Origin of the sequence: Ferrimonas kyonanensis DSM 18153, assembly GCF_000425405.1 — a bacterium.
Classification (GTDB): domain Bacteria; phylum Pseudomonadota; class Gammaproteobacteria; order Enterobacterales; family Shewanellaceae; genus Ferrimonas; species Ferrimonas kyonanensis.
In genome coordinates this window covers 402,309-458,377 of the sequence record NZ_AUDJ01000002.1, presented here as the reverse complement: position 1 = coordinate 458,377, position 56,069 = coordinate 402,309, and the positions used below count along the sequence as shown (strand labels likewise).

The window sequence follows — 56,069 nt, the reverse complement described above, 5'->3', positions numbered from 1 at the left end:
GCCAGTTCATCGCCATTGGGTGTCACCACATCCACGAACGGCCACAGTGGGGTAAACCGGGGTTCGGCCCCCTTGCGGCCGCTGAGCCTGGCGCCGGACGACGCCACCAGCACCGGATCCAGAATCACCGCCGGCAATGGGTCTCTAGCGGCCAACCAGTCGGCCAGCAACTGAATCTGTTCGTCGTCGGCCAACAGACCGATCTTGATGGCGGCCGGACGCAGGTCATCCCAGAGCGCATCAAGCTGGGCCACGAAGGTGGCGTTGCTGACTCGCTCTACGGCGGTGACGGCCACCGAGTTTTGAGCGGTGATGGCCGACACCACACTGCAGCCGTGGCAGCCGAGATCGGCCATGGTCAGCAGGTCGGCCTGTAGGCCGGCGCCACCGCCGGAATCCGAGCCGGCAATGGTCCAGACGATGGGCCGCGGCCCCTGTTCGGCCCCGGTCACGACTGCGTCTCCAGGGTCTCTTCGCCGCCCAGGGCATGGTACAACTGCCCACCCTGGTCCCGAAACGCCTGGGATTGCTGAGCCATTCCCTTGGCAATCTCGGCGTCATCCTGAACTTCGACCACCTGGGCCAATGGATCTCCGCTGCCATTTTTGGCGGCGTAGTCACGCACCTCCTGGGTGATTTTCATCGAACAGAATTTCGGTCCGCACATGGAGCAGAAATGCGCCACCTTAGCGCTTTCCTGCGGCAGAGAGGCATCGTGATAGGCACGGGCGGTTTCAGGATCCAGTGACAAGTTAAACTGGTCTTCCCAGCGGAATTCAAATCGTGCCAGAGACAGGGCATTGTCTCGAATCTGCGCCCCGGGATGACCTTTGGCGATGTCGGCGGCATGGGCGGCAATCTTGTAGGCGATCAAGCCCTGTTTCACGTCCTCTTTATCCGGTAATCCCAGGTGCTCTTTCGGCGTGACGTAGCACAACATGGCGCAGCCGTACCAGCCAATCATCGCCGCGCCGATGCCGGAGGTGAAGTGATCGTAGCCCGGTGCGATGTCGGTAATTTGTGGACCGAGGGTGTAAAACGGCGCTTCGAAACACTCTTGCAACTGCTTGTCCATATTGACCTTGATCAGCTGCATCGGCACATGGCCGGGGCCTTCAATAATGGTCTGAACGTCGTGTTTCCAGGCGATTTTGGTCAGCTCGCCCAGGGTTTCCAGTTCGGCAAACTGGGCCCGGTCGTTGGCATCGGCCACGCTGCCAGGGCGCATGCCATCCCCCAGAGACAATGCCACGTCGTATTGAGCACACAGCTCACAGATGGCCTCAAAGTGTTCATACAGGAAGTTTTCTTTGTGATGAGACAGGCACCACTTGGCCATGATGGAGCCACCACGGCTGACGATGCCCGTAACCCGCTCTGCGGTCATGGGCACATAACGAAGCAGCACACCGGCATGGATGGTGAAATAATCCACCCCCTGCTCCGCCTGCTCAATCAAGGTATCGCGGAAGATGGGCCAGGTCAGATCCTCGGCAATGCCATTGACCTTTTCCAGCGCCTGATAGATGGGCACGGTGCCGATGGGCACCGGACTGTTGCGGATGATCCATTCGCGAGTCTCATGGATGTGGCGACCGGTGGAGAGATCCATCACGGTGTCGGCCCCCCAGCGGCAACTCCACACCAGTTTCTCGACCTCCTCTTCGATGGAGGAACTCACCGACGAGTTGCCGATGTTGGCATTGACCTTGACCAGAAAATTGCGGCCGATGATCATCGGTTCCGCTTCCGGGTGATTGATGTTGGCCGGAATGATGGCGCGGCCGGCGGCGACCTCACTGCGAACAAACTCGGCGGTAATGTTCTCCGGCAGGTTGGCACCAAAGCTCTGACCCGGCTGGGCCTGGGTCAGAATCTCATTACGCAACCGCTGCCGACCCAGGTTTTCCCGAATCGCCACGTACTCCATTTCCGGTGTAATGACACCGTTTCTGGCGTAGTGCAACTGACTGACATTAGCCCCGGCTTTGGCCTTACGCGGTTTAGGTAACTGTTCAAAGCGCAGATGGTCAAAGCCGGCGTCCGCCAGTCGTTGCTGAGTATAATCCGAACTCACCGACGTCAGTTCGGTGGTATCGCCACGCTCCAGTATCCACTGGCGTCGCAACGGCGCCAAGCCGACACGCACATCGATGTCACTGTCAGGATCGCTGTAGGGGCCGGCGGTGTCGTACACCGGAATGGATTCGTTATCACGGGTAATGGGGTTGGCGCGGTCGCCACCGATCACCGACGGCGTCAGTTTTACCTCACGCATGCCAACCCGCAGATCGTCGCGGCTGCCGGTCAGGTAGAGTTTTTCTGAATTGGGAAAGGGGTGGCCTTTGAGGCCATCGAGGTAACGCTGGGCGTGTTCACGATTATGACGTCTGTTCGACATGAGCAATCTCCAAAATAGGTAGGGGAAATTGCTTGTCGGACGGGTTCCTGAAACGAGAATTGAGCCAGGGCAATGCCCGAAAAATCCACGGTCACTTGTAAGGGATCTCGGGCACACTCTGGCTGTAGCTTGTTTTCCTACGCAGGTACTAACCTGTTCAGGTTCCACGGATTCCGCAACGCGGTCTCAGCCCTAAGGCACTCCGACAAGACCCGAGCAGTATAGGAACTTGATCCAGGGGAAACAAGCCCCTGATTCCAGGTTTATGGCAACCGCGGTGCCGATGCCCTGTGGCCGTCACAACACTCAACGGCCGTGCAGATGGCGCCAGGGCGAAGGAATCGAACTCAGCGGGTCGCTGCCGACGCCTGCAGCAATTCGGCCATTTTCTGGTGCACCAGGTTGATGGCCTTTAACGGACGAATCATCACTTTAAATTCGGTGATCTGGCCGTCATCGTTGCAACTAATCAGGTCAACACCGTTGATCTCGATGCCATCGATCTCAGTAACAAACTCCAGCGACAGGCGGTTGCCGCCGTCGATTTTGTTGACGTAACGGAACGACGGCGTCATCAAAATTGAAAATGCCGCCTGCAGGTAGGCGTTGGTGATCGCCTTGCCTCGCTGCGGGGTGTGTACCACCGGGCTGTAGAAACACACCTCATCGGCCAGAAGTTGTGGCAGGCTCGATACGTCGCCGCTGCTGATCAGGGTATTCCAGCGCTCCATTGGGGTCATTGTTTGCTCTCCATCCATGCGATTGTTTCAAAATCCAGTCACCAAGATTACCGAAGATAACCCATAGTTCAAAACAGATGGCGACATATCGCTTCATCATCACCCATGCAGCGTTAGCGAAAACATGCGGTCAAGGGCAACGGCGGCAGTGGTTTCCCGCTGCCATTTTCATTCCGGTCACAGCCAATCTCTTGAGAGCGGGCCATGGACGGTATATTCTACCCGGCTAATTATAAGGAGTTTGCCATTGAGCCCCCTGCAAGAACGCCCCGTTTTTCTGTTTGATCTCGACAACACCCTGTACCACCCCGATGCCGGAATCCTTGATCAGGTCGGCTCGCGCATGAAGCACTACGTTGCCGACAAGCTGGCTCTGAGCCCGGAGCAAGCCACCGAACTCTGTTTTGGCTACTACCACAAGTACGGCGGTACCCTGCGCGGATTGCAGCAGCACCATCCGGAAGTGGATCTGGACGATTTCAGTGTCTACGCCCATGACGTCGACACCAGCAAACTGCATCATAATGCCGATCTGGCCGAGCAGTTGAACGCCCTGCCGCAAAAGCGCTACATCTTTACCAACGCAGCGCTTCCCTATGCCCGTCGTCTGATGGGCATCATCGGCATTGACCAGTGCTTTGACGGGATCTTCTCCGTCGAAGATACCGGCTTTAAGATGAAGCCGGATCCTCATGCCTATGAGCAAATCGCCGCCAAGTTTGGTTTTCGAGGCTGCGACGCGGTGATGTTTGACGATCAACCGGCCAACCTGGACACTGCCCAAGGTTTTGGCATTCGCACCGTGTTGGTAAATCGGCCGGACGTGCGCCAGCATAACGCCTGCTATGCCACCAGCTCGCTGACTCACTTCCTGCGCAAACTGAACCAGTCTCACTCCTGACCCGGTCATCGAAGCGCTCCATGGAGCATGGTTTAACATTGCCGTGTGACGCCACTATGCCCTATGCTCAATGAGGCACTAAGACTCACCCCAATGAGGGTGGACACCGACTGATTTCACCTTCTGGGATCGCACATGGACAGGCAGAGACCGAGACAACCGTTACCGGCCCCCTACCACTGCCCCCCGCATCATGAGCCGGGGGCAGGCTCATGAGCACACTGCAGCAGGATCTCAGCCGCCGTTTTCAGCAACAATACGGTCGGGATCCCCATGCCTGTTATCACGCCCCCGGCCGGGTCAACCTGATGGGCGCCTCCACCAGCAACCAGAACGGTCTGGTGCTGCCCTGCGCCATTGAGTTCGGCACCACATTGATGCTGGCCCCAACCCGAGGCAACATGGTTCACGCCAGCCTAAGCGACGACCTGTCGCGTCAAGCCAACTGGAATCCGGACCACTTCCCACCGACCTCGGACAAAGATCCCATGTGGATCAATCACCTTCAAGGGGTTTTGATGGCCCTCAAAGCCCGGGGCTATCGACTCAACGGGCTGAACATCATGGTGCATGCGTCCTTACCCCCTGGGGTCGCCCTCAAAGACAGTGCCTCTCTGGGCGTTGTCCTGACCTATGCCCTCAATGACCTGTTTCACCTCGGACTGTCGCCACAAGGCATCGCTCAGGTCAGCCAACAGGCCAAACGCGAGGTTAATGCCCGTCAGGACAGTCTGGTGGATCCGTTGATCAGCGCCATCGCCACCGAGGATCATGCCACGCTTATCGATTGCAAAAGCCTCAGTTGGCAAGGCATTCCCCTGCCCGATTCGGCACAACTGGTGGTGTTCAATATTCAGGGCGGCACCAGCCCCCACTGGCAAAAGGAGCTACAACGACAGGGCCAGTGCCGGCAAGCCGCCCGCTTCTTTAACCAGCCCACTCTGCGGGAAGTCACCATAGACCAGCTCAATGGAGCCCGTCAGCAGATGCACCCCGAGTTGTATCAACGGGCCCGACACGTGGTCAGCGAGAATCAACGGGTACTGGAGATGGCCGATGCCTTGGTGCAGCAGGATTACCCTGCCATTAGCCGCTTAATGGCCAGTTCACATCAATCTCTGAGTGATGACTATGCCCTGGCCAGCCCGGCCATCGATGCCCTGGTCAGGGTGGTTCGCTCTGCCCTTGGGGAGCGAGGCGGGGTTCGAATGAATGGCATAGGCTGCTACGGCGACGTGGTTGCACTGATGCCTGCGGCTATAAAATCAGCAGTTATTAAGCAAGTTATGCAAGAATTTTCCCAACAATCCGGGCTTTATGCTACCTTCATCAGCACAAGAGCCAGTTCAGGAGCCTGTCGTGTCCGTTAAGATCACCCCCCTGTCCCCCTGGGAGCATTACCGCGTCGGTGAGCTGCCAAGAATTCAGATTGAAAATGATCACCTTCGCCTGGAAGTACTGGCGTTGGGTGGCATCGTCCGCAAGCTGGAGTTAAAGCGACCGGATGGCCGCTGGCAAAACCTGGTTCTGGGATGTGACAGCGCCGGCGATTACCTGTCTCAGAAAGCCTGCCTGGGATCGGTAGTGGGTCGCTGGGCCAACCGCATCGCCAATGGCCGCTGCCTGGTGGATGGCTACGAACTGGAGCTGGATGCCAACCTCTATCCCCACCACCTCCATGGTGGCCTGGCGGGATTCCATCACAAGGTGTTTGCCCTGACCCCCATCGACGATGGCATCAAGCTCAGCCTCAGCAGCGCCCACGGAGAGGCCGGTTTCCCAGGTAACCTGCAACTGGAGGTGTTCTACCGTCTCAAAGGCAGCCAATGGCTGGTAACCATGAACGCCGAAGTGGATCGCCCCTGCCCGGTCAACCTGACCCAGCACAGTTACTTTAACCTCGGCGGGCCAATCACCGGCTATCAACTGCACAGTAACGCGCCTTACATTGTCATGACCGACAAAGAAGGCATTCCGGTCACTCTGGAAGAGACCAGCCGTAATCCCCTGGATCTCAACCCCAACCCCAGCATCGGCGAGCTGATGGACCAACCATTGGAAGCACTGCGCCAGGTGGGCGGTCTCGACCACTGCTACCTGTGGCCCGACGACGATGCCCAGCTCAAGACCCGGGCACAGCTGCTGTCGCCGGCCTCCGGCATCAAGCTGACGCTCCTCAGCGATCAACCTGGCCTGCAGTTGTACACAGGTAACCATTTGGGAGGCACCCCCGCCTATGACGGCAAGTGCTACAAGCACCACCAAGGCATGGCGCTGGAGCCCGGCCTGTGGCCCGATGCCCCTAACCAACCGGGGCACACCAAGGGGATTTTACGCCCCGGCGAGACCTATCAACACCATACGGTCTACCAATTCGACAACGTCTAAGTCCCTATCCATATTAAAAAATCCGCCAGCTGGCGGATTTTTTTTGCCTAATTAATTGTACAAGACTTGCAAAGCTGTATAACTATGGTCTAGCTTTATCGTTAAAGTTATACATGAGGAAAGGCCATGTACAAGTTTAACCAACACCGCATTCAAGTGGGGATCAGTGCCTGCCTGCTGGGAGAGAAAGTGCGCTTTGACGGCGGCCATAAGCAGAGCCGCTTCTGCCAGGACGACCTGGGCCAGCATGTGCAGTTTCGCCCCATCTGCCCCGAGGTCGCCATCGGCATGGGCACCCCGAGGCAGACCATTCGCCTGGTGGCCGCCGACAAGGTGCGGGTTAAAGCCTCCGACGGCAGTTTCGACGTCACCGAGCCGCTGAACGACTTCTCCCGCGCCACTTCCGCCACCCTGGGATACCTCAGTGGTTACGTATTCTGCGCCAAATCCCCCACCTGCGGCATGGAGCGGGTCAGCCTGTACCAGCCAGACAGCAACAATTCGGTCCGGGAAGGGATCGGTGTCTTTGCCCGGCGCATCATGATTGACCATCCCAACCTGCCGGTAGAAGAGAACGGCCGTCTTAATGATCACAACCTGAGAGAGAACTTTGTCACTCGTGTGTTCGCCTACCACGACTGGCAGCAACTGCGTCATCAAGGCCTCAGCGCCGACGCCCTGTACCGCTTTCACGCCAGATACAAATACCTGTTGATGGCCCACGATCTGCAGGTGTACAAGAGCCTGGGCAAGGAGCTGGCCAACGCCGGCTCCGACCTGACCACCTTTGCCGACCGCTATGAATCTCAGTTTATGGGGGCGCTGAAACGGCACGCCAGCCGCAAGGCCCATACCAACGTCCTACAGCACATTCAGGGCTATTTGAAACGGGAACTGAGCAGCCAGGAGCGAGTCGCCCTGGCCGAGTGCATCGATAAATATCGCCGCGGCCTGCTGCCTCTGCTGGCGCCAATCGCGCTACTGAAGCACTACATGACCCTGTATCCCAACCCCTACATCAACGAACAGGTTTACCTGAATCCTCACCCGGAAGAGATGCAACTGCGTTATGAACACTGATTACACCTTGGCGAAATACCCGATCCGTGAGGTCTCGGCCCGCACCGGCGTCAACTCGGTCACCCTTCGGGCCTGGCAGCGGCGCTTTGGCCTGCTGAATCCGCAGCGCACTGCCAAAGGCCACCGGCTCTACAGCGAGCAAGACATCGACACCATTGAGACCATCGTCGGCTGGTTGGAAAAGGGGGTGGCCATCAGTCAGGTCAAACCCCTGCTCGACACCCCGAATGCCGACGTCGATGCCGATCACTGGCAGCAACAGATCGATGGCTTAATGGCTCAGGCTCTTAACCTCAATGGCGAGGGATTGCAGCAGCAATTGGATCACCTGACGGCCATGTACCCCTTTTCCCTGGTCAGCAACCGGGTGCTGCAGCCCTGGCTGTCACAATGGCACAAACAGATTCAAGCACGGGCGGATGCCGAGGCGCTGGACAGCTGGCTACTGACCCAACTGTCACTGCGGCTGTCGACCCGGTTTACCCTGACCAACCAGAATAATCCCGGCCCCGCCGTCGCCCTGATTCACCTTGGCATAACGCCTGCCATCTCCCGGCAACTGCTGGATCTGGAGTGGGCCCTGGCCGGCGTCAGGGTACAGCCCCTGGCCCTGACCACCCTGACCAGCCTGCCGCTGATACTTGATAGGCTACTGCCGCGGCCACTGCTGCTGAACCTTGCGGCCAAGCCGGCGGCCAGCGACCTCAACGTTATTCGACAACTGACTCAGGCCGGCCACAGCCTGCTGTTGACTGGCGAGTTCGCCCAGATGCACAGCCAGGAGCTGGAGCTGGCGGCCGTTCCCTGCCACAAGGAGGCGTTGCAATGACAGTGATCTGGTTTCGGCGCGATCTGCGCATCGAGGACAACCCCGCTTTAACGGCCGCGGTGGCCAGCGGCGCTCCGGTAACCGCGCTGTACATCAGTTCACCGGCCCAGTGGCAGAGCCACCATGTGGCGCCGATACAATTGGATCTGACCGAACGGGCACTGAATCTGCTAGGCCGGCAACTGGCGGCCATTGGCATACCCCTGCACCACCTGGTGGTGCCCTGGTACCGCGACATTCCGGCGGCACTGAAACAGTTCTGCCAGCAGCAGCAGTGTCAACGGGTGTTTGCCAACCGCGACCACGAAGTCAACGAGCAGCAGCGGGATCAGCGGGTGGCCGACAGCGGCATCGAGCTGTCCCTGCACCACGGCGACTGCCTGGTGCCGCCTGGCAACGTCACCACCGACAGTGGCGACATGTACCGGGTGTTTACCCCGTTTCGGCGCCGCTGGCTGCAACAGCTGCGGCAAACCCTGACGGCGCCACTGCCGGCCCCAAGCGCAGGCCCCGCCCTTGCGGCTCCGGTACCGATTCAATTGACGGTCCACACCACAAGCAGCGGCGCCTGGGCGGTGAGCGAGTCAAGCCTTCGCACCATGCTGGCCGAGTTTGTCGACCAGCGGGTCAACCGGTACCACCTGCAGCGGGACCTTCCCGATATCGACGCCACCAGCCGTCTGTCCCCCTATCTGGCTTTGGGAATGATATCGCCGCGACAATGCCTGCACCAGTTGCTGCTACGAGCCCCCTGGGCTCTGGAGCAAGCCGAGTCAGGGCCCTTCACCTGGCTCAGTGAATTGGCCTGGCGAGAATTTTACCGGCACCTGATCGTAGCCTGGCCTAAACTCTGTAAAGGTAAGAATTTCAATCCTCTGGGTGACAATATTCAATGGAATGACCGACCCGATCTGTTTGATGCCTGGTGCCAGGGACGCACCGGCTACCCGCTGGTGGACGCGGGCATGCGCCAACTGCAACACAGCGGCTGGATGCACAATCGCCTGCGCATGGTAACCGCCAGCTTCCTGACAAAAAACCTGCTGATCGACTGGCGTCACGGTGAGCGCTGGTTCTCACAACACCTGATCGACGGCGACCTGGCTGCCAATAACGGGGGCTGGCAGTGGTGTGCCAGCACCGGCTGTGATGCGCAGCCTTACTTTCGCCTGTTCAATCCGATTCGGCAGAGCGAAAAATTCGATCCACAGGGTGACTTCATTCGTAAATACGTCCCAGAGTTATCTGATTTAGATAACAAAATGATTCACATGCCGAACGATGAACGGCGCCCTGACGATTACCCGGCACCGGTGGTGAACTACCGTGACAGCCGGGCACTGGCATTGTCGCGCTTCTCGGTGATGAAAAAAGGAACTTAACTTATGAGCTCAGCGGTCACGCCCATTAACGACACCACCGACGCGTCACTGGTTCAGCGGTTTGTCGCCCTGTATCAGCATCTGGACTACGACTCGCTATCGCAATTGGCCGGCGTCTACGCTGACGACATCGAATTCGTCGACCCGCTGCATCGAGTGCGCGGCCTGGCTCAGCTGACCGATTATTTTTCCGGCCTCTACAAAAATCTCCACCACAGCAGTGTCGAGATCACCGACGTCATTCAAGGGGCCAATGAAGCGGCCCTGTATTGGCGCATGACCCTGATCCACCCCAAACTCAACGGAGGACGAGCCGTCGTCATCGATGGGCACAGCCATCTGAAGTTTTCTAACCGCATCCACTACCACCGGGATTACTTCGATGCCGGTCAGATGCTGTATGAGCAGTTGCCTTTGTTGGGCCCGGTGATCCGGGCGGTAAAACGCCGGGCCAGCCAATGAAACGGGTAGTGATCACCGGCGCCACCTCCGGCATCGGCAAACAGTTGGCCAAGGATTACGCCAAAGACGGCTGGCAGGTGTTTGCTTGCGGGCGCAACGCCGCCGCACTGGCAGAGTTAGACCAACACCCAAACATCAGCGTCCGTCAGTTCGATCTGACCAATGCCGAGCAAACTCAGGCGCAACTGGCGAACCTTCCCGAGCTGGATCTGGCGATTCTCAACGCCGGTACCTGCGAGTACATCGACGATGCGCGCCAATTTGACGGCGCATTGCTGGCGCGGGTAATGACCGCCAATGTCATTGGCGTCGGCTATTGTCTGCAGGCGCTGTTGCCTCAGCTGGCTTCAGGCAGTCGCTTAGCGTTGATGGGGTCCATCGCCAGCTCCCTGCCGCTGCCCCGGGCCGAAGCCTATGGTGCCAGTAAAGCCGCCATTGCTTACCTGGCCCAGACCCTGGCCATCGACCTGGCCGGTTCCGACATCGGCGTCAGCCTGATCACGCCCGGGTTTGTGCGCACACCACTGACCGATAAAAACCAGTTCGACATGCCCATGCGCATTGAGGTGGAAGACGCCAGCGAGCGGATCAGGCGGGATCTGGCCCGAGGCCGTTGTCAAATTCACTTTCCAAAACGATTCACTCTGGCACTGAAACTGTTTGGTGCCCTGCCACAAAGACTGTGGCACAGCATCGCCTTAAAGGGACTTAAGCAATGAGAAAACGGATCGCCATCATCGGCAGCGGCATCTCCGGACTGACCTGCGGCCACTTGCTGCACCGTCAGCATGACATCACCTTGTTTGAAGCGGCCGACACACTGGGAGGCCACACCGCCACCGTCGAGGTAAACGTCGGCGGCCGCACCTGGGCCATCGACACCGGCTTCATCGTGTTCAACGATCGCACCTACCCCAACTTCCGTCGCCTGATGGCGCAGTTACGGGTACCCAGTCAGGCCACTGAGATGAGTTTCAGTGTCCACAACCCTCTTTCCGGGCTGGAATACAATGGCCACAGCCTGTCGACGCTGTTTGCGCAAAAGCGCAACCTGCTGAGTGTGCAATTTTTGACTTTTCTACGAGAGATTTTGCGCTTCAATCGCCTGTGTAAAACCGAACTGCGTGACAACACCCTGGGCAGCGACGAAACCCTGGGCCAGTTCCTGGCGGCGCATCAATTCAGCGACTACTTCGCCGAGCATTACATTCTGCCCATGGGGGCAGCCATCTGGTCCTCGAGTCTGACCCAGATGCGCGACTTTCCACTGCTGTTTTTCATTCGATTCTTCGACAACCACGGGCTACTCAACGTCAGCAACCGGCCCCAATGGTACGTCATTCGCGGTGGCTCCAGAGAGTACATCGGGCCGATGGTCAAAGGCTTTGAGCAACAGATTCGATTGGCTACGCCGGTAACCGCGGTGACTCGCCTGGATGACGGTGTGGCCTTGACCCTGGCCGATGGCAGTAAGCCACAGTTTGATGAAGTGATCTTTGCCTGCCACAGCGATCAGGCCCTGGCGTTGCTCGCCGATGCCAGTGAGCAGGAACAGCAAATTCTCGGGGCCATTCGCTACAAAGACAACCAAGTGGTGCTGCACACCGACACCAGCCTGCTGCCGCAACGACGCCCAGCCTGGGCCGCCTGGAACTATCGTTTGAACCGTGATCCCGGCCTGCCGGCACAGGTCACCTACAACATGAACATCCTGCAGCAACTGGACGAGGCCGCCCCGACGTTTTGCGTGACGCTCAACCAAAGTGGTGACATCGATCCTGCCAAGGTACTGCGTACCTTTACCTATGCCCACCCGGTCTTCGACCGAGACAGCCTGGCCGCACAAGCACAGCGTGAGCAGATTTGTGGCCAACGCCACAGCCATTTCTGTGGCGCCTACTGGTACAACGGTTTCCACGAGGATGGGGTCAGAAGCGCCCTGGACGTCTGTGCCAGGTTGGGAGTGACGTTATGACCCTGCACAGCGCCCTCTACCACGGCTGGGTCAGCCATCACCGACTCCGGCCGGTGAGCCACCGCTTTCGGTACCGGCTTTTCACTCTGGCCATCGACCTGGACGAACTGTCACAGCTGGCTAATGCCAGCCGTTGGTTCGGAGTCGATCGCTGGGCACCGCTGAGCTTCCACCACCAAGATTACCTCGACGGTCAAGGGCTGACTCGCCCGGCGCTGTGGCAAAAGGTGGAGCAACTGGGTGGGGAAAACCTGGGAGGCCGAGTGCTGTTTGTGGGCCAGGGCCGCTGCTTCGGCCTCTATTTCAGCCCGGTGAACTTCTTCTACTGTTACGACCAGAATTCTGAGCTGAGGTATCTGTTGGCCGAGGTCAGCAATACCCCCTGGGACCAGCGCCACTGCTACCTGGTGGACCTGGCCCAGCAACGCCCGACCCCGAAAGCCTTTCACGTGTCGCCGTTTATGCCGCTTGAGATGGAGTACCACTGGCGAATACAGCCGCCCGCAGAGCAGCTCAGGCTGGAGATGGAGAATCATCAACAGGGCAAAGCATTCGTGGTCAGCCTGAAGATGCAACGACGGGCGTTCGATGCCGCCGAGCTGCGTCGTACCCTGCTGGCCATGCCGATGATGACCCTAAGCATGCTGGTCTCTATCTACTGGCAGGCACTGAAATTGTGGTTAAAACGCGTTCCTTTCATTCCCCATCCTGGGCAAGCTTCGGAGAAATAACATGGACAATACCCTGATTCAGGTGCCGCCCAGCTGGCTGGACACCACAGCAAAACGCACCCTGTTTGCCCTGCTACCGCGCCTTCAGGGCGGCTGCCTGGTGATTCAGGATCAGCAGGAGCACCAATTTGGCGATGGCAACAGCCCGCTCAAGGGAGTGATTCGAATCCACCACCCCAGGGCCTATCGGCAAATTCTGCTGGGCGGCTCCATTGGTGCCGGAGAAGGTTACATTCAGGGCCACTGGAGCAGCCCGGATCTGGTGGCGGTCATTCAGGTGATGGCTCGAAACCTAAGGGTGCTGGAAGCGCTGGAGTCACGACTGTCCTGGCTGACTCGCCTGTCCAACCTGCTGGTGCACCGGCGCAACCGCAACAGCAAGGCCGGTTCCAAGCGCAACATTGTCGCCCACTATGATCTGGGCAATGACCTGTATCAGACCTTCCTGGACAAGCAGATGGTTTACTCCAGTGCCATCTACCCGAATGACGACGCCAGTCTCGACCAGGCTCAAACCCACAAGCTGGATCTGATCTGCCAGCGTTTGCAACTTAAGCCCGGTGAAACCCTGTTGGAGATTGGAACCGGCTGGGGCGCCCTGGCCATCCACGCCGCGCGCCACTACCAGGTTCAGGTCACCACCACCACCATCTCCGACGCCCAGTACGAATACGCGCAACAACGGGTGCTGCAGGAGGGGCTGTCGGATCGCATCACCTTACTGAAACAGGATTATCGGGAGCTGCAGGGACAGTTCGACAAACTGGTGTCCATTGAGATGATCGAAGCCGTGGGCCACGAATACCTGAGCACCTTCTTCAGCACCTGCCGCGCTCGCCTGCATGAGCATGGCCGCATGCTGATTCAAGCCATCACCATTAGCGATCAGCGCTACGACGCCTACCGCCGCGGGGTGGATTTTATTCAGCGCTACATCTTTCCCGGTGGTTGCCTGCCGTCCATCGAACGGCTCAGCCGCCACATCGCCGCCGACACCGACATGGTGATCAGTGCCCTGCACGACATCGGTCAGGATTATGGCCGTACGCTCAAGCACTGGCACCAGCGCTTCAATCAGTCGCTGCCACAGGTTCGTGAGCTAGGCTATCAGGAAGACTTCATTCGAATGTGGCAGTTCTATCTGGGTTACTGCGAAGGCGCATTCTACGAACGCACCATCAGCACCGTGCATCTGGTGGCCAATAAGCCGCTGTATCGCGGCCAACCCTGAGCAGCAACAACTTCGGCGCTGGTTACAGCCAGCGCCGAACCCGTTGACAATACTGGCGGTAGGCATCACCAAACAGCTCGGTCATCACCCGCTCCTCCGGCCTAATCTGGAATCGGTTCATATACAGGACAAACAGCGGCACCGCTGCCAGGGCCAACCCGTCCGCCAACATCAGGCTCCAGGCGCACAACCACAGCAACAGCGCCAGATACATGGGGTTACGGCTGAATCGATACACCCCGGCGGTCACCAAAGTAGAAGCATCACCGGGCCGAGTGGGGTTGACCGTGGTGCGCTGTCGGCGAAAGCCCAGCACCGCCATCACTCCAAACACCAGCCCTAAGAATACCAGCACCAGCGGCACAGCCAGCGCCCCTGCCCCGGCCAGAGCCATCGGCATAAACGCACACTGTGCCAGCCACCAGGCGGCAAGGCCGTGCAGCAACACCACCACCACCGGCGGCAATCGAAGTTCCAATTCCTGCATGTTTCATCCTTGAACTCGTACCGGGTTGACTCGGGCTCAACGCCGGGTTTGTTTCTTCTCCAGTCGACTCAGCTCGGCATCGAACTCGTCGGGGAACAACACCACCCCTTCCTCCTGTTGATGAGGAAAGGCGATGACGGCCAGCTGATCCTGCTCCAGGCCGTTGGTCCAGCGGCTGTGCCATTTGGCCAGTGAGATCGGCTCCGCGGTGCAGTGAGACCACTCACCGGTGGCCCATTGCTCCGCCAATTGCTGATGGGGCCAGACCGGCACCCCATCCTCATCGTCGGTATTAAACATGACCGAGCCATATTCATCAATCAGTAACCACAGACGACGGGTGTCTACGGCGGTTTTCAACAGATACTGCAACCGCTGCTCGGCATCAAAGCCATTCAGTTGTTGCAGCAGTTCGGCATCGATGACATTGGACATCGTTCTCTTTCCTTACAAAAAATGCCACCGGCCCTCGGCCTGGTGGCACAGATTAAACATGACAATCGCCATGACCGGCGGCCACGGACGCTATTCGGCCTCGTAAGCAGACAAGGCGGCTTCCAGGGCGTCGATGTCGTTGCTGCACAGCAACGGTTTCAACGCCTCAAACTTGTCCTGGTCCCACTCATAAATTCCCAGCGCCAGCAAACGATCAATGATCGACTGCTCAAAGCGGGTTTTGATCACCTTGGCCGGCGATCCCCCCACCATGGTGTAGGGAGCCACCGAGCGGGTCACCACACTGTTGGCCGCCACCACCGCGCCCTCCCCCAGGGTGACGCCGGGCATGATCATCGCCCGCATTCCAATCCAGGCGCCACTGCCAATGTGGGTGTCACCCTTACCCTGATAGGCCTCGGTTATGTGTTCCATAAAGGGGTACAAACAGAACCAATCGGCCCTGTGGGTATGATTGCCCCCCATCAGAATCACCGCTTCGGCGCCGATACAGACGCAATCGCCGATGTACAGTTGATCCACCGGCCAGGGCGGCAGACGATCCCGAGTCTGTTCATCGCCATGAAGGTAACGCACCACACTGCGCTCAAAGCCCTCATCCCAGTAATCGCTGTAATAACTGCGGGTACCGGTAATGTGGATATGGGGATTCTGAACCGTCTGGTGGAGTAACTCAAACCGGGTCCAGTGTTTTTGTTTGTTGGTCATCTGATTCTCTCATTACACTCATTCTGAAAGGTTCCCGTGCGGGAAAGTTCAACACAGAGCAAGAGAGACGCTAACCAATTCTGGGCTGTTTAAGACGAGGGTTCATCGACGATCACTGCAAGTTGCTTACATTCAAGATCGCCAGTCTAACACCTATGGGATCAGGCAACCATTATTCTGTCCCGCCAATGACGCTGACGTCCACCTGAACGCCGGACAACTGCAGTGAGGAGGGACGCCCCGGTGACACCAACACACTGGTCGACAGTCGATTGGTGCCGGACAGCATCTCGGTGCTGACCTTGATGCCGCCGCTGCTGTTCTGGGTTAACGCCATAAACGCCAGGCGGCCACCGTGGCCGAGCTCAATCACCTCCGGCTCGCCGCTGATCAGGCCGATGTCATAATTGCCATAGTCAGAACTGATCTTCACCCGGGCGCAAGGATCGTTCGCCATCGCCGCTATCGGCACCATCGCCGCCAAGAGTACACTCCATACACTCATCGTTACTCCTTGTGAATACTCAGTGTGTTCACCACTCGTTTATCACCCTAGCGCAAACCGTCACCGATGCCTATGGCAACCGAATGAGACCATGGTCGAATTGCCGTGAAGACGATTCATCGCCGCTAATAAAGGGATATGAGACGTGGTAAACGAAGGGGGCGCGGTGGCCTTCAGGCACACCGCAATCAAGGCTATTTCTTGTCGTCGTTGAGCAAGGTGACATGCCGCTGCGGGAACGGAATATCAATGTTGTTGGCCTTTAAGGCTTTAAACAGGGCCAAATTGGTCTGAAACTTGATTTGGTAGTACTGGGTATAAGGCACCCAGTAGCGTACCCCCAGGGTAATGGCACTGTCGCCAAAACCGTTGATGCCAACCTGAGGCACCTGGTGCTTGTCCACCAATGGGCTGTCACCGAGCACCTCCAGCAGACAGCCGATGGCCTGCTCCGGATCACTGCCATAGGCGATGCCTATCTCGGTCTCAACCAACAGCGTCTCGAACGAGTTGTACAGCACTTCACCGACAATGTGTTTATTTGGAATGCTGATCAACTGGCCATCTTCATTGGTGAGCATGGTCAACCCCAGCTGAATCTCTTTCACCACCCCGCTGACCCCTTGCACCGTGATGGTATTGCCCACCACAAACGGCCGGGTAATGATGATGGTGATGCCGGCGGCGTAGTTGGACAGCATCCCCTGCAATGCCAGCCCGGCCCCCAGTGACGCGGCACCGATGGTGGCCACCAGCGGCGTTACACTGATCCCCAGTTTGCCCAGGGCGATGATGCCAATCAGCACAATCACCAGCACTTTGACGATGTTGGCCACAAAAGTCGACAGGGTGACGTCGATTTCGTGGCGGGTCATCAGCGCCAGTACCGCCCTGGAGACCTTACCACCGATCCACACCCCCAGCAGGAAGATGACCACCGCCCCCAACAACTGGAAGCTGTAATTCACCAGAAACTCAGTGACCAACCGGTACACGGTTTCCATTTGGGCCAGTTCCTGGCCCAACATGCTTTCATCCATTCGCGGTTTCTCCCTTACTCGTTGCCGCTGACCCTGTCTTTATAGATTAGCCAACGCATTCCACTTCCCCAACCTCGGTAACCCGATAGTCTGCCGCCAATCGACTGACGCCCAGGCCATTGACCTTACTCACTTTGATCTGCACTCCGATGCGCTCTTTCATCGCTTCGATGTGGCTGATGACGCCGATCATCTTACCGGACGCATTTAGCGCATCCAGAGCATCCAGGGCGGTATCCAGAGTTTCACCGTCGAGGGTGCCAAAGCCTTCATCCAGGAACAGCGAGTCGATGCTGGTCTTATGGCTAACCAGATCCGACAACCCCAGTGCCAGCGCCAGGCTCACCAGAAAACTCTCACCGCCGGACAGCGTACGGGTATCCCGAACCACGTCCCCTTGCCAGGTGTCTTTGATCTGCAGCGCCAGATCGTCGCCGAGGCGACGGCTGAGCTGATAACGGCCATGCAGCCGCTGTAACTGCAGATTAGCCAGATACACCAGATGATCCAGAGTCAGCCCCTGGGCGAACTTACGGAACTTGTCGCCCTCGCGGGAGCCAATCAGGCTGTTGAGGTGGGCCCAGTCATCGACACTGGCTTTGCTGGCCTCGATCTCTGCCAACAGATCCGACAGCGACTCCCGTCGGCGGGCGTCCTCATCCAACTGCTGCTTAACTTCGCCCATGGCGCTGATCAGCACTCGACTGGACTCACTCAGTTCAGCCATGGTGTCGTTGATCTGTGCCAAGGTTAACGTCGCAGCCAGAGCCTGCGGCCGTTGTTCCTGGTGGGCCTTCAACCGCAGCTGGGACTCCTTCACCAGAGCGTCACAGCCGGCCTGATCTCGCTCCAGTTGCTGTTTCAACTGCTGCAACTGTGCCTTTTGCTCCGGCTCCAGCAGCGCTTGTTCAAGCTGGCTTTGACTGGCGAACATCGACAGCGCCAACTCGCCCTGCAGCGCTTTTCTGGCTTCGGTCCAGCGGTCGGTCAGCTTGTGGCCGTCCTGCTTAAGCTGCTCGCATTGCCCCTGCAGCTGGGCGCTCTGTTGCTGCGATTGCTGTTGCAACTGTTGCTGCTGCTGCAATTGCTCGGCAGCCGCGGTCAACGCCTCGGCCACACGTTGGCGTTCGGCCTCCACCTCGGTGTCGCCGAACAGCTCGGTACGCTGCGCGGTGAGCTGCGCCTGCTGCTCGACAATCGCCGCTACAGCCGCCTCGGCGCCCTGTTGTTCCAGCGCCTGCTGCTTAAGCTGCTCCTGTGAGGCGGCCAGTTTCTGCTCCAACCCGGAGCGCTCGGTCACCAGTTGCTGCTGAGTCTGACAGGCCTGCTGCCAGCGTTCCCAAGCTTGGGTCTGCTGCGCCAGCCACTGGTCAAAATCATTCCCTTCCGGCAGCGTCAGTCCCACCCGTTGCAGCTGTGGCTCCAGCGTCTGTAACAGTTGGTCACTGTCAGCCTCAAGCTGTTGCAGCTGAGTTTCCAGAGTGTGTTGCTGCTGCTCCAGGGAAGCCACCGAGGAGCGAGCCTGATTCAGGGCCAACTCCTGCCGGTGTTTGGTTTCGGCGGCGCTGGCGGCCTGCTGCTGCGCCTGTTGCTGTGCCTGCTGCAACTGGGCCAGCTTGGCCAGTTGCGCCTCTATCTCGGCCTTATGCTGCTTACAGCGCAGCAGGTAGACCTCCAGGCGTTGGCTGTCGCGAATGCTGGGGCCACTGGCGATTTTCAGCTCCAGGCATTGCTGCTGCCACTGCTGCTCCAGCTCCGCCAGGCGCTGACTGGCCTGCTGATGCTGCTCCTCGGCGGTTTTCAGAGCCTGCAGCCCATGCTCCTGGCGGGTTTTCAGCTCGACGCCGGCACTGCGCAAGGCTTCGACCTGTGTCTGCAGCGCATCCCGGCGGCGTTCGGTATCACTGATCTCGATGGCCTGGTACTCGGCAATGGCCGGATGCTCGGTGGCACCGCACAGGGGGCAAGCCTGGCCGGACTGCAGCTGTTGCCGCTGTTCCTCCAGCGAGGCGATCTTCCGCTCCTGCTCCAGCAGCGTCGTTACATCCTTAAGCTGCAGCGCTTGAGCCTTGTAGTCCTGGCGCTTCTGCTTTAACTGGGTCTCAATCTCGGACTGGGCCTGCTGCAGGCTGTTACGACTGGCCTCCAGCTCATCGGCCTGTTGGCTCTGCTCGATAAACTGCCGGTTTAACTGGGTCAACTGCGCCCGGCCATCGACCCCGTCATCGAGCTGAGTCAGCTTGTGCCGCAGCGCCGGCTCGTCCATTTCGGCCTGCGCCTGGGTCAGTGCCTGTGAGGCTTGCTCAAGCAGCGTCTGGGCCTGCTGCCAGTGTGTCTGGCTTTGCTCACACTCGGGGGCCAGTGCCTGGGCGGCCTGCTGCTGTTCCGCCAGACCGGCGGAAACGCCAGACAGTTCTGGTTTTAGCTTGTTTTGCTGCTGCTGCCACTGCTGCAATTGAGTCAACTGAGTCCGCCAGGCGGACAGATGACCGCCCAACTCACTGTGGTGTTGGTGGGCCTGCAGATAGGTTTCGCTGTCACTGAGCTGTTCCAGTAACTGGCTCAGGCTGCGCTCACTCTGTTTTACCCGCTCCTCAGACTCCTGCCAGGCAAGCTGGCGTTTCTCCAACTGCGCTTTGGCCTGCTGGTGCTGAGTATCGAGCTGGGCCAACTGGGTATCGATGGGAATCACCTTGGCCAGCAGCGATTCACACCGCTCTTTATCGGCCTGGGCCGCCGCCTGCGCCTGCTGGGCCGCCAGGTACGCCTGCTGTGCCTGTTCGCCCTGCAGTTTCCACTGCAACAACGCTTTCTTACGACTCTCTAGCTCACGATTGTGCTCTGCCACGGCCAGCTCATGCTGACGCACCTCATTAAGACGGGGTCGCAACCGTTCGGCGGGTTCGCTGCGAGCCAGGGTGGTTAACGCCGGTTGCTGCCGCTCGGCCTCATCCTTACTCTTTTGCAGCTGCGCCAGCGCCTGCTCTTGGGCGACTTCCAGATCCGCCTCAGTCTGCAGCCAGCGCTGCTGACCTTTGAGCTCGGTGATCTGCACCTGCAGCCCCTGCTCCTTGAGACGATCGGCACCGCGGCGCGACTGCAACTGCTCGCGTTGCTCCTCGTCGAGCAGATTCACCCCTTCGGCCCGAGCCTTAAGGGTCTCCAGCTGCTGACGCGCCTGTTTATGGTTATCAAACACCTGCTCTGAAATGCGGCCGTAGATCTCGGTGCCGGTCAGCTCCTCCAACAATTCGGCCCGCTCGTTGGCACTGGCGTTGAGGAAGGCGGCGAACTGCCCCTGGGACAGCAACATCGATTTGGTAAAACGGGCAAAATCCAGGCCGGTGAGGCTGGACACCAGCTCCAGCTTATCTTTGATCTTCTCAGCCAAAATGCTGTCGTCGGCCACCCGCGCCAATTCCACCATTGGCGGCTGCAGTTTGCCATCGGCGGCCAGGCGGGCGCGGCGCTGACTCCAGTAAGCCCGGTAGGCCTCGCCTTTGACTTCAAACTCCACCTCCGCCAGGCATTCACCACAACCGCGGGTCATCAATTCATTCTGGGTTGGCGACACCGACAGCCTGGGTGTCTGGTGGTACAGCGCCAGACAGATGGCATCCAGCAAGGTGGTCTTACCGGCGCCGGTTGGGCCGGTAATGGCAAACAGGCCATTGCTGGCAAAGGGCTCCTGGGTGAAATCAATTTTCCACTCGCCCTTGAGGGAGTTGAGGTTTTTAAACCGCAGCGACAAAATTTTCATGACGACGCCTCCTGCTCGGTATCGGTGTGTTGCAGCTGCTCGACCACCTGAGCAAACAAGGTATTGAGCCGCTCTTTTCTAACCTCACCCTGGTCGCCATCAAAGGTTTCATCCTGCAGCCGGCGGGCAAACACTTCGTCGATGCTCAGCTCTGCCAGCGTCTCCTTTTGTTGCTGTGCCAATGTGCCCCTAGGCTGGCTTCGAGCCCGTCTGAGCAACAGCACCTCCACCGGCAACTCGGCAATCATCGCTTCGATGCGCGGCTGAAGATCATTAAGGTAATCGTCACTGACCACCTCGATATCGAGCCACACCGGCGCCGCGCCGTCATGATCGGCAAACTGCTGCAGCGATTCCTGTATCTGTCCCAGATCGCCTTTCACCACCGCCATGGGCTGAAAACGGGGGATCTCCACCGGCGTGACCGACCCCAGACGCCCCTGCTCGAACTCCACCATCAACACCGATTTGGCACTGGAGAGTTCATCGAAACTCAGGGGAATCGGCGAACCGCTGTAGCGAATGTGCTCCGACTCAGTAACCCGCTGACTGCGGTGAATGTGGCCCAGAGCCACGTAATCGGCCTGTGGAAACTGACTGGCAGAAAACGCATCCAGAGTGCCCACATAGATGTCTCGCACCGAGTCACTGCAGGAAGCACCGATGGTGGTCAGGTGGCCGGTAGCGATGATTGGCAGCGCCCGATCCAGTTCGGCGCGGCGCTGCTGCGCCAGCGCAAACACCTGCTGATAGTGATCGGCAATGCCCTGTTGCAGCGCCTGACGCTTTTGCTGATCGTCCAGGCCGGCACTGCTGCGCATCACATCACGGGGACGCAAATACGGCACCGCGCACACCAGCGCCCCAACCTGGCCCTGCTTGTCTTTTAGCTCAAGCACCTGCTGACTGAGATCATCGGCAGGCGCCGCGACCACCTGAGTGTTCATGTACGCCAGCAGCTCCCGGCTCTCATTCAGCGTGGCGACCGAGTCGTGATTACCGGCCAATACCACCAGCTGGCAGCCTTGTTTCTGCATGGCGACCACCAGCGCGTTATAGAGTTCGCGAGCATAGGAAGGCGGGGTACCGGTATCAAAGATGTCTCCGGCAACAATGACCGCGTCGATACTCAGTTCATCAATCTGGCCCATTAGCCAATCAAAGAAAGCGAAATGCTCGAGTGCCCGGCTTTTATTATAAAAATGCTGACCCAGGTGCCAGTCAGAGGTGTGGAGTATGCGCATCAGGTTGGTCGCGAAGCATAATGGAAAAACAAAAGGATACCCCTAATCCGGACTCGGATACAGGGTGCGACGGGTCAATATTTCGGACTCATGACCTCCATGAGCCCGATTAACCTGTTACAGCAGTTTTACGAACCGAGCCCCATCCAGAGCCCGCTTTGGAGTCACCTTGCTGACCGGGGTACCCAGATACAAAAAGCCAACAACCTGGTCCTCACCGTCCACATTCAGCGCCCGGCGCACCACAGGATCGGTAGCGTAACTGCCGGTACGCCAGATCCCGCCCAGCCCCTGAGCCTGAGCCGCCATCTGCATCGCCATCACCGCACAACCGGCGCTAAGGTGCTGCTCCATGGCCGGTACTTTCGGGTGCTTCGATAATCTCGACACCACAATGACCACCATCGGCGCCCGGGTCGGCAACAACCGGGCCCGGGCCAGTGCTTCGCCCTGCTCTCCCCTGGCCTGGGCGGCATCGAAGAAAATCTCACCCAGGCGGTTTAAGCCTTCCTCCTGGGCCAGAATGAATTCCCAGGGCGTAAGGCCGGCATGATCCGGCACTCGGGCGCCGGCATCGAAAATCACATCCAACTGCTGGGGCGTCGGCGCAGGAAACGTCAGGCGGGGGGTGGAGTGTCGAGTGGTCAGGAGTGTCAGGGCATCCATTGCCTTTCCTTATTGAGAATCAGTTACCGGAGTACTCTAGCAAAATCCGGCGGCGTTTCCTAAATCGATGAGGTACTTTGGCAATGGCCTGGACGGTTCGCCCATCCCCTTTTCGGCAATCAACAGAGGCACTGGCACTGCGCCAACACCATCAATCGGTCAGACGACCACAAGGCTCGGGTTCAAGCCAGTTTCCTTAAAGAAAAATGGAAGGAAAACCTCACCGGCTGATGCGATTAAACAAATGTAGCCATCGATGCCACACTTTGCCCCGGATGTGCTTTAAACCATTCACCTAAGGGTGTAGCGTTAACGCCCATAAAAATCAGTTAGATAGCTGAGAATACAGTCACTATGGGGTGAAATCACCGTCGCCCTACGGCGGAGCTCGGTCAAAAAACCCGTTTGCGAATGCCATTACCCCTATATTTCATTAACTTACAGGTTTGCGGCCGCTAACGAAGGGTTTTGACTGTGCACCCACACCGTTCCAGTAAACCGCCGCTTTTTATCAAGCACAATCCGCCTTTGGTGCTGTGGCGACAACAGCCAAATTCCGTGTAAGGCATTTAAGAACAAGCCGTTGCCCCTGAACGCCGCAGATCCACCGGGAATGATAGACGGCAAGATTTCGAAGGATGATAGGCGCACAAGCGCCGCATAGTAGATGTTAAATTGAGAGGCATAGTATGGAAACTATGGCCATAAACATCATAGTTTGTGGATCTATGGTTTGGCTTTTATTCTTCTGGCGGCATTACTGTTTGATGTTTTAGATAGTTCTACATTGGCAGTAATGAGCATCGAGGCAAAAGAGGAGGCAGTAGCTAAAGAGTTAAAAGAGGTTAAATCAAACTTAGCAATTTGGACCTATATCGGTCCAGCGGCTATTGCTGCTATTGGTGTTAATCTTATTAGCGAGTTCTTATAGAGAAAGAAGCCTAAGAGCTAGAGTCTCCAATTTAACAAGGCTCTGTAGACGGACTTCATCCAGACCGGCTTCGCTCGTTCCTCGCTGAGTATCGCCGAGCGGTCTGCTTCCGCTAAGAGGAGCGTTATAACTCGATGTCATTCGCAAAATTCGTTTACATACTGGCAGCCATTCTAGGCTAATACACTGTTAATCATTCATGAATTAAATTAGGTGAAATAATGAAAATTAAGCTATTTGTATCATTGGCGGTTTTATTTGGTTTGGCTGGATGTGCTTCTAAACAAGATATTGCAAAAGCTGAATTTGAGTCAGTGTTAAAGGATTCAGGATACTTCCAGTGTTCCTACGAAGATTTCAAGCTTCAAGGTGGAAAGTATGTCAAACATATCGCACACCAGGCTCTAATATTTGACAAATTTAATCATGAACTCACGGTTCTTAGTTTATCGAAACCGTCACCGAATGGTCAAGTTGAAGAATCTAATATTACCGATTCTTTTGTAAGCGGTTATTCCGTTAGAGGAGATAGAAATAGAGGCTTTGATATTAAATACTATCGAAACACTGCAAATATGCACTTTGATTATATATTTAGAACTAATGGCAAAGGTGAATCAGAAAGCTGTATTTTTATCGATAAATAGAGTTATGACAAAGCATTTAAGACAGATACCAAACGCATGATCCTTTTCATTTCATCGATAGAATCTGTATTTATTAAATTAAATAACCACCCATTTTAAGATCGACCTTAGCCCACTAGAAAATCCCATTTAGTGGGCATTATGCATCAACTGAGAAATCGTTATGACTCTTCGTTTTAGCTATAAATGGAACCCGCGACCTAAAATTCATTTGGCTATTGCAGTATCAATAGCTTTGTTTACAGGCCTTCTTTCTTTCTATCTATATTTTGATACGATTAAAAATTTGTCTGCTTCAACTGTAACTAAGGGTTTGGTAGTCGAGTCAAAAATAAGCGCTAGCGGCATGCATACACCGATAATTAGTTTTCAAAGAGGGGAAGGTGAAACAGAGCAGTTTGTATCAAGTTTATCATCGAGTCCTCAAAAATATTTTATAGGAGACATCGTTGATGTCATCGTTAGTGAAGAAACAGGAAAACCTAGATTACTGAATTTCTTCTCTATATATGGGCTAACCTCTTTTGCTGCTTTGTTTTCGACAGTCTGTTGGCTAGGCTCGTTGAGTATTTATTTTTTTAAGAGTCCGCAATGCGTAAGATGCGGTAGCTTTAGAGCTCCCTCATAAGGGATGTCTGATTGAAATATTCCTTATGGTCAGAACTCTTCGAATAAGTTGGCTCGATGCCGCTTTGCACCATACTTTATCCAACTGCTAATCACCGCTTACGGCGGCATTAAGCACCTACTAAGATTATGAAAAAAATTATAATTTGGACTCTAGGTTCGTGCCTTCTGGGGTTGTCAATTCTAATGATGCTGCGTATTGCATTAAGCAGCTTCGTTGGTGAATGCGATAATATTGAGTATGCCTCTATTCCTAATCCAGACGAAAGTTATCGAGCGGTTATTTTTCAAAGAGATTGTGGTGCCACTACTGGCTTCAATACACAAATTTCAATCTTACAGTTTAATGATGACTTAACCGACTCCGCTGGAAATATCTTTATCATAGATGGTCACCCAAAGGACGTTGCTCCTACAGTAAGCTGGGCTTCTGAAAATACATTAATCATTCATCATGTGCTAGACGGATCTGAGTACAAGTCAGAGCGAGTGTGGGGCTGGTTTGGCTCAGTAACAATAAATTACAGCACAAGTGGTAGTTAACAAGCCACCGTAGGAGATTTTCAGCCAGCCCGGCTGCATTCGTGCCTCGCCGAATATAGCCGGACAATCGGCTCCAGCTAAGTGGAACGTTATGTGTCAGGAGGTAATTTGAAACCACTGAATTATCTGATAGTGTTTTTTCTATCAGTTCCTGCATATGCCGAAATACCTAAGTCTATTCTTGGGCATTATGAGAGCTCAGCACCAAGTTCATGTAATCTAACGATTGAGTTGTCACAAGGTAGCAATGACAACCTTTATAAGGTTACAACAGATGCACGCTCTATTACTGGCCATGCCATCCTAAAAGAACAGTATATGTTTTTTTCTGGTTTAGTTTCTTCAGAGTCTGTCGGTAATAAAGAGATAAGCGCTTTGATGGAAGATGGAATTTTGCTGATTCAAAACTATGGCAATAGCATTAACCCATATACGTTTTTTGCTGAGTGCGAGGAGAAGTATCTAGTGCTCGAAAAAGTTCACACTCAACAATCACTGACACCTGACAGTGAAGCCGACCCGTTTTAGTGGACACCAAAATTCAAGGAAGTAAATATGCCCCAACTAATAGAACATATAGATAAAATTGCAAGGATGAAGAACAGAGATGTTCTTTACCTTGTCTTCACCAATGAAAACAAGTGTGAAGACGACTCTATTTTAGGTGATTTACTATTTGATTACGAAGATCATGTAACTAGAGCAAGTGTTATACGATGGTTAGAGGAAAACAATATCCCTTACCAACCCTGTGCCGGAGAAGCCAGTGAAAATGGTTACTCGTCATACAGTGGTTCCTTGTATCTAGATGTACCCTATGATGAAAACAATAGCGATTTTATTAAACTATCCGAATATCTGGAAAACCCAGATGGAACGATGAAAATAAAATATGTTTTATTCGGATATTTCACACTGGAAATGGCTAATAAGAACAAGCATCACGATGAACCTGGCTTTTGGTCGAAATGGGCCGAAAATCTTTAGGAGTAAACAGGCGTAGCATTTCTCACTTAATGGGTTAATTGTAACCGACCCGACAACTACAGAACGGATTTTAAAGCTAAGAACTCTCTTAGGCTTCAGAGGCAGATTTAGCCTCCTAAGCGGTCCTGGCTTTGACCTTACTTAATTAAAACAACATTTACAAGGTAATAAACAGAGAGAAAAAATAGATTACAGACTCTTAATGAATAAGATTAATCTGTTCTTTAATATGGATTTTTAAGTAATGCGTAAACTCTTTATATCAATGTTCTTTGTCATGCTACTATCTGGCTGTGACTTAGATGTGGCCATTCCTGTTCCCAACAAGATTTTTGGTACTCAGAATTTTGTTTCTGCAGTTTCAATCATTGAGCTCCATAAAGTTAGAAATGGTTCATACCCTTCTAATTTAGATGAGCTTGAATTTTTAGGACAATGGGACAGCATCTGGCTGTCTGCAGTTCGCTATGAAAAAACAAACAATGGTTATAATTTGTTTGTTGAACGTGGTTGGGTCGGAAAACCCAACTTAACGTTTCCAGAAAAATTTAAACAGGGGCTTGGTATCGAGAAAACCAATGTGACCTGGATAGAACCATAATTGTTAAAAGTACTCCTGGCTGAAATTGAAGTTGTCCCTTGCAATAATCCATTAACTGTCAGTGCCCTGCCCCATTCGAACTCAGAACCGGCCATGCTATGATGCCGATTCTATTCCAGCCACCGAGGCCCCTTATGCCCCACTTTGTCATGGACTGCTCCGCCGAGGTCCTGCATCACTATGATGAGGCCAGCGTCCTCGTCGACTTACACCGGGTTGCCGTTGATAGCGGTCTGTTTAATGAGGCTGACATTAAGGTTCGGGTTCGCCCCTTCTCCAGCGGTTTGGTGGGTGGTTCTGACGCCACCTTCATCCACGTATTCGCCTCTATTATGAGTGGACGCAGCACCGAGCAGAAAGCGGCGCTGTCGCGAGCCGTAGTTAGCCTGCTGAGCCAGCGCTATCCAGAGGTTGCCAACATCGCCATGAACGTGTCTGAATTTGAAAAAGCCAGCTACTGCAATCGGCGCATGCTGACCTGACTCAGGGTCAGGCCGAACGGCGCGGATTCAGATAGGCCTCTACGTCCACCTCATCAATCTGCGCCTCAGACAGATACTCACGGGCGTATGTCAGGTACACGCCACTGGACAGGAACAGCGAAAATACCTTGGGATCCACGTGCTCATCCAGCACCATCTTATGCAGAATGTCGATAGCGACACTCAGTGGCTTGGCCTTTTTATAGGGCCGGTCGTCGGCGGTTAACGCCTCAAACACATCCGCCAGCACCAAGATGCGTTCGCCAATAGACAGATCTTCGGCCTTTAACTGTCTGGGGTAACCAGTGCCCTTCAGGGTTTCATGGTGGGTTGAAGCAAACCGGGGCACATTGGCCAGCTCCGGAGGAAACGGCAGGCTCTCGAGGATCTTGATGGTGCCCACCATGTGCTCGTTGATACGGAAACGCTCTTCGCTATTGAGCGTGCCCTTGCTGACACTTAGGTTGTACAGCTCACCCAGTTGATTCTGCAGTTCTGTTGGCTCCAGGGTAATCCCCAGTTTCGGGTCATACTCCGGCCGACGTGGCCAGGAAATGCGGTGTTCCGGCTTGTCTGCCAACAACCTTTCAGTCACCGGCAACCGCTTATTTGCCGACGCCGGAGGCTGAAGACGCCGCTCTTCCGCTGGCGACAACCCGAGCCGGTCGTCGAAATGGCGAGTCCAGGTGCGGTCACCGATGCGGTACAGGCGCTGCACTTTGTCCTCACCCATAAACTCACTGCCGACGTTGCAGTTGGCCACAAACTCAAACTCCTGCTGCAGCGTGTTCTGTTCACTGAGCTTGCGGGCCAAGGCGGCCTGGTGGTCATCGGGGCGCTCGAGGCAGGCATTCAAATAGGCAATCTCACAATCACGCCACAACACCTCGAACCGGGTCCGAATCTCATGGATGCGGTTGTAGTTAGTCTCCAGCTTACTGCCCTTATCCACCACGTGTTCCGGCGTGCTGATCTTGCCGCAATCATGCAACCAGGCTGCCAGCCTGAATTCTCGGTATTTGTCTTTGTTGTCGATAGAAAAGCCGTCAAACGGTGGCGCGACGCTGCGGCTGGCTTGTTCAGCCAGCATCAGCCCGAGCTCCGGCACCCGCCGACAGTGTCCGCCGGTGTAAGGGGATTTGTCATCGATGGCCTGAGCAATCACCTCAATGAAGGAGTCCATCAACTTTTGTTGCTGGGCCTCATGGGTGGCTATGGCGGTGGACATGTCCACCAAGGAATCGGCCAGATCATCAATTTCCTTAATCACCGAATGGCGCTTGCTGACCAGATGATACTGACGCCGTTTAATTTTGCGGTTTTCTGCGGCCAAATCCCGTATCGGATTAACGATGGGGTTCGCCAGCACGTAGCACAGCGGCAACATTAGCAGGATGATCAACGAGCTGACCGCGATAGACAGGTACACCTCCTGACGGCTGGCCGCCAGCACATCATCGGCATCGAGCACCAAGCCAAAGTAGCTGTCATGGCCATAGCCCAGAGGAGCGATCAGCACAAAGCGATCTCGCCCATTGATGGACATCTCCACTAACGTCTCCTGGCTGTCCGGAGCAGCGGCCAGAGCCGTCAGCGCCTGATACGGCACGGTGTTGGACAGGCTGGCTTCGGTGGCGTCATCGGGGTTAAGCCAACGATTTTCCAGGTAAGCACGATCCTGGTCGCTCACCCGAGCCAGGGCGCGATTCATCAGTGGCGCCAAGGGCGCCAATTCAGGCTGAAATACGAACCTCAGGTCGGAATCAAACGCGATGTCGCCCACATCGATGCCGGTATGAATCGTTAACCCGGACAGGTAAAACACTCGTTGGTGGTAAGTCAGGGTGACTTCGGTTTCCAGTGCCGCCTCGGCGTCGCCCTCAATCACCGCCCGCATAGCTTCGGCTACCGAGGCCACCTCCAAAATCCCGATCTGTGGATGATGGCGGCGAATCTCCGGCACGATGGACCACCCAGCCGGCACAGCAATGATCCGGCCACGCAAGTCGGCAAGGCTGGTATAGGCCGGTGCGTCGCTGCGGGTTGCCAGCGCCATCGGCATCGCCACCAACGGGTCGGAAAACACGCCCCAGCTTCGGTTTTCATCGGTGCGGTACACCGGCGCCAGTACATCGATGTGGCCGGCATCAAAGTGCGCAGTTAACTCAGACCAGGACACGCCATTGATGTATTCCACATTCAATCCCAGGCTGGCGGCCAGCATTTGGGTCAGCTCCACCACGTAGCCTCGAGGCTGACCGGAGATGGCGTAGTCCAGCGGCGCCCAGTCACGCTCGTTGGAGACGGTCACCGGGTTGATGGATTTCAGGTAGACGCGCTCGCTGTCCGTTAGCGGTACCGGCGCCAGAGTTCGCCGCTGCTCAACCGCCACCGCCTGATTAGAGGCAAACAGACGACCGTCGCCGGCAAACAGGAAGGCTTCCCCTCCGTGAATGGGCGTGCCGTTGTTCAATTGTGACGATAGGAAAGCCGACATGGTCGACAAGGCAATGTCGACCGCCACCACTACCCCGCTGTCGGCATTCTTCATGGAGAACGTCTGCCCCGGGGCTTGAAGGTGCTGAAACAGGTAGGGTTCGGTGCGCTTGGCCTGATAGGTTGAGGCGATCTGATACCAGGGCCGGGTGCGGGCATCGTAGTCTGACACCACTTCTGTGCGGCGACTGACTCTGAGGCTGTCGTCCAGAAACAGGGTCTGCTTAACGCGCTGGCCCTGACGGTCCTGAATGATCACTTTGACGAATCTGTCCACCAAGGATGCGCCCAGCCGCTGCCGGATTTGAGGGCTGGCTTCCAGGTTAATCAGCTCATAGAAATCGCCATTGGCCAGCCCCAAATAGACCGCGTAAAACTCCCCGTTATTTTCCAGCAAACTGGCAAACAACGGGTCCACCTCACCCACCTGAACCTGACCGTTATCAATCAGCGCGGCATTGTGGGCCAACAGTTCGACACTGTGCGCGGCTTTGGTGCTGACGTCATTCACCCGATCCCGAGTGGTATTGGCCAGCATGGTTGCTTGCGTGGTCACCGCTTCGGTAGCCAGTTTGGAGGCGAACAGATACTGCAGCCCAATGGCACAGGCGGCGGTGATCAGGGTGCCGATAACAAACACAAACACCACGGTAACCCGAATGGACACGCCTTTGGGCGCAGTATGGGACATAGAACCGTCTCCCTCTCCGTTAGTCCTTTAATCGAGGGTGTGACGCAAGCAATCTCAGGGGACAGAATGAAGGAACGATGGCAATCCACTGCCGGCGCCCATACCTGCTCACAATCTCTTGTCTATGGTTCTAAAACTAACTGGATTTGGGTGGCATGAGAAGAGATAAATGCCCATTAAATAGACAATTATTGATTTTCGGGAATCGGCGAATCGATGCTGGCAGCACTCGAGTGCACCGCGCCCGCTTGCCGCGGGCACGGCCTAAGAGAGGTTAACGCTGTTTAGGACCAAAGAAATGATCCAGGCTGGTGTACTTGCCACCGCCCAGGAAATAAAGCGCCAACAGCATCACGAAATAGGTAATGGAAAACTCGATGCCGTTATTGAGAATCACCAGCTTGCCAGAGGACGTCAGCCAGTCGTAGTTGCCGTACTCCTCAAGAATCGCCTTGGCCCGATCGAGTTTTTCCGGGGCCGCCATTACCTGCTCATTGGCCAGCCAGCTGGAGGCATCGGCAATGGCCAACCAGCCATTTTCCCAGTGCACGGCAAACGCCGCCACCAGCATGGTCACCATCAACGGCAAGCTAATGAGCCGGGTGAACAAACCCACAATCAGCAGAATGCCGCCAAAGAACTCGGTACCGGCCGCCAGACCGGCCATCAACTCCGGAAACGGCAGCCCTAATCCCCACTCCGGATTACCGAACCAGGCGGCGGTGTCTTCGAAATGACTGAGCTTGTTGTAACCGGCCTGAATAAAGATCGGGGCCAGATACAGCCGAAGGGCCAAGGGCGCCAGCCCTTCCAGAGATTGGGTTGCGCGAAAGAATCCTTGCCACAGGGAGATTAGAGCCTGCATAACCGTGTTCCTTTAACTTTGACTACTGACAGGGTAGACCGGTACCGCGCTCTCCGGCTTTCAAAAAAAGCTATTTTTTCGATAAATCAGCGAGATCATCTATCAAGGATCCTAGTTGACGATTCAGTCTTTTGCGCTGTTTTCCTGTCAGGCTGTTATTGATCTCCACCAACGACTCGGCGAACAGGTGCTGATTGACGCTCAGCTGGTCTTTGTATTCCTGCGGCCGCACGCTGTCCGGGTTCACCAGCAGCACCGCCAGTTCGCGTCGCAGTTCCGCCCCATTGGTTCGATTGAGCATCGCCTGATGAAAGCGCTCCTGCCACGCTTCCCGATAGGCCACCCACAAGTCCATCGATTGGTGGCGCTGACGATTAAAGTCATCCACCGCCTGCGCCTGCATCGGTGTCAACTTACCCACCCAGCGCTTCAGGCTCTTGGCCATGCGCTTGTTGGAACTGACAACCCTGTCGTCCAGATCCCGCTTCAGATACCGGTCGATGTCCTTCTGATTCTCCTCCCTGATCACCGTCATCATCTGTTGCACCTGCGCGTCGCTGAACGACTGCAGCAGCGGCACCAACTTGGGCATCAGATGATCAAAGATACGAAACCAGTGTTGTTCGAGCTGAGTCAGGTGCGCCTGGGCATCCTCGGCGCTGAACCCCTGATCCAACTGGGTGCGGAGCTGGTGCAATTGGGCATGGTATTTAGGCAGCTCATCGTATCGGTGCCACTCCAGCAAATCGTCGATCATCCGCTGCAACTGGCGTTCCTGATCACGATCGAGATCGACGTAATCCTCGACCTGCCACTCGATGATCCAATCCAGCCAGTTATAGACAAACTTGGTGCTGCAGCCGCTCAACACTACCGCCAGAGCAACAATCACTAACCCTCGTGCCTTCACTCACTTCTCCCTATTGGTGCCACATCGTACTCCTTCGATGCCAGTAATCTATCAGTTGGAACCATCGGATTCCTCAAAAGTTCCATGGCGGCCAGCGCCTTGGCGAAAGCGACGCGCTCCTGCCAGCCCTTCCTGCTGCAGTACGGTCGCCGCACAGCGGCCCTCAGCCTCCAAGGCACGCTCCAACGGCAACGACCACTGCGCCAGGCAACTGAGTCGATCGGCCTTCATGCATTGCTGAGGAAACTCGGTCAGCGACGCCGCCAACTGCAACGCCTGTTCCAGCGCCTGGCCCTCGGGCACCACCCGGCTGACCAGGCCCCAGGCCAAGGCTTCGGCCGCGGCCACCGACCGGCCGGTTAATATCATGTCCAGGGCCCGGCCCTGACCAACCAAGCGTGGCAACCGCACGCTGCCACCATCGATAAGTGGCACCCCCCAGCGGCGGCAAAACACCCCAAATTGAGCCGTGTCGGCGGCCACTCTCAAGTCGCACCACAGCGCCAGCTCCAACCCTCCGGCCACGGCATAGCCCTCCACAGCGGCAATCACTGGCTTACTGAGCTGCATTCGAGTGGGCCCCAGAGGCCCACTCCCCTCAGGTTCGATGCGATTACGGCGGCCAGGATCGTCTACCGCGTGCAGATCCGCACCGGCACAGAATTGGCCGCCGGCACCGGTCAGCACCGCCACCTTAAGCTCGGCTCGGGAGTCAAATTCGATGAAGGCGTCCTGCAGCGCCGTGGCTGTGGGGCCATCTACGGCATTCCTGCATTCGGGTCGATTGAGAGTCACAACCCAGATTGAGCCATGACGGGCGGTGTGTACCGCGGTTGCTGTGGTGTCCATGGCATCCTGCCTGTAAGGTCCGCAATCCTTTACCCTAGCGGATTCCAGAGATGAATCAAGCCAGGAGCTCAGTACCGATCTTGGTCAAGCAGACCCTGATAGCGACTCAACCACGGTTGCAACTGAGCCTGGTCTCCGCCCTGAGCCAACGCGTGTCGGCACCAGTCGATAGCAGTAGCCAGGTACAAACGGCGAGCACCGGCCAATGCCCTCAATTCGGTGTCATTCAGCGGCTGGCCCACTGCGACGTAATACTCTCGCCACAGCGGAGTCGCGATCTGCGGTCCCCACTCCACCTCAAGGCAAGCCAGGTCCCACAGCGGGTGGCCCCAGTCGGCATACTCGAAGTCGATGAGTCGATATTCACCGTCCTGGCTCAACCAGTTGCCCCGACCGGGGTCGTGATGGCACAGACCGGCGGGCAACGCGCTGGCCAGCAGCTGAGCCTGCCACTGGCGGGCCATTGGCCAGCGCTGGGCACACAGCCCGGCGGCATAATCCCAGGGCTGTGGCGCTGCGGGCAGGCGGTGAAACGCCAGCAGCACCGCCGTGGCGTTGGCGGCGACCAGGGTGCCTGCCGCCTGGCCCCAGCGCTGCATCAGACAAAAGCGGTGAGCCGAATCCCAGTGAATCAACGTTGGCGCCAGCCTCTGTTGACCGGCCAGCTGCCACAGCCTCGATTCCCGTTTGCGATCGACCCCCATGGTGGCCCAGGCATCGTGGACCCGCATCAAGGTAGGCTGCGCCGGGCCAACGACCTCAAACAGATTGTTGGCACTGCCGCGGGCAAACGGCCGCAGACTGAAGCCCTCATAGCCCTTCAGTTGATGGAGCAATGCTTCAGGCCGCAACGGCATCATCCTGGCTGCGATAGGCACTGCGCCAGCTGAAATAGCTTGCCAGTGCCAGACCGACGTAAATCACGAACAAGCCACTGGTCAGGACCAGCCCCTTGCTCATGTACAGATAGATGGACACCAAATCGATCACCACCCAATAGAGCCAGTTCTCAACCACCTTGCGGGCGGTCATCACCGTACCCACCACCGCAAAACAGGTGGTGGCCGAATCCAGATAGGCCAGGTCCGCGTGGGTGTAGTTGTCCATCACGTACCCCAGTCCCAGCGCCGTCAGCGCAGTCAAGCCAATCAGACGCACGTGGGTACTGGCCGACCAAGTCTGGTAACTCAGACCATCACCGCGACCGCCGTAGCGCCACTGCCAGAAGCCGTACAGTGCCATCAACAGGTAGTAGCCATTGAGCACCGACTCCATCAGCAGCGACACCTCCCAAAACAGGACGGTATAGATCAGGGTGCTGAAAAACGCCGCTGGCCAGCACCACAGGCTGCCACGCATAGCAAACAACAGATAGGCCAGGGCCAGCACCACGGCCACCCCCTCCCACAGGTTCATGGCACTGGCCTGAGCCAGTGCCTCGGTCAGGGCATCACTCACTGTGGTCAAGATCGACACCGCCAGGAATGAATTTACACACAAACACCCCCTTGCCCCACTGCTGATGGGCGGCCTTCATCTCGGTGGCTAGCAGCGCCATCACGGTATCGTAATCGCCGCCAATCTGGGTGCTCATGGCATTGGTTTTACGCTGAATCTCAGGATAGGAGTCCAGGCGGCCGATGAACCATTGAATCGGTGCCAAATAGTTATCCTGAAGCGGGTAAAGGCTGATTTCTACTGACAATTGCATTGCCAACTCCTTAGAAATAGTCGTAGTTAAAGGTCACGCCGAACTGCTGAGGATCGCCGTAACGGATGTACTGTTTGTCGGCCCAGTCCTGATCCGGCTCGTTACCGAAGTAGAAGCCACGCACGCCGTATTTCTCATCGGTGAGGTTACGCCCCCACAGGTACAGCGACCAGCTGTTGGCTTCGTAGCCAATTTTGGCGTCCAGCACCTGGTAGGGGTCGGACACCGAATCGTTGCTGTCGGAGTAGTAGAATTCGTCTTTACCGGACAGGTTCACATTGGCAAACCAGCCCTGGTCGTGACGGTAGGTGGCGCCGACGGCAAACTGATAGTTGGGCGCATGGGCCAGCTCGCGGCCACTGAGATCCCGGAAACTGTCTTCTCCCAGCTGCAGCACGTAGTCACCGTACTCGGTTTCCAGCCAGCCGACACTGCCGTGCAGCTGCAATGACTCCGTCACCTGGTAATTCAGCTCCAGTTCGGCGCCGTAGTTATTGGAGTCGGTGGCGTTGCTGGTGTACAGCACAAAATCGCCACTGCCCGGCTCCTGAACCGACGCTTCCACCTGCTGGTCCTGACGGTCCATGTAGAACAGTGCCAGCGCCGACGTCAGCGCCCCGTCCAGCCAACGGCTTTTCAACCCGATCTCATAGTTATACAGGGTCTCGGTGTCGTACTGGGTCTTGTCAGACAGAAACTCCGGCAGCCCCATGTTAAAACCACCGGCCTTGTAACCTCGGGCCACCCGTACATAGCCGTTATGGTCGGCATTGAACTGATAGCTGGCCGACAAGTGACCGCCCCACATCGACTCGTCGGTGTCGAAGGCCTCACCTTTGCTGTCGCGGTAGCTGGCATCGCGCTGTTCCAGGCGCAGGCCAGCGGACAGGGTCCAGCGACCCAGGCTGCTGTCCAGTTGACCAAACACCGCTTGGCTGTCGGCGTCGTAGTCGGAGCTTTGATCCGAGAAGTAGCTGCCGCTGGCGTCGTAGGCTTCGGTAATGGCCAGGTAGTTCGATTCTTGCAAATCGTTGGCATACACCCCCACCAGCCAGTCGGTGGTACCGGCAAAGATGCGTCCCGCTTCGCGGGAACTGAGGCGCAACTCCTGGCTTAGGGTGTCGCGTTTCAGAGCCTTGCTCCAGTTATAGACATAGACACAGGGCTCGCCATAGCAGGTGCGGTCGGCCCAATAGTCGTCGTTGGCCCAGTCACCGTCGTAGGCGTGAGTGGCGTGAGTGTTGCTCCAGCTGGTAATGGCCCGCAGCGCCAGCGCCTCATTGATGTCGTAGTTCAGGTTCAGCGATGCGCCATTGGTGCGCTGAGAGTCCTCTCCCGGGTTGTCGGTGATGGTGTCAAAACCATTGTTGTCCAGGGTCCAGGCGTCGTAGCCGTTATCCAGATCCGCGTGCAGGAAAGTCAATTTGGCCTGCAGTCGGTCACTAGGTTGCCACAGTAACTTGGTTCTCAGGGTCAGTTCATCGCGGGCGTTGGTGTCGTCCCGGCCCAGATAGAGGTTGTCGCGAAAGCCATCCTGCTGGTTAGAGTGCACCATTACCCGGTAGTTGAGGGTGTCGGTGGCCGCACCGGAGACATAGCCACCGTAGGTCTGTTGGTTGTCTTCGGCCAGGGTGGCGGTCAGGCCAGACTCAAATTCGTCGCTGGGATCCATGCTTTTCACATAGATAAGCCCCGCCAGGGCGTTGGCACCGTACTGAGTACCCTGAGGGCCACGAAGCACCTCTACCTGCTGCAGATCATACAGACTGGCAGCCATTCCCAGCCCGGACAGATCGATGTCATCGACGATAAAGCCGACCGAGCTGTTGGGCGCCCCCTTGTAGTCCTCCTGCTCACCGACACCACGGATCTGGAAGTAACGGGGACGAGAGGTGGCACCGGACCAGTTCAGGTTCGGAATCGAGTCCAGTATCTGTTCGAAGTGTTCACCACCTTCATCTTTGATGGCCTGGCTGTCGACCACGGTGGCTGAGCCAGGCAACTGCTCCAGCTCGATGTTGCGAAGATCGGCATTAACGGTGATGGTTTCGATCTCTTGGGCATGAACCGCAAAGGAGACCGCAAGGGCAATCAGGGAAACTTTGGTACGCATGACTTTTAGACGTCTCTTAAAAACTAAAAGGGATACGACCGGATTTTGGGCAGGGATATCAAAGGTTAGACCTTTCCTACGCCGGTATTATCCGGATCAGGTTCGCGGGTTCTCCAGTTGGAATCTCAGTATCTGTCGTGATACACCCCGAGGCAGTCGCCAGTATATCAGAGTTGTAACAACAACGAACTCTGAATCGAGCCTGAACCGGCTTTCCGGCCAATATTTCCGCAACAAGCCACCTCAGAGCGATAGCCGCTGACGATTCTGATCCAATTCAATGTTGTAAATTTCACTATTATTGAATAGCTTGAAACTCAAAGTGCGAATACGGTCGCTGAGGTTCGGTAAAGGAGTCTGAACCCGGCCGGAAGAGTGCAGACGCACAGGCTCGGCCTGTCGTGACACCAAAAAGGATGCTCGCTGATGAAGATAGGGATTGTCTGCCACCCCAGTATTGGTGGCTCGGGCCTAGTGGCCACCGAGCTCGGCCATGAATTGGCCCGTCTTGGCCACGAGGTGCATTTCATCTCCAGCGCCCCACCGTTCAAACTCAGCCGCAACCAACCCAATGTGCATTTCCACCTGGTTGAGGCCATTCACTACCCGCTGTTTCAGGACCCGCTGTACACCTTTGCGTTAACGGCCAAAATCGTCGAGGTGGTCAACCAGTACCAGTTACAAGTGGTGCACGCCCACTACTCCATTCCCCACTCCTTGTGCGCCTACCTGGCCAGTGAGATCACCGACCAGCCGTTTCCCGTGGTCACCACCATTCACGGCACCGATGTCACTGTGGTCGGGCAGGATCGGCCGCTGTACCCGCTGAACCAGTTCAGCATCAACCGCAGCACCCGGGTAACCACGGTGTCGAATTTTCAGCAGCACTACATCCATCGCCATTTTCAGGTCGATGCCCCCATCGAGGTGATCCACAACTTTATCGACCTGCAACGATTCAGCCCGAATAACCCGGCGGCAGTGGCCCGGCACACCCTGGCGAAGGACGAAGAGAAAATCGTCATGCACCTGTCTAACTTTCGGCCGGTAAAAAATACCCAGACGGTGATCAATGCCTTTGCCCGGCTCAGCAGCGCCCTGCCCGCCCGGCTGGTGCTGTTGGGCAGCGGCCCCAGCCTGGAGCCTTGTCAAACCCTGTGCCATCAACTGGGGATCAGCGAACGGGTCCACTTTATCGGCGAAGTGCGCAACGTCGAGCACTACCTGCCACTGGCCGATTGCGTGATTCAGCCCAGCTACCGGGAATCGTTTTGCATGGCGCTGCTGGAAGCCATGGCCTGCGGCGTTCCCACGGTCAGCAGTGACGTAGACGGCATTCCGGAGGTCGTCGAGCATGGCGTCAGCGGTTACATGGCGCCCGCCGATGACGTCGAGGCCCACAGCCGTCACCTGCTGGCGATACTCACCGATCCGCAGCGCCAACGGCGCTTTGGCCAGGCCGGCCGTCGCCGCGCCGCCGAACGCTTCCATCCCGCCGAAAAGGCGGAGCAGTACCTGGCGTGTTACCGCCAGGCCATCAACGCTTGCCTTCTGCCAACAGGAAATCACTAAGTTATGACTACCGCCACCGCCCAGGCCCCCACCGCCAAACCCGGAATGAGCATGTCGACCCTGGTGCTGCTGTCCTTTGCCGCCGGCATCGGCGCCGGGTTGTTTTTCGGCGAAACTCTGGCCTGGATGTCCTACATTGGCGATGCGTTCGTCAAGCTGCTGCAGATGACCATCATTCCGTACATCATGGTGTCGCTGATCTCCAGCCTCGGCAACCTGTCCTATCAACAGGCTCGCAACCTGGCGATGCATGTCGGCAAATTGATGGTGGTGATCTGGGCCCTGGGATTGCTGGCCATGTACCTGATTCGCTATACCTTCCCAGAGTGGCAGGCGGGTGACTTCTTCAGCTTATCGGTATTGCAGGACCCGCAGGCCGTCAGCTTGATGGACCTCTACATTCCCGCCAACCCGTTCTTTTCTATGTCGAACAGTTACATTCCCGCCATTGTGCTGTTTTGCGTTGCCACCGGCATCGCCCTGATCGCCATCGACGATAAAGAGGCGCTGCTGAAACCGATGCAGTTGCTGAGCGAAGCCTTCAATAAGGTGACTCAATACATCGTCAAGCTGATGCCACTGGGGATCTTTGCCATGACGGCGTCCACGGCCGGGACCATGGAGATTGACGAATTTCAACGCCTGCAGGTCTATTTCGCCGCCCATGTGGTAATGACGCTTATCCTGACCTACTGGGTGTTGCCCGCCATCGTGGCGGTGATGACGCCTTTTTCCTACCGCGACATCGCCGGCATCGCCAAAGACGCCATGATCACCGCCTTTGCCGCTGGCAACATCTTCATTATTCTGCCGTTGCTGATTGAGCGAACCAAACAGCTGTTCCATAAATACAACATCGGCAGCGACGAGACCGACGACTACGCCAATGTCATCATTCCGGTGGTGTTCAGCTTTCCCAACCTGGGCAAACTGCTTACCCTGGTGTTTGTGCTGTTCGCCGCCTGGTTCGCCGGCAGCGACCTGGATTTCGTGACCTACCTACCCATGGCCATCAATGGCCTGATCAGCCTGTTTGGCAGCGTCTATCTGACGGTGCCGATGCTGCTGGACTCGCTGGAATTGCCGTCGGATCTGTTTCAGCTGTACATGGTGTCCAGCCTGTTCACCAGTCGCTTTACCTCGCTGCTGGCGGCCATGAACCTGTTTATTCTGGCCGTCGGCGGAACGGCGATGCTGGCCGGTCACGCCCGCCTAAACCCGGTGCGGCTGATGCTATACGCCGGCTTAACCCCGGTGGTGGTCGGGGCGGTGTTGATTGCCACCGCCGTCACCTTGGATAAGGCGGTAAACACCGACTACGTCATGGATGAAGTGGTGGCACAGATGCGCTCCGCTCAAAGCCTGCCGGAGGAGGTGAAAAACTACCAGCCGGAGCAACTGGATTCGACCTCGGCACCACGAACCCTGGAGCAGATTAAAGCCAGTGGAGTATTGAGAATCGGCTATAACCCGTTGCAGGTGCCGTTTTCCTTCTACAACGCCAACAACGAGCTGGTGGGGCTGGATATCGAAATGATGAAGAAGCTGGCCTCAGAGATGCAGTTGGACATCGCCTTTATCCCTTATGCGTCCAGCACGGTATTGGACAACATCAATCGTGGCACCTTTGACATCGTGGTCTCCGGACTGCAGATGACCACCAAACGCATTCAGCACGTGGGCTTCACCAATCCGGTGCTGACCCTGCATTACGCCTTTGTCGTCAAAGACCATCGCGCCGACGAGTTCGACCGCGATGAACTGATCCGCCGCGCCGGGGCGCTGAAAGTCGCCTCGGTCGGTGAATACGCCATCATCCCGGCGCTGGAAAAGAAGTTTCCCAACCTGGTGTTTGAACGGATCGAATCGGATCGGCTGTTCTTTGAAGATGACGGCCAGAACTACGATGCGTTGATGATCAGCCTGGAAGCCGGGACCACCTGGACCATGCTCTACCCCAGCTACACCACCCTATACAATCGAGAAGAGGTCAAATCCTTCCCGGTGGCCTATGTGGTCGCCCGCAACAACATTGAGCTGCAGCTGTTCCTTAACAGCTGGCTGGAGATGCAGCAGGCGTCCGGCTACGTCGATACCCTCTACAACTACTGGATTCTGGGTCAGAACGCCAAACCGAAACAGCCGCGCTGGTCGGTGCTCAAAGACGTTCTGGGGTGGGTAGAGCCGGCGCCCTAAACAACACCGCCGCGACAAGGCGCGGCGGTAATGGCAAATCGGGCAATGGCCGTTATTCGTCGACGATGCGACGCACCGCCACTTCAAACTCCACCGCCTCGCCGCTGAGCGCCAAGGCGCTGATCTGGCGACGCTCTCCACCGGCCAGGTTGAGCTGCTGCCAGCCATCGGTGGCCGACTCCAGCTCCTTACCGGTGGCATCGAAGAACACGAAACGGTATTGAAGATACAGGTCGCCGGACGCTTTTGAGGTCAGTTCCGCCCTGGCCTGCAACCGGCCGCCAACCATGGCTCGATTCAGACCAGACAGGGACAAATCCCGGCCCAGGGTGCGGTTGTTCACTTGCACTTCGGTGTCATTGGAGCGAGCCATCAGGCCGGAAGTGGTAGTAGTGCAACCGGCCAGTACCAGTGCAGAAACGACTATCAGGGTCCATGGGCGCATCGACGATCTCCTAATCTATCAAAAAATGAGCGCGGGCAGTCGAAATGGGCTGCTTACGATTGGTCTGCCAACAGCTTACCGAAACATTGGCGACACGGCGACCCTGGCGGGTGATCTTGCACTCGGCGTAGGTCTCTCTGGCGTAGCCGGCGCGCAGATAGTCAATGGAGAAATCGACAATCTTAGGCACTCGGGAGGTGTGCAGCGCCACCATTAACTGCACCATGGCCGACATCTCCATAAAGCCGGCAATCACACCGCCATGCAGCGCCGGCAACATCGGGTTGCCCATGTTGTCGCCGCAATTGGGCAGACGGAAAACCAGCTCCTCTCCCAACTGGTCGCAGTTCATGCCCAGGTGTCTGGCATAGGGGATAATGGCCAGCAGCTCGGTGTAATCCCGATCGGCAATCGCCTGTTCAATAACCGGTTTAATATCGACCATTAGCCTTGCCCCTCACCCATCAGTGCAGTACGAAACGACTCCGTGACCAGCTCCGGACCGATGCGCATAAAGGAGCACACCACCTGGGCAATGGGATCATCGATGGAGTCCTGGTAGGCCATGCCCCGAGTAAAGGCTACCGACGACGTCAGCTTAAAACACTCCACCATGGCAAACACCGGCTCACCGGGCTTGGCCGCTTTCATGTAGTCCACTCTCAAGTCCAGGGTCGGACACAGCTCAAGCTGCTTTTCCTTGGCAAAGATGGAGCAGATCACCGCCGCCCCGGAGGCCGTATCCATCAAGGTGGTAATCACCCCGCCATGGAGCACCTGGGTTTCCGGGTACCCCACCAGAGATTCGTGGTAAGGCAGTTTCAGTAACACATGGTGTTCACTGGCCTCCAGCGCCTCGATGTTGAGCTTTCGACACTGGGCCAGCTCATCGACAAAGCGACCGGCTAAATCGGTCAAGGGGAAAAATTCGGGGTTCACCGGTTGCATCACGCGGCTCCTCGTTGTTGTACAAGGTGGAGACCATCCTGATGGGCAGATTCAGCATACATAGTGCCAACAATTCCTTATCGTTTGCCTGATACTTCAGGTGCCTGTGGCACCGTCAAAGCAAAATACCTGTTGCGTGTTACTCCCGACCAAGGAGGCCGGATTGGACGTCAAAGAATATCATTACTGCCTGAGTCAGGCCACGTCACCAGTGCACAAAGCCGATGCCGGCTCGGCCCCGGCTGGCAAGCTAACGCTACGCTTTGGCGCTATTCCGCCAGATTGCTTAACACTTGCTGGCACAAGGATTTGAGCTGCTGAGCCTGCTGCGGTGACAACTCGACCTTACAGCCCACCTGCTGTGGAATGGCGGCCGCCCGTTGCTTGAGCGCCATCCCGGCCTCGGTTATGGAGATGATACGAACCCGTTCGTCCTGCTCGCTGCGACGTCGCACCACCAGCCCTTTTGCTTCCAATCGCTTCAACAGCGGCGTCAGCGTACCAGAGTCCAGGTGCATCCGTTGTCCCAGGGACTTCACGTTTAACGATCGTTGCTCCCAAAGCAGCATCAACACCATGTATTGCAGGTAGGTGATGTCCAGCTCCGCCAACGCCGGACGATAGGCCCGTACCACCGCATTGGCGGCGCTGTAGAGCGGGTAGCAAACCTGATTGTCAAAATTAAGCTGTGGCAGATCATCGTTACCAGTGGCCATAAGCACTCCGAAGCATAAAACATTGTGCACAATATACTTGTCATCACGACAAGTCTCAATTAATATTGCGCACAATCAAATTACGAAAAACCAAAGTGCGGAGTCATGTCATGTTTGATCACTACCTTTATACCCAGGCCGGTTTGCTGTTGATGTTAGCCACCATGTTCGCCCAAACCACCATCGCCATTGTCGCTCACCGGCGCCAGAGCCGGTGCGTTCCCGGCGTAATGGATGAATCTCTCGGGCATGAGTCCTTTGTTTTTCGCAGCCATCGCACCTATCAAAACTCGCTGGAAAACGTGCCGATGATGGCCGCCACCGTGTTGCTGGCGATGTTCATGGGACTGAATGCGGTAACCCTGGCCATTGTGGTGTGGGTGTATGCCCTGGCACGACTGGCGCACATGGTGTTGTACTACGCCATCGCCACCGAGAAAAACCCCAGTCCAAGAAGCTATTTTTTCATCATCGGTTTTATCACCAACCTGGTGCTGCTGGTAATGGTTGCCCTGCAACTGCTGAAATAAGGAGTTAAAATGCGAACTGCGCTGATGCTGCTGGCACTGGTTGCCTGCAGCCCCTTCACCCAGGCCGGTGACAAGTTTGAGGTCAAGGCCGAGGATTTCAAATGCATGCTGGACATGACCCCGGTACGGGGCTTCTATGTGGACAACCTCGATCCGCACCAGCTGGCACAAACCGTGGCGATAGCCGAACAGGAATCGGGCCGCTACCCGCCCGGCTCGGTGGTGCAACTGGTGCCGCTGGAGGTGATGGTGAAACAACCCGTCGGCAGCAACCCGGCCACCAATGACTGGGAGTTTTTTGAGCTGGACGTCTCTGCCGACGGCACCGTCATCCGCAACCGGGGCGTCGAGGAGGTGGTGAACCGGTTTGGTGGTAACTGCCTGGAGTGTCACCAAAAAGCACGACCGGAATACGACCTGATCTGTGAACAGAGCCACGGTTGTGATCCGATTCCTCTGACCCCGCAGATGACCACGCTGTTGCAAAACACCGATCCACGATGTGGCGGGCGCTACCAGCCCAGCGCCGACGAACAGGCACTGCTGCAACAGCTGTCAAAGATACTGACCCCGGTTCAATAATCGACCACAGCACCTTTAACATTAAAGGCGCTTTATTTTTCATTTTAGAAACAATACAGTCGCTTTATCAGGGTAAAATTTAAACTCCGTCGCCCCGTCGGTGACACAGACCCAGGCCAACGCTCATGATTCTGCACCACTATTCTCTCTCCCCGTTCGCGGAAAAATGCCGCCTGATGCTCGGCTATTCCGGCATCAAGTGGCAATCGGTGCTGACTTCTCCCATGCCCCCACGCCCGGTGGTTGATGCACTGGCCGGTGGCTACCGACGAATCCCTGTGGCTCAGATCGGAGCCGACATCTTCTGTGATTCGCGGTTGATCGCCGAAGAGATCGCCGAATTGGCAGGAAAGCCGGAACTGAGCACCAAGGAGATCACCGATAGCCAATGGCGGTTTATCGACCATGTGGAGAAAGAGGTGTTCTTTGCCGCCATTGGGTCACTGCCCCCCAAGCGAATGATGAAAGTGCTGCTAACCCACCTCTCGCCCCTACAGACGATTCGATTTCTCTGGGACAGGCTCGGCATCGCCCGGGAAACCACTGCCGATGGCAACAAACCGTCGGCCCGTCAATTTCGCGGCCATCTGAGAGAGCTAGACCAGCAACTGCTGTATCCATTTTTCTTTGGCAACACCGTGCAACATGCCGATTTCGCCCTCTATCACGCCCTGTGGTTTGTGGTGGAAGTGGGCGGAATGCCCCTGCCATCGCGGCTGCAACGCCTGGGCAACTGGTATCAGCGCATGCAGAAGTTTGGTCACGGACACGCCGCCACCATTGGCGGCAAAGACGCCTTAGCCATGGCATCGGCGTCACAGCCACGACTGATTCCCCAATCTCACACCGTCGACCCGCTGATTGGCAAAGCCGTCAGCCTGGCCCCCAGCGATTACGCCAAAGATGCCGTTCGCGGCATACTGGTAGGCAGCAGCCGCCACCGCTGGATCGTCAAACGAAACAGCGGCAAATACGGCACCTTGCATGTGCACTTCCCCAAGCGCGGCTACCAACTTAACGAACTGGATTAACTGATTTTTCGACAAATCCGCCAACGCCAGCTATACCCTGTTAGGGCGAAATGACCTCCCTGCACAGTCAGCGAAGTCACGCCCGGTATGCGTCAACGGGCTGGCATTCACCTCGAAAGATGGATTTTGGTTAAGTGTCTGTTTAGCTAATGTGCACTAGCCTTGCTGACCCATTTTGTTCACGCCTTGAGCAATCGTCACTCATCAGGAGGCAAACATGCACTTTAGTTCACCCAGGTTACTGGCCTTGACCCTTAGCTCAACGCTGCTGTGGGGCTGTGCCACCGGGGATACGCCCCAGGCTAAAAAGGCCAACGCCCACAAAGAGACCCAATCCGCCCTGTCGGAGATCTTCACTCAGCACCCCGAAGCACGCGACGACCTGAATCGCGGCATCGCTCATCTGGTCTGTACCGGCAGCGACAGCTACCTGTTTGCTCTCTCCAGCGGTGGTGGCATCTGTGAGCTCAATGAAGGCGGGGGCCTCTCTTATTGGCGTTTCGCATCCGCTGGCGCGGGTGCAGGCATTGGCTGGAAAAAAGTGGCTTACGTGCAGATTTTCCTCAACCAGGATGCCCTGAATCGATTCAAGGAGGGCGGCTTTGACGGCCAGGCCCGAGCAGAGGCCAGTGCCAATGTGGACGACACCAACAGCCAGGCTTCGGCCAATCAATCGGTCGACGTGGATGGCATCATCACCTACCAGGTCAATTTGATGGGGGCCGCCGCTCAGGCCACGGTGCAAGGCTTTAAGTACTGGCAAACGGATTTTACCGAAGACTTTGTTGAAAACGACGGCTAATGGCCGTCGCCACTCGGCCATAGTCACTCGCCTTTACCCCCAAAAAAAAGAAGGAGCCTGGGCTCCTTCTTAAATCAACATCGATTGGGAAAACACCGGTTACAGTGACAACATCGGCCCCAGGGGTTGACCGCCCACCAGGTGCATATGGATGTGAAACACCTCCTGGCCGCCATGCTGGTTGCAATTCAGGATCACCCGATAACCGTCCTCATCGATGCCGGCCTCTTTCGCCAATTTCGCCGCAACGGTCATCATTCGGCCCAATGCCGCTTCATCGGCCGCCTTGACATCGTTGAGCGTGGGAATCAGGGTATTGGGAATGATCAGGACGTGAGTCGGTGTGCGTGGATGAATGTCTCGAAACGCGGTCACCAGATCGTCCTGATACAGAATATCCGCAGGGATCTCGCGACGGATAATTTTGGAAAAGATGGTTTCCTCAGCCATTACCGGCCCCCAAGTTGTTCAGATTTGTCTAAGTGTGTCAGTATACTTGCCAATACTGAGTTAGGGAAACCGACGTTTCAATTGCGCCTGTCGCCGACGCACGGCCCCGGACGCCCGCTCATAGCCTAAGGCCATCATAACCCCAACCAAATAGATGGCGATAATGGCCAGAAACGGCGCCGCCAGAGGACCTAAAGCGTCTAATAAATCAAACAAAGCCGGATCCTGCCCTTGTCAAACTCGGGAAATTACCCAGATACTATTGAGAATGGGTCAGTAATACTCCGATGATGATCAAAAATCGCGGAATCGTCCCATTTTCGTTTTTTATGCACTGTAAGGAAGTCAGTACACCATGATCCAGTACCGCATCTGCCCCATCGATCCCCTGGCCCACCTTTTTGAAGTAGAGCTTCTCATCGGCCAATCCCACAAAGGGCAACGGCTGTCGCTGCCCAGCTGGATTCCAGGCAGCTACATGGTGCGCGACTTTTGCCGTAACCTGATTGCTGTCAGCGCCTACGATGACCACCAGAGCATCGAGCTAAAACAGCTGGATAAGCAACGCTGGGAAGTACAGCAGGATTGCCACAAGCTGATTCTGCGGTACCAGGTGTACGCCTGGGACATGTCAGTGCGCAGTGCTCACCTGGATCAAACCCATGGCTTTTTTAACGGCACCAGTGTCTTCCTGAAAGTGGAAGGGCGAGAAGCGGAACCGGTGAAGATGCAGTTGCTGCCCCCTCCAGGCGACCACTACCGCCACTGGCGAGTGGCCACCGCCATGACTCCCGCTCCCGACAATCAGCGTTACGCCTTCGGTGCCTACGTTGCAGACAACTACGATGAACTCATCGACCATCCGGTGGAGATGGGCGAGTTCACCCTGGCAAGTTTCGACGCCTGCGGTGTACAACATGACCTGGTGCTGACCGGGCGCCACTGGGCCGACACCGATCGCATCTGTGCCGACCTGAAAAAGATCTGCGAGGCAGAAATTGCCCTGTTTGGCGGCACCGCTCCCTACGACTATTACCTGTTTATGACCATGGTGGTCGGCGCCGGCTTTGGGGGCCTGGAGCACCGCGCCTCCACCGCCTTGGTGTGTGGCCGCTCAGATCTGCCCGCCATCACCGAGACCGGCATGACCGAAGGGTATCGCACCTTCCTGTCCCTGTGCTCCCATGAGTATTTTCACAACTGGAACGTCAAGCGGATCAAGCCTGCCCGATTCGTTCCCTACGACCTGGAACAGGAAAGTTACACCACTCAGCTGTGGGCCTACGAAGGCATCACCTCCTACTACGATGACTGGCTCACCTACCGTGCCGGTTGTGTCGACCGAAACGACTACCTGGTGATGCTCGGCGAATTAATGACCCGGGTAACCCGCGGCCAGGGACGCTTTAAACAGACCCTGCAGCAAAGCTCGTTTAATGCCTGGACCAAGTTCTACAAGCAGGACGAAAATGCACAGAACGCCATTGTCAGTTACTACACCAAAGGCGCCCTGTTTGCTCTGTATCTGGACCTGTCCATTCGCCTGGAAACCGACCATCGCCACTGCCTGGATCACCTGATGCAGCGCCTGTGGCAGGACTACGGCAGCCAGGGGATCGGGACGGAAGACGACACTCACCAAAACCTGGTCAGTGAACTGATAGGCCGCGATGCCAGTGACCTGTTTGCCTGGTTAAGCAGTACCGACGACCTGCCGCTGGCACCACTACTGGCGCAATTTGGGGTGCAACTGAGCCAGCGTGCCGCCTCGGGCAACGACGATAAAGGCGGCAGCGACAATCCCGCACTGACCACCGAGCTGGGAGCGAAATACACCAGCGCCCCGCTGGGGGTCAAACTGGTCAATGTGGTTCAGGACGGACCCGCGCACCGCGCCGGGCTGGCAGCCGGCGACGTACTGATCGCCGTCAATGACCTGCAGGTGGACACCAAGCTGGACAAAACCCTGAATCGCTATGGCGTCGGCGCCCAGTTGCGCTGCCATTGGTTCCGACGCGATGAGCTGATGACCGGCACGCTGATCCTGACTGAGGCACAGGCCACCAGCTGCGTGTTGACGGTGGTGGACGACAGCCTGCTTCACGGCTGGCTCTAAGATCTTTCAGCCGGAGCGTGCTCCGGCAGGCCATCGACGATGCTCATTACCCAATCACCTCATACCGACTTCAGCGGCTTCGCCACCGCCTTGGGGCTCAGCCCATCGGCGCTGCAACACGGGCTGAGCCGCTGTCAGCCTCTGGAGCTGGAGAGCGGCAGTACCCTGCTGGCTCAAGGAGAAACCCAGCAGTTCGGTTTCTTTTTGATGCAAGGGGTACTCAGAGCCTGCCACTACTCCAGCGAAGGCGAAGAACGCTGCAAGGAGTTTTACTTCCCCGGTGAGCTGTGTTTCCTGTACGCCAGCTGGCTCGACGCCAGCCCGGCGCTGTACCAGATAGAAACGCTGACGGCGGCCAAGTTATTAAAGGTCCCCTTGTCACTGCTGGATCGACCCGATTGGCAGGTATTGCAACTGCCGCTGTTGCGCCAGCAGCTGCTGTACAAAGAACAAAAAGAAGCCCTGTTCCTGCTCCACAGCCCCGAGGAGCGTTATCTGGCCCTGACCCGGTTGTGGCCCCACTGGAATCAGGTGCTCAGCCAGGCGCAACTGGCGCGCTACATCGGCATCAGCCCCATCAGCCTGTCAAGAATCAAGCGACGCATTAACTTAGGTTAATGGCAACGACGGCAAGGATTGCCACACTGGGGCCATTGTTGAATCACTGAGCCTGTCATGTCGACCTATCTACTGTCTCAATGCCTGGTGGCAGTGGCCATTGTGCTGGACCTGTGTTCATTCCAATTCCGGCAACGCCACTGGGTGCTGCGCTGTTTGTGTCTGTCCACGTTGCTGACCGCCATCCACTTCGCCCTGCTGGGCCATTGGACTGGCGCGTTGTTAATGGCGCTGGCGTGCGTGCGCTTTGCCGTCTCGCTGATCACCACCCGCCCATTCTGGTGTTGGGTATTTTTACTGTTGACCCTACCCCTGACCCTGCTGAGCTGGGCCGGATTACCCAGCCTGCTTAGTGCCACTGGCAGCGCCCTGCAGACCCTGTCAGCCTTCCAACGCGACGACAAACGCCTGCGCCTGGGCATGATCGCCGGCATCAGCTTCTGGCTGGCGCACAACATCGTCGTCGGTTCACCGATGGCCATCGCCATGGAGACCCTGTTTATCACCAGTAATCTCATCGGCCTGTGGCGCTTTCATCGGCCGAGCCAATTTTCGGTTTTCAGGCGGCAGTCACCAACGCTGGCTCCTCCCCGGGAGTAACACGGTTATCGCCTCATAAACCACGGCTGTCGCATCAGCCGTTTTTTTTGGCTAATTCAGATTTAAACTCTTTGAATTTCAATACTGTATACCAAAACCCAATTCAACTAGGCCTTGCAGCTCTGCTCCGACCTGTCAATAAAACAACAAAAACCGAGGCTTTTTCCGATGGATTCCTTGGCCTTTAGCGAGCAAATTTGATACAAATTTGACTACGGGTTTCGATACCAGTTACTGAGCGTCCAGATTTCTGGAATTTATGCCGAATGCGGCCATACTTGATAGCTCAGTGGGTCAAGGAGGTAACTGATGCACTCAAGCAAGTCTAATCTCAATACCCTGTTACACAGTCGGTTTAAGGACGCCCAGAACATCGCCGAACTGCGAGAACGCCTCCGCGACATCGAAGAAGAGTTGCATTTGGTGTTCGCCGATGAGCTGGCACAGTTTGTGAGTCATAATGACGAGCATCAAAAAGTTTCCTGATAACCGTACCTCGGTGTAAACGCCTCGCCCATGCGGGGCGTTTTTGTGTCTGCGATTCTGGCAGGGTTTGCTATACTCGCCCGCTGCTTATTCATCAGACCGAGTGCCACACTATGAACTTCCCCCTTTTGGGCATCAACGAGCCGTTTTCTCATGCCCTGCAAACCCTGGGCTACAAGGGGCCAACCAAGGTTCAGGCGGCGGTCATTCCGCTGATCTTCGACAGCGAAGACCTGCGAGTTCAATCGAAAACCGGTTCGGGAAAAACCGCCGCCTACGCCCTGCCGATTCTGCAGCGTCTCAGCGGCCGGCCGACCTCCTCATTCCGCACCACCACCGCCCTGATTCTGGTCCCCACTCGAGAACTGGCCTCTCAGGTGTCCGTCACCATGAAGCAGTTTGCCCGCGCCCTCCCCGGCGAACTCAAGGTCACCGCCGTCTATGGCGGCGTCAAAATTAATCCGCAGATGATGGCACTGCGGGGCGGCGCCGATGTGGTCATCGCCACCCCCGGACGGCTGCTGGATCTGGTGTCCTGCAACGCCCTCAAGCTGGGTAAAGTGGAGACTCTGGTACTGGATGAAGCGGATAAGATGGTCAATGCCGACTTCAAAGCGGAACTGGACGCCATCGTCGCCCTGCTGCCGCGTCAGCGACAGACCGTGATGATGTCGGCCACTTTTCCACCGGAAGTCGATGCCCTGTGCGATGCCCTGCTGAACAACGCCAAAACCGTTGAAGTCTATGACACGCCCATCGAGCAGCATGAGGTGGAGGTACGTGCCATCGAGGTCGACCGCAACCGACGCAATGCCCTGTTGCAGTCCCTTATTGACCAGCATAAATGGCACCAGGTGATGGTCTTTGTGGCCAGTAAACGCACCGCCAACAATCTGGCCAGCAAGCTGCATAAAGCCGGCTTCGATGTCGATACCCTGCACGGAGACATGACTCAGGGGGCCCGCAATCGCGCCTTAGCCGATTTTCGCAGCGGCGAATTGCAGGTCCTGGTGGCGACGGATCTGGCAGCTCGGGGCATTGACATCATCGACCTGCCCTGCGTGGTCAATTTTGACCTGCCCCGCTCGGTCTCCGATTACACCCACCGCATCGGACGAACCGGCCGTCAAGGCAGCACCGGGGTGGCCATCAGCTTTATCGGCATTGATGATGAGCATGGCTTCTCGGTAATTGAAAAGAAAAAAGGCTATACGGTTAAGCGGGAGCAGATCGCCGGATTTGAGCGAGTGATCACCACCCCCACCGACAGCGCCTTAGGCAAGGCGCCGGTAAAAGGCAAACGGATGAGTAAGAAAGACAAGGCCCGGGCTCTGGCGGCGCAACAATCCCGGGGCGATAAGCACTGATGGGGTCGACGCTTCGCGCGTCGATTAATGGACGGCCTGATAGACGGCGCTGTGGCCTTGGACCCACTCGCCCTGTTTCAGGTAATACGCCTGCTGCAACATCTGGCCGTCCACTAGGCGCACCTCCGATTTGACCTCGGCGATACCATCGCCGCTGCCAGCGACCTTTTCATGAAAATAGAACACGCCATCTTCGCTGTAGGCCTTACCCTGAGTGTAGAACCCGGCGGTGGTGAAGTAGTAGAACACGATGCTCTCGGCCTGGGCATCCCACACCATCAGGGTTTCCCCTTCATACTGGCCCTGATTCAATGAATGGGTGATGCGAACCGCTTTGCCCTGCAAGGCCGGTTGCCATTGAGAGACATCAACCACCGGCTTCTCCGGAGTCGAATCGGAAAACTCCCCCCGCCACACTTTTCCCAAAAACGGTCGCAGCGGCTCCAGGTGCGGATCCAAATCCCAGCAATACGCCGGCAGCGCCAGCACCATCACCACACAGGCAATCCATACGCGCATCAGGCACTCCTTCGTTGTTGATTAAAGTGACGCTCCATGGCCTTTTGCCAACGCTGCATGAACTGGGCCCAATAGCTGTCGGTCAAGTTCTCCAGCGCAGACACGCCGCGGGGACTGAGTGAGGTGTAGCGGTAATTCAGTTGGATCAGGCTGCCTTCCGGGGCCGGAGAGACACGGATTACAATGCGGGTGGCCATATGATCGGCGACGGTTTTCAATAACTCCAGCACCCCCTGTTCGGCACTGGCCTGCACCACATACCAAACGGCGTGGCCGACAGGGTCTTGAGTGGTGAACACGCAATCGGGCTCTATCACCCCGGAGTTGGTCCACACCAACAGCGGATCCCAGCCCGGCACCCACTCACGCTCACGCACCGGGCAAAACAGGGGAAAGACCTCTTCCACCGGCCGGTTACTGCGTATGTCACCGCTAAACGCACGGGACTGTCTGGGACGAACGATCATAAAGGCTCCAAAGTACGGCGGTTGAACCACACTTTCTGCCCGCTGAATGCGGGCAGAAAATTCAACTACTAAGGAGACTATAGCAAGAAATTAGAAAGAGATAGCTAACTGTTGATCGCTTCCATGGCGGCCTTCCTGGCGCCAAAGACCTGACCACGACCATTCACTTTCAGGCCGAGATCATGGATGTGTCCATCCTTCAGGCCATAAATCCAGCTGTGCACCGTCAACTCCTGGCCCCGATCCCAGGCGGCCTTGACGATGGTGGTCTGGCAGACGTTGGCAGCTTGATCGATGACGTTGAGCTCACACAAGCGGTTGGCCCGCTCCTCTTCGCTCATCTCATCGAGAACCAGTTTATGATCCTCATAGGTATCGCGGACATGACGCAGCCAATTGCTGGCCAAGCCAAGATAATCCGCCTCCATCGACGCCTTAACGCCACTGCAGCCATAATGACCACAAACGATAATGTGCTTCACCTTCAGAACATCAATGGCAAATTCAATCACCGACAAGCAGTTCAAATCGCTGTGCACCACCACATTGGCAATGTTGCGGTGGACAAAAATCTCGCCCGGGGCCAGATCGATGATTTGATTCGCCGGCACCCGGCTGTCGGAGCAACCGATCCACAGGTACTCTGGATTCTGCTGCTGAGCCAGTTGGCTGAAAAACTCTGGGTTTTCTTCCTGAATCCGGTTCGCCCATTCGCGATTTCGCTGAAACAGATGTTCTAGGTTGGACATGAATCTTTCCTATTTTTCATAAATGCCGGCAAATTATACCGACAAAATAGCCTTCAAGTGGTCGAAACAGCAACCCTAATCATTCGCTTTTTTGGCACATTTCAAACGGTTAACTACCATTAAACCAACTTGTCTCACATTTACAGGCCACTTAGTGAGTCCAATTCAGTTCCGCCTTGCTCAACATTACGACATCGCCGCCATTCAAAGCGTGCGCCGCTCGGTATCGGAAAACCGCCTCAGTCATTCCGGCTCTGTCACCGACACCGAAATACTCGGTTACCTCAGCCGCCGGGGGCGCGGCTGGGTCTGCACTCAGGAGCAGCGAGTGGTGGCCTTTGTGATCGCCAACGGCAGCGACGGCAGCATTTGGGCCCTGTTTGTACGACCGGAATTTGAGAGCCGGGGCATTGGCAAACAATTGCTGAATCGTGCCTGTCGTTGGTTGTTTGGCAACGGCGTCAAGGCGATACGCCTGTATACCGACGCCAACACCCGTGCCCATGGCTTCTACCAGCATCTGGGCTGGCAGGTCAGTCACCGCACCGCCAGCGGCGACGTCAGTCTGATCCTGAAACACCGGAAAGTGCCGGTTAACTATGGCGCCAACCGCTCAATGTGCCACTGGTCATCGTCACGGCTGTAGAGAAACCGGTCGTGCAGACGACGATCGCCCCCTTGCCAGAACTCCAGGCTGTCGGGACTGACCCGGTAGCCGCCCCAAAAGTCCGGTACCGGCACTTCCCCTTTGGAAAATTTTTGCTTTAACTCTAAAAACTTGGACTCCAGCACCTGGCGCGCCGAAATGCGGCTACTTTGCTGGGACACCCAGGCGCCTATCTGGCTGTCTTTGGGGCGAGTGACAAAATACTCCAGCACTTCGGCCTTGGAGAGTTTCTCGGCGCTGCCGGTAATGTGCACCTGGCGTTCAATCTCGTGCCAGGGCATCAACAGGCTGACTTTGGGGTTGCTGGCCATGTGCTTGGCCTTACGACTGCCAAGGTTGGTGAAAAACACCAAGCCATTGCGATCAAACCGTTTCAGTAACACGATGCGCTGATAGGGCTGGCCGTCACTGTCCACCGTCGCCAGGCTCATGGCGGTGGGGTCGGTCAAGCCAGACTCGGCGGCTTGTTGCATCCAACGTTCAAACAGCACCAGAGGATCCCCGGGCAGATCTTTGCGTCGCAAACCGCCCTTGAGGTATTCCCGACGTACATCACTTAAATCAGCCACAATTCCCTTTCCTTGATATCTACAATTCACTCTCAGGCGACCGGCGCCAATCTGTCGTACAGTGTACCGGCTCCCCCGTCGTTGTTTAAGCGCCGCTTTGGCGGCTGCGCTGAATTCGGTATTGCTCCGGAGTGGTGCCGGACAAGCGACTGAACATGGTAATGAATGCCGACGGACTGCTGTAACCCAGCTCCAGAGCCACCTGGTTGACCCTCATGCCGGAACGCAACATCCCCAGAGACGCCAGGAAACGGCGCCGCTGCCGCCAGTCAGAAAAGCTCATCCCCAGTTTGCGCTGAAAATGACGGTTTAAGGTCCGCTCAGTCGAGTACACCTGCGAGGCCCATTGGCTCAGGGTACGTTTATCCGCCGGGTCCAGCTGCAGTGTGGTCAAAATGGGCTTGATCAGTGGATCCTCACTCAGCGGCAGATAGGCCACCATGGGTTCGGCCTGGGCCAACTGATCCACCATCACCTGAGCCAGGCGCCGATCCGCCTCGGTGTTGGCGTACTCCTGCTGGCGATCGGCAAAATCCTCGATAATGGCCCAGAACACGCTGCTGAGACGAATCATGCAGGCCTCCTTCGGCAATTGCGCCGATAATTCCGGACACAGGTACAGGGCTCGGTAGCTTACCCGCTGGCGGCTGTAACTGGTGTGTTCCACCAGCGGCGGAATCCAGATGGCGTACTGAGGCGGCGACAGAAACGGCCGACCATCGACGCTGATCTCCATCACCCCGGCCACCACCACATTGAGCTGGCCCCAGGCGTGGCTGTGTGGCAGAAACGTGGTGTTGGCAGAAATGTCTTCCTGATGCAGATAGATATCACTGGTGGTTGCTTCGAAAGGCAGTGGATAGCGCTCCAGGAGTGATACCCCATTCGCCGGTTCCATGTAATTTGACCCGAATCTCAGAAAACTGTCCTGACAGCATAACATCATGTCCGATAATCGTTATATGGTTTTTTGGAGACAGGGTAGAATGCCGGCATTATTCGTTCGAGATCTGTTGTGGAGTCGTTGCCTGTGAGCAAATCCGCGTATCTGTTTCCCCTGGTCGCCGTGGTGGCGTGGGCGGGAAACGGCATCGTCAGCAAGATGTCTGTGGGACTGATCGATCCCGCTGCCATCGCCTTTTATCGCTGGATGATTGCCGCCAGTATTTTGCTGCCTTTTGTACTGCCCACTCTGTGGCG

Annotated in this window: 62 protein-coding genes and 2 riboswitches (2 of these 64 cut by a window edge); of the genes, 32 read left to right on the top strand and 30 right to left on the bottom strand. The window is 56.4% G+C overall.

Going from position 1 to position 56,069, the window contains the following annotated elements:
• From thiE to H598_RS0104605, 3 genes are all read right to left on the bottom strand, one after another.
• A protein-coding gene (thiE, locus tag H598_RS23335) for a thiamine phosphate synthase (RefSeq protein WP_035415259.1) crosses the window boundary here: on the bottom strand, window positions 1-452 show its start. Its footprint begins 1,108 nt before the window's first position; the window shows 452 of its 1,560 coding nt (coding positions 1-452); the start codon lies at window positions 450-452; the stop codon falls past the left edge of the window.
• Window positions 449-2,401: a phosphomethylpyrimidine synthase ThiC gene (gene thiC / locus H598_RS0104610; RefSeq protein ID WP_051252396.1), complete on the bottom strand. Its 1,953-nt coding sequence runs from the start codon at window positions 2,399-2,401 to the stop codon at window positions 449-451. The genes thiE and thiC overlap by 4 nt, the downstream gene beginning before the upstream one ends.
• A 116-nt stretch (window positions 2,402-2,517) precedes the next feature.
• A riboswitch (TPP riboswitch) is annotated at window positions 2,518-2,616 on the bottom strand.
• Between the two features lie 132 nt (window positions 2,617-2,748).
• Window positions 2,749-3,141: a nuclear transport factor 2 family protein gene (locus H598_RS0104605; protein ID WP_035415257.1), complete on the bottom strand. Its 393-nt coding sequence runs from the start codon at window positions 3,139-3,141 to the stop codon at window positions 2,749-2,751.
• Between the two features lie 247 nt (window positions 3,142-3,388).
• On the opposite strand from H598_RS0104605, the gene H598_RS0104600 reads away from it, so the two are divergent.
• The 11 genes from H598_RS0104600 to H598_RS0104550 all read left to right on the top strand — a co-directional run bounded on the left by H598_RS0104600 (window position 3,389) and on the right by H598_RS0104550 (window position 14,120).
• Window positions 3,389-4,042 (top strand): pyrimidine 5'-nucleotidase, encoded by a 654-nt coding sequence (locus H598_RS0104600; protein ID WP_028111957.1) that lies wholly within the window; start codon window positions 3,389-3,391, stop codon window positions 4,040-4,042.
• Between the two features lie 212 nt (window positions 4,043-4,254).
• The gene (locus H598_RS0104595) at window positions 4,255-5,412 is read left to right on the top strand and encodes a galactokinase family protein (protein WP_028111956.1); all 1,158 of its coding nucleotides are present in this window, start codon (window positions 4,255-4,257) and stop codon (window positions 5,410-5,412) included.
• On the top strand, window positions 5,402-6,430 hold the full coding sequence (locus H598_RS0104590) for an aldose epimerase family protein (protein ID WP_028111955.1): 1,029 nt from the start codon (window positions 5,402-5,404) through the stop codon (window positions 6,428-6,430). The genes H598_RS0104595 and H598_RS0104590 overlap by 11 nt, the downstream gene beginning before the upstream one ends.
• A gap of 126 nt (window positions 6,431-6,556) precedes the next feature.
• Window positions 6,557-7,510 carry a YbgA family protein gene (locus H598_RS0104585; RefSeq protein WP_028111954.1) on the top strand — a complete coding sequence of 318 codons (954 nt, stop codon included), beginning with the start codon at window positions 6,557-6,559 and terminating at the stop codon, window positions 7,508-7,510.
• Entirely contained in the window at window positions 7,500-8,339 is an 840-nt protein-coding gene (locus H598_RS25435) for a MerR family transcriptional regulator (protein ID WP_051252395.1), read from the top strand. The genes H598_RS0104585 and H598_RS25435 overlap by 11 nt, the downstream gene beginning before the upstream one ends.
• Window positions 8,336-9,721, top strand: a complete 1,386-nt coding sequence (gene phrB, locus H598_RS0104575) for a deoxyribodipyrimidine photo-lyase (RefSeq protein ID WP_035415255.1) — start codon at window positions 8,336-8,338, stop codon at window positions 9,719-9,721. Before H598_RS25435 ends, phrB begins: the two co-directional genes overlap by 4 nt.
• A 3-nt stretch (window positions 9,722-9,724) precedes the next feature.
• Window positions 9,725-10,183: a nuclear transport factor 2 family protein gene (locus tag H598_RS0104570; protein WP_028111952.1), complete on the top strand. Its 459-nt coding sequence runs from the start codon at window positions 9,725-9,727 to the stop codon at window positions 10,181-10,183.
• Window positions 10,180-10,902: an SDR family NAD(P)-dependent oxidoreductase gene (locus H598_RS0104565; RefSeq protein ID WP_028111951.1), complete on the top strand. Its 723-nt coding sequence runs from the start codon at window positions 10,180-10,182 to the stop codon at window positions 10,900-10,902. Before H598_RS0104570 ends, H598_RS0104565 begins: the two co-directional genes overlap by 4 nt.
• Window positions 10,899-12,158, top strand: a complete 1,260-nt coding sequence (locus H598_RS0104560; RefSeq protein WP_028111950.1) for an NAD(P)/FAD-dependent oxidoreductase — start codon at window positions 10,899-10,901, stop codon at window positions 12,156-12,158. The genes H598_RS0104565 and H598_RS0104560 overlap by 4 nt, the downstream gene beginning before the upstream one ends.
• Window positions 12,155-12,889 (top strand): DUF1365 domain-containing protein, encoded by a 735-nt coding sequence (locus H598_RS0104555; RefSeq protein WP_028111949.1) that lies wholly within the window; start codon window positions 12,155-12,157, stop codon window positions 12,887-12,889. The genes H598_RS0104560 and H598_RS0104555 overlap by 4 nt, the downstream gene beginning before the upstream one ends.
• 1 nt (window position 12,890) lies before the next feature.
• Window positions 12,891-14,120 (top strand): SAM-dependent methyltransferase, encoded by a 1,230-nt coding sequence (locus H598_RS0104550; RefSeq protein ID WP_028111948.1) that lies wholly within the window; start codon window positions 12,891-12,893, stop codon window positions 14,118-14,120.
• Window positions 14,121-14,142: 22 nt separating this feature from the next.
• On the opposite strand, the gene H598_RS0104545 is transcribed toward H598_RS0104550, so the two are convergent.
• The 8 genes from H598_RS0104545 to H598_RS0104510 all read right to left on the bottom strand — a co-directional run bounded on the left by H598_RS0104545 (window position 14,143) and on the right by H598_RS0104510 (window position 22,986).
• Window positions 14,143-14,607 (bottom strand): methyltransferase family protein, encoded by a 465-nt coding sequence (locus H598_RS0104545; protein ID WP_028111947.1) that lies wholly within the window; start codon window positions 14,605-14,607, stop codon window positions 14,143-14,145.
• 36 nt (window positions 14,608-14,643) lie between these two features.
• Entirely contained in the window at window positions 14,644-15,042 is a 399-nt protein-coding gene (locus H598_RS0104540; RefSeq protein WP_028111946.1) for a DUF2750 domain-containing protein, read from the bottom strand.
• Between the two features lie 90 nt (window positions 15,043-15,132).
• A complete protein-coding gene (locus H598_RS0104535; protein ID WP_028111945.1) occupies window positions 15,133-15,771 on the bottom strand; it encodes a CatB-related O-acetyltransferase in 639 nt (212 codons plus the stop codon).
• A gap of 172 nt (window positions 15,772-15,943) precedes the next feature.
• Window positions 15,944-16,276 (bottom strand): hypothetical protein, encoded by a 333-nt coding sequence (locus tag H598_RS0104530; protein WP_156896934.1) that lies wholly within the window; start codon window positions 16,274-16,276, stop codon window positions 15,944-15,946.
• 194 nt (window positions 16,277-16,470) lie between these two features.
• Window positions 16,471-17,316, bottom strand: a complete 846-nt coding sequence (locus H598_RS0104525) for a mechanosensitive ion channel family protein (RefSeq protein ID WP_028111943.1) — start codon at window positions 17,314-17,316, stop codon at window positions 16,471-16,473.
• A 46-nt stretch (window positions 17,317-17,362) separates the two neighbouring features.
• On the bottom strand, window positions 17,363-21,076 hold the full coding sequence (locus tag H598_RS0104520) for an AAA family ATPase (protein WP_028111942.1): 3,714 nt from the start codon (window positions 21,074-21,076) through the stop codon (window positions 17,363-17,365).
• Window positions 21,073-22,320 (bottom strand): exonuclease subunit SbcD, encoded by a 1,248-nt coding sequence (gene sbcD, locus H598_RS0104515; RefSeq protein WP_028111941.1) that lies wholly within the window; start codon window positions 22,318-22,320, stop codon window positions 21,073-21,075. Before sbcD ends, H598_RS0104520 begins: the two co-directional genes overlap by 4 nt.
• Window positions 22,321-22,437: 117 nt before the next feature.
• Window positions 22,438-22,986 carry an NAD(P)H nitroreductase gene (locus H598_RS0104510; protein ID WP_028111940.1) on the bottom strand — a complete coding sequence of 183 codons (549 nt, stop codon included), beginning with the start codon at window positions 22,984-22,986 and terminating at the stop codon, window positions 22,438-22,440.
• Between the two features lie 733 nt (window positions 22,987-23,719).
• Here H598_RS0104510 and H598_RS0104505 point away from each other — a divergent pair.
• The 8 genes from H598_RS0104505 to H598_RS0104485 all read left to right on the top strand — a co-directional run bounded on the left by H598_RS0104505 (window position 23,720) and on the right by H598_RS0104485 (window position 27,804).
• Window positions 23,720-23,917 carry a hypothetical protein gene (locus tag H598_RS0104505; RefSeq protein ID WP_156896933.1) on the top strand — a complete coding sequence of 66 codons (198 nt, stop codon included), beginning with the start codon at window positions 23,720-23,722 and terminating at the stop codon, window positions 23,915-23,917.
• A 221-nt stretch (window positions 23,918-24,138) separates the two neighbouring features.
• Entirely contained in the window at window positions 24,139-24,564 is a 426-nt protein-coding gene (locus tag H598_RS25900; RefSeq protein WP_084144322.1) for a hypothetical protein, read from the top strand.
• Window positions 24,565-24,727: 163 nt separating this feature from the next.
• Entirely contained in the window at window positions 24,728-25,192 is a 465-nt protein-coding gene (locus H598_RS26390) for a DUF3592 domain-containing protein (RefSeq protein WP_156896932.1), read from the top strand.
• Window positions 25,193-25,377: 185 nt separating this feature from the next.
• A complete protein-coding gene (locus H598_RS26385; RefSeq protein WP_156896931.1) occupies window positions 25,378-25,734 on the top strand; it encodes a hypothetical protein in 357 nt (118 codons plus the stop codon).
• 108 nt (window positions 25,735-25,842) lie between these two features.
• Window positions 25,843-26,262, top strand: a complete 420-nt coding sequence (locus tag H598_RS26380; RefSeq protein ID WP_156896930.1) for a hypothetical protein — start codon at window positions 25,843-25,845, stop codon at window positions 26,260-26,262.
• Between the two features lie 27 nt (window positions 26,263-26,289).
• The gene (locus H598_RS0104495) at window positions 26,290-26,721 is read left to right on the top strand and encodes a hypothetical protein (RefSeq protein WP_028111937.1); all 432 of its coding nucleotides are present in this window, start codon (window positions 26,290-26,292) and stop codon (window positions 26,719-26,721) included.
• A 244-nt stretch (window positions 26,722-26,965) separates the two neighbouring features.
• Window positions 26,966-27,322, top strand: coding sequence for a hypothetical protein (locus H598_RS0104490; protein ID WP_028111936.1), 357 nt, complete (start codon window positions 26,966-26,968; stop codon window positions 27,320-27,322).
• A gap of 134 nt (window positions 27,323-27,456) precedes the next feature.
• The gene (locus H598_RS0104485; protein ID WP_028111935.1) at window positions 27,457-27,804 is read left to right on the top strand and encodes a 5-carboxymethyl-2-hydroxymuconate Delta-isomerase; all 348 of its coding nucleotides are present in this window, start codon (window positions 27,457-27,459) and stop codon (window positions 27,802-27,804) included.
• Window positions 27,805-27,811: 7 nt separating this feature from the next.
• Here the strand turns inward: H598_RS0104485 and H598_RS0104480 are convergent, their stop codons facing one another.
• The 8 genes from H598_RS0104480 to H598_RS0104445 form a co-directional block, all read right to left on the bottom strand.
• On the bottom strand, window positions 27,812-30,991 hold the full coding sequence (locus H598_RS0104480; protein WP_028111934.1) for an HD domain-containing phosphohydrolase: 3,180 nt from the start codon (window positions 30,989-30,991) through the stop codon (window positions 27,812-27,814).
• A 274-nt stretch (window positions 30,992-31,265) separates the two neighbouring features.
• A complete protein-coding gene (locus H598_RS0104475; RefSeq protein ID WP_028111933.1) occupies window positions 31,266-31,856 on the bottom strand; it encodes an HvfX family Cu-binding RiPP maturation protein in 591 nt (196 codons plus the stop codon).
• 70 nt (window positions 31,857-31,926) lie between these two features.
• A complete protein-coding gene (locus H598_RS0104470; RefSeq protein ID WP_156896929.1) occupies window positions 31,927-32,766 on the bottom strand; it encodes a DUF6279 family lipoprotein in 840 nt (279 codons plus the stop codon).
• Window positions 32,767-32,817: 51 nt separating this feature from the next.
• Complete coding sequence (locus tag H598_RS0104465) at window positions 32,818-33,615, bottom strand: crotonase/enoyl-CoA hydratase family protein (protein ID WP_028111931.1); 798 nt, start codon at window positions 33,613-33,615, stop codon at window positions 32,818-32,820.
• A gap of 68 nt (window positions 33,616-33,683) precedes the next feature.
• Window positions 33,684-34,466, bottom strand: coding sequence for a phosphotransferase (locus tag H598_RS0104460; RefSeq protein ID WP_169629212.1), 783 nt, complete (start codon window positions 34,464-34,466; stop codon window positions 33,684-33,686).
• Window positions 34,456-35,031, bottom strand: a complete 576-nt coding sequence (gene pnuC, locus H598_RS0104455; RefSeq protein WP_084144330.1) for a nicotinamide riboside transporter PnuC — start codon at window positions 35,029-35,031, stop codon at window positions 34,456-34,458. The genes H598_RS0104460 and pnuC overlap by 11 nt, the downstream gene beginning before the upstream one ends.
• Window positions 35,032-35,065: 34 nt before the next feature.
• Window positions 35,066-35,326: a YkoF family thiamine-binding protein gene (locus H598_RS0104450; protein ID WP_028111928.1), complete on the bottom strand. Its 261-nt coding sequence runs from the start codon at window positions 35,324-35,326 to the stop codon at window positions 35,066-35,068.
• Window positions 35,327-35,336: 10 nt separating this feature from the next.
• Complete coding sequence (locus tag H598_RS0104445) at window positions 35,337-37,439, bottom strand: TonB-dependent receptor (protein ID WP_028111927.1); 2,103 nt, start codon at window positions 37,437-37,439, stop codon at window positions 35,337-35,339.
• Window positions 37,440-37,495: 56 nt separating this feature from the next.
• Window positions 37,496-37,599, bottom strand: a riboswitch (TPP riboswitch).
• A gap of 266 nt (window positions 37,600-37,865) precedes the next feature.
• On the opposite strand from H598_RS0104445, the gene bshA reads away from it, so the two are divergent.
• Window positions 37,866-39,011, top strand: a complete 1,146-nt coding sequence (gene bshA / locus H598_RS0104440; RefSeq protein ID WP_028111926.1) for an N-acetyl-alpha-D-glucosaminyl L-malate synthase BshA — start codon at window positions 37,866-37,868, stop codon at window positions 39,009-39,011.
• A gap of 3 nt (window positions 39,012-39,014) precedes the next feature.
• Window positions 39,015-41,207 carry a cation:dicarboxylate symporter family transporter gene (locus H598_RS0104435; protein WP_028111925.1) on the top strand — a complete coding sequence of 731 codons (2,193 nt, stop codon included), beginning with the start codon at window positions 39,015-39,017 and terminating at the stop codon, window positions 41,205-41,207.
• A gap of 52 nt (window positions 41,208-41,259) precedes the next feature.
• Here H598_RS0104435 and H598_RS0104430 read toward each other — a convergent pair whose 3' ends face one another.
• The 4 genes from H598_RS0104430 to ohrR all read right to left on the bottom strand — a co-directional run bounded on the left by H598_RS0104430 (window position 41,260) and on the right by ohrR (window position 43,316).
• Window positions 41,260-41,652, bottom strand: a complete 393-nt coding sequence (locus H598_RS0104430) for a YcfL family putative periplasmic lipoprotein (RefSeq protein ID WP_028111924.1) — start codon at window positions 41,650-41,652, stop codon at window positions 41,260-41,262.
• Window positions 41,653-41,662: 10 nt separating this feature from the next.
• Entirely contained in the window at window positions 41,663-42,097 is a 435-nt protein-coding gene (locus tag H598_RS0104425; RefSeq protein WP_028111923.1) for a PaaI family thioesterase, read from the bottom strand.
• Window positions 42,097-42,600, bottom strand: a complete 504-nt coding sequence (locus H598_RS0104420; RefSeq protein ID WP_035415246.1) for a PaaI family thioesterase — start codon at window positions 42,598-42,600, stop codon at window positions 42,097-42,099. Before H598_RS0104420 ends, H598_RS0104425 begins: the two co-directional genes overlap by 1 nt.
• 269 nt (window positions 42,601-42,869) lie before the next feature.
• Window positions 42,870-43,316, bottom strand: a complete 447-nt coding sequence (gene ohrR, locus H598_RS0104415; RefSeq protein WP_028111921.1) for a transcriptional regulator OhrR — start codon at window positions 43,314-43,316, stop codon at window positions 42,870-42,872.
• Window positions 43,317-43,426: 110 nt separating this feature from the next.
• Between ohrR and H598_RS0104410 the strand changes: the two genes are divergently transcribed.
• The 4 genes from H598_RS0104410 to H598_RS0104395 all read left to right on the top strand — a co-directional run bounded on the left by H598_RS0104410 (window position 43,427) and on the right by H598_RS0104395 (window position 46,261).
• Window positions 43,427-43,846, top strand: coding sequence for an MAPEG family protein (locus H598_RS0104410; RefSeq protein WP_028111920.1), 420 nt, complete (start codon window positions 43,427-43,429; stop codon window positions 43,844-43,846).
• A gap of 9 nt (window positions 43,847-43,855) precedes the next feature.
• Window positions 43,856-44,428 carry a hypothetical protein gene (locus tag H598_RS23325; protein WP_035415244.1) on the top strand — a complete coding sequence of 191 codons (573 nt, stop codon included), beginning with the start codon at window positions 43,856-43,858 and terminating at the stop codon, window positions 44,426-44,428.
• Between the two features lie 125 nt (window positions 44,429-44,553).
• A complete protein-coding gene (locus H598_RS0104400) occupies window positions 44,554-45,459 on the top strand; it encodes a glutathione S-transferase family protein (RefSeq protein ID WP_028111919.1) in 906 nt (301 codons plus the stop codon).
• Between the two features lie 217 nt (window positions 45,460-45,676).
• Window positions 45,677-46,261, top strand: coding sequence for a lipid-binding SYLF domain-containing protein (locus H598_RS0104395; RefSeq protein ID WP_028111918.1), 585 nt, complete (start codon window positions 45,677-45,679; stop codon window positions 46,259-46,261).
• 99 nt (window positions 46,262-46,360) lie between these two features.
• On the opposite strand, the gene hinT is transcribed toward H598_RS0104395, so the two are convergent.
• Window positions 46,361-46,711 carry a purine nucleoside phosphoramidase gene (gene hinT, locus H598_RS0104390; RefSeq protein WP_028111917.1) on the bottom strand — a complete coding sequence of 117 codons (351 nt, stop codon included), beginning with the start codon at window positions 46,709-46,711 and terminating at the stop codon, window positions 46,361-46,363.
• Between the two features lie 60 nt (window positions 46,712-46,771).
• The gene (locus H598_RS26375; RefSeq protein ID WP_156896928.1) at window positions 46,772-46,927 is read right to left on the bottom strand and encodes a hypothetical protein; all 156 of its coding nucleotides are present in this window, start codon (window positions 46,925-46,927) and stop codon (window positions 46,772-46,774) included.
• A 139-nt stretch (window positions 46,928-47,066) separates the two neighbouring features.
• Here H598_RS26375 and H598_RS0104380 point away from each other — a divergent pair, with 139 nt between their 5' ends.
• The 5 genes from H598_RS0104380 (at window position 47,067) to H598_RS0104360 (ending at window position 51,898) form a co-directional block, all read left to right on the top strand.
• The gene (locus tag H598_RS0104380; protein WP_028111916.1) at window positions 47,067-48,827 is read left to right on the top strand and encodes a M61 family metallopeptidase; all 1,761 of its coding nucleotides are present in this window, start codon (window positions 47,067-47,069) and stop codon (window positions 48,825-48,827) included.
• A gap of 39 nt (window positions 48,828-48,866) precedes the next feature.
• Window positions 48,867-49,445, top strand: a complete 579-nt coding sequence (locus tag H598_RS23320; protein ID WP_035415241.1) for a Crp/Fnr family transcriptional regulator — start codon at window positions 48,867-48,869, stop codon at window positions 49,443-49,445.
• Window positions 49,446-49,502: 57 nt separating this feature from the next.
• Entirely contained in the window at window positions 49,503-50,045 is a 543-nt protein-coding gene (locus H598_RS23315; protein WP_084144320.1) for a YgjV family protein, read from the top strand.
• Window positions 50,046-50,354: 309 nt separating this feature from the next.
• Window positions 50,355-50,531, top strand: a complete 177-nt coding sequence (locus H598_RS26370) for a hypothetical protein (protein ID WP_156896927.1) — start codon at window positions 50,355-50,357, stop codon at window positions 50,529-50,531.
• Between the two features lie 113 nt (window positions 50,532-50,644).
• Window positions 50,645-51,898, top strand: a complete 1,254-nt coding sequence (locus H598_RS0104360) for a DEAD/DEAH box helicase (protein ID WP_028111915.1) — start codon at window positions 50,645-50,647, stop codon at window positions 51,896-51,898.
• A 24-nt stretch (window positions 51,899-51,922) separates the two neighbouring features.
• On the opposite strand, the gene H598_RS0104355 is transcribed toward H598_RS0104360, so the two are convergent.
• The 3 genes from H598_RS0104355 to can all read right to left on the bottom strand — a co-directional run bounded on the left by H598_RS0104355 (window position 51,923) and on the right by can (window position 53,633).
• Window positions 51,923-52,417 (bottom strand): hypothetical protein, encoded by a 495-nt coding sequence (locus H598_RS0104355; protein WP_051252393.1) that lies wholly within the window; start codon window positions 52,415-52,417, stop codon window positions 51,923-51,925.
• Window positions 52,417-52,884: a hypothetical protein gene (locus tag H598_RS0104350; RefSeq protein WP_028111913.1), complete on the bottom strand. Its 468-nt coding sequence runs from the start codon at window positions 52,882-52,884 to the stop codon at window positions 52,417-52,419. Before H598_RS0104350 ends, H598_RS0104355 begins: the two co-directional genes overlap by 1 nt.
• Before the next feature lie 104 nt (window positions 52,885-52,988).
• On the bottom strand, window positions 52,989-53,633 hold the full coding sequence (gene can / locus H598_RS0104345) for a carbonate dehydratase (protein ID WP_028111912.1): 645 nt from the start codon (window positions 53,631-53,633) through the stop codon (window positions 52,989-52,991).
• Between the two features lie 154 nt (window positions 53,634-53,787).
• On the opposite strand from can, the gene H598_RS23310 reads away from it, so the two are divergent.
• A complete protein-coding gene (locus H598_RS23310) occupies window positions 53,788-54,279 on the top strand; it encodes a GNAT family N-acetyltransferase (protein ID WP_051252391.1) in 492 nt (163 codons plus the stop codon).
• Here the strand turns inward: H598_RS23310 and pdxH are convergent.
• Both pdxH and H598_RS0104330 read right to left on the bottom strand, forming a co-directional pair.
• Entirely contained in the window at window positions 54,231-54,869 is a 639-nt protein-coding gene (gene pdxH / locus H598_RS0104335) for a pyridoxamine 5'-phosphate oxidase (protein ID WP_028111911.1), read from the bottom strand. The genes H598_RS23310 and pdxH overlap by 49 nt on opposite strands.
• A gap of 85 nt (window positions 54,870-54,954) precedes the next feature.
• On the bottom strand, window positions 54,955-55,767 hold the full coding sequence (locus H598_RS0104330; RefSeq protein ID WP_084144318.1) for an AraC family transcriptional regulator: 813 nt from the start codon (window positions 55,765-55,767) through the stop codon (window positions 54,955-54,957).
• A 132-nt stretch (window positions 55,768-55,899) separates the two neighbouring features.
• Here H598_RS0104330 and H598_RS0104325 point away from each other — a divergent pair, with 132 nt between their 5' ends.
• Window positions 55,900-56,069 carry the 5' end (the start) of a DMT family transporter gene (locus H598_RS0104325; protein WP_028111909.1) on the top strand. It continues 736 nt past the right edge of the window, so only the first 170 of its 906 coding nucleotides appear in the window; its start codon is at window positions 55,900-55,902; its stop codon lies beyond the right edge, outside the window.

Coding starts and splice junctions, on each gene's coding strand:
- thiC (WP_051252396.1), bottom strand. CDS start 2,401: ATGTCGAACAGACGTCATAATCGTGAACACGCCCAGCGTTACCTCGAT.
- H598_RS0104605 (WP_035415257.1), bottom strand. CDS start 3,141: ATGACCCCAATGGAGCGCTGGAATACCCTGATCAGCAGCGGCGACGTA.
- H598_RS0104595 (WP_028111956.1), top strand. CDS start 4,255: ATGAGCACACTGCAGCAGGATCTCAGCCGCCGTTTTCAGCAACAATAC.
- H598_RS0104585 (WP_028111954.1), top strand. CDS start 6,557: ATGTACAAGTTTAACCAACACCGCATTCAAGTGGGGATCAGTGCCTGC.
- H598_RS25435 (WP_051252395.1), top strand. CDS start 7,500: ATGAACACTGATTACACCTTGGCGAAATACCCGATCCGTGAGGTCTCG.
- phrB (WP_035415255.1), top strand. CDS start 8,336: ATGACAGTGATCTGGTTTCGGCGCGATCTGCGCATCGAGGACAACCCC.
- H598_RS0104570 (WP_028111952.1), top strand. CDS start 9,725: ATGAGCTCAGCGGTCACGCCCATTAACGACACCACCGACGCGTCACTG.
- H598_RS0104565 (WP_028111951.1), top strand. CDS start 10,180: ATGAAACGGGTAGTGATCACCGGCGCCACCTCCGGCATCGGCAAACAG.
- H598_RS0104560 (WP_028111950.1), top strand. CDS start 10,899: ATGAGAAAACGGATCGCCATCATCGGCAGCGGCATCTCCGGACTGACC.
- H598_RS0104555 (WP_028111949.1), top strand. CDS start 12,155: ATGACCCTGCACAGCGCCCTCTACCACGGCTGGGTCAGCCATCACCGA.
- H598_RS0104550 (WP_028111948.1), top strand. CDS start 12,891: ATGGACAATACCCTGATTCAGGTGCCGCCCAGCTGGCTGGACACCACA.
- H598_RS0104545 (WP_028111947.1), bottom strand. CDS start 14,607: ATGCAGGAATTGGAACTTCGATTGCCGCCGGTGGTGGTGGTGTTGCTG.
- H598_RS0104540 (WP_028111946.1), bottom strand. CDS start 15,042: ATGTCCAATGTCATCGATGCCGAACTGCTGCAACAACTGAATGGCTTT.
- H598_RS0104535 (WP_028111945.1), bottom strand. CDS start 15,771: ATGACCAACAAACAAAAACACTGGACCCGGTTTGAGTTACTCCACCAG.
- H598_RS0104530 (WP_156896934.1), bottom strand. CDS start 16,276: ATGAGTGTATGGAGTGTACTCTTGGCGGCGATGGTGCCGATAGCGGCG.
- H598_RS0104525 (WP_028111943.1), bottom strand. CDS start 17,316: ATGGATGAAAGCATGTTGGGCCAGGAACTGGCCCAAATGGAAACCGTG.
- H598_RS0104520 (WP_028111942.1), bottom strand. CDS start 21,076: ATGAAAATTTTGTCGCTGCGGTTTAAAAACCTCAACTCCCTCAAGGGC.
- sbcD (WP_028111941.1), bottom strand. CDS start 22,320: ATGCGCATACTCCACACCTCTGACTGGCACCTGGGTCAGCATTTTTAT.
- H598_RS0104510 (WP_028111940.1), bottom strand. CDS start 22,986: ATGGATGCCCTGACACTCCTGACCACTCGACACTCCACCCCCCGCCTG.
- H598_RS25900 (WP_084144322.1), top strand. CDS start 24,139: ATGAAAATTAAGCTATTTGTATCATTGGCGGTTTTATTTGGTTTGGCT.
- H598_RS26390 (WP_156896932.1), top strand. CDS start 24,728: ATGACTCTTCGTTTTAGCTATAAATGGAACCCGCGACCTAAAATTCAT.
- H598_RS26385 (WP_156896931.1), top strand. CDS start 25,378: ATGATGCTGCGTATTGCATTAAGCAGCTTCGTTGGTGAATGCGATAAT.
- H598_RS0104495 (WP_028111937.1), top strand. CDS start 26,290: ATGCCCCAACTAATAGAACATATAGATAAAATTGCAAGGATGAAGAAC.
- H598_RS0104490 (WP_028111936.1), top strand. CDS start 26,966: ATGCGTAAACTCTTTATATCAATGTTCTTTGTCATGCTACTATCTGGC.
- H598_RS0104485 (WP_028111935.1), top strand. CDS start 27,457: ATGCCCCACTTTGTCATGGACTGCTCCGCCGAGGTCCTGCATCACTAT.
- H598_RS0104480 (WP_028111934.1), bottom strand. CDS start 30,991: ATGTCCCATACTGCGCCCAAAGGCGTGTCCATTCGGGTTACCGTGGTG.
- H598_RS0104475 (WP_028111933.1), bottom strand. CDS start 31,856: ATGCAGGCTCTAATCTCCCTGTGGCAAGGATTCTTTCGCGCAACCCAA.
- H598_RS0104465 (WP_028111931.1), bottom strand. CDS start 33,615: ATGGACACCACAGCAACCGCGGTACACACCGCCCGTCATGGCTCAATC.
- pnuC (WP_084144330.1), bottom strand. CDS start 35,031: ATGAACCTGTGGGAGGGGGTGGCCGTGGTGCTGGCCCTGGCCTATCTG.
- H598_RS0104450 (WP_028111928.1), bottom strand. CDS start 35,326: ATGCAATTGTCAGTAGAAATCAGCCTTTACCCGCTTCAGGATAACTAT.
- H598_RS0104445 (WP_028111927.1), bottom strand. CDS start 37,439: ATGCGTACCAAAGTTTCCCTGATTGCCCTTGCGGTCTCCTTTGCGGTT.
- bshA (WP_028111926.1), top strand. CDS start 37,866: ATGAAGATAGGGATTGTCTGCCACCCCAGTATTGGTGGCTCGGGCCTA.
- H598_RS0104435 (WP_028111925.1), top strand. CDS start 39,015: ATGACTACCGCCACCGCCCAGGCCCCCACCGCCAAACCCGGAATGAGC.
- H598_RS0104430 (WP_028111924.1), bottom strand. CDS start 41,652: ATGCGCCCATGGACCCTGATAGTCGTTTCTGCACTGGTACTGGCCGGT.
- H598_RS0104425 (WP_028111923.1), bottom strand. CDS start 42,097: ATGGTCGATATTAAACCGGTTATTGAACAGGCGATTGCCGATCGGGAT.
- H598_RS0104420 (WP_035415246.1), bottom strand. CDS start 42,600: ATGCAACCGGTGAACCCCGAATTTTTCCCCTTGACCGATTTAGCCGGT.
- ohrR (WP_028111921.1), bottom strand. CDS start 43,316: ATGGCCACTGGTAACGATGATCTGCCACAGCTTAATTTTGACAATCAG.
- H598_RS0104410 (WP_028111920.1), top strand. CDS start 43,427: ATGTTTGATCACTACCTTTATACCCAGGCCGGTTTGCTGTTGATGTTA.
- H598_RS23325 (WP_035415244.1), top strand. CDS start 43,856: ATGCGAACTGCGCTGATGCTGCTGGCACTGGTTGCCTGCAGCCCCTTC.
- H598_RS0104400 (WP_028111919.1), top strand. CDS start 44,554: ATGATTCTGCACCACTATTCTCTCTCCCCGTTCGCGGAAAAATGCCGC.
- H598_RS0104395 (WP_028111918.1), top strand. CDS start 45,677: ATGCACTTTAGTTCACCCAGGTTACTGGCCTTGACCCTTAGCTCAACG.
- hinT (WP_028111917.1), bottom strand. CDS start 46,711: ATGGCTGAGGAAACCATCTTTTCCAAAATTATCCGTCGCGAGATCCCT.
- H598_RS0104380 (WP_028111916.1), top strand. CDS start 47,067: ATGATCCAGTACCGCATCTGCCCCATCGATCCCCTGGCCCACCTTTTT.
- H598_RS23320 (WP_035415241.1), top strand. CDS start 48,867: ATGCTCATTACCCAATCACCTCATACCGACTTCAGCGGCTTCGCCACC.
- H598_RS23315 (WP_084144320.1), top strand. CDS start 49,503: ATGTCGACCTATCTACTGTCTCAATGCCTGGTGGCAGTGGCCATTGTG.
- H598_RS26370 (WP_156896927.1), top strand. CDS start 50,355: ATGCACTCAAGCAAGTCTAATCTCAATACCCTGTTACACAGTCGGTTT.
- H598_RS0104360 (WP_028111915.1), top strand. CDS start 50,645: ATGAACTTCCCCCTTTTGGGCATCAACGAGCCGTTTTCTCATGCCCTG.
- H598_RS0104355 (WP_051252393.1), bottom strand. CDS start 52,417: ATGCGCGTATGGATTGCCTGTGTGGTGATGGTGCTGGCGCTGCCGGCG.
- H598_RS0104350 (WP_028111913.1), bottom strand. CDS start 52,884: ATGATCGTTCGTCCCAGACAGTCCCGTGCGTTTAGCGGTGACATACGC.
- can (WP_028111912.1), bottom strand. CDS start 53,633: ATGTCCAACCTAGAACATCTGTTTCAGCGAAATCGCGAATGGGCGAAC.
- H598_RS0104330 (WP_084144318.1), bottom strand. CDS start 55,767: ATGGAACCGGCGAATGGGGTATCACTCCTGGAGCGCTATCCACTGCCT.